This window comes from Halodesulfurarchaeum sp. (genome assembly GCF_036626455.1).
Lineage (GTDB): Archaea > Halobacteriota > Halobacteria > Halobacteriales > Halobacteriaceae > Halodesulfurarchaeum.
Genome location: NZ_JAZKRK010000009.1, coordinates 1 through 54,729 on the forward strand (window position 1 = coordinate 1; position 54,729 = coordinate 54,729).

Annotated in this window: 58 protein-coding genes and 2 tRNA genes (1 of these 60 only partly in view); 32 read left to right on the forward strand and 28 right to left on the reverse strand. The window is 61.9% G+C overall.

Annotated features, from left to right (window positions below; translation table 11 throughout):
- Positions 1-57: 57 nt before the first annotated feature.
- Positions 58-130, reverse strand: a tRNA-His gene (locus V5A26_RS04445).
- Positions 131-226: 96 nt separating this feature from the next.
- Here V5A26_RS04445 and V5A26_RS04450 point away from each other — a divergent pair.
- Complete coding sequence (locus V5A26_RS04450) at positions 227-676, forward strand: DUF5814 domain-containing protein (RefSeq protein WP_332321818.1); 450 nt, start codon at positions 227-229, stop codon at positions 674-676.
- Between the two features lie 53 nt (positions 677-729).
- Here V5A26_RS04450 and V5A26_RS04455 read toward each other — a convergent pair whose 3' ends face one another.
- From V5A26_RS04455 to V5A26_RS04465, 3 genes are read right to left on the reverse strand one after another with little or no spacing between them, the layout of a single operon-like run.
- The gene (locus V5A26_RS04455; protein ID WP_332321819.1) at positions 730-1,146 is read right to left on the reverse strand and encodes a CopG family transcriptional regulator; all 417 of its coding nucleotides are present in this window, start codon (positions 1,144-1,146) and stop codon (positions 730-732) included.
- A 47-nt stretch (positions 1,147-1,193) separates the two neighbouring features.
- Entirely contained in the window at positions 1,194-1,811 is a 618-nt protein-coding gene (locus V5A26_RS04460; protein ID WP_332321820.1) for an RPA family protein, read from the reverse strand.
- A complete protein-coding gene (locus V5A26_RS04465; RefSeq protein ID WP_332322237.1) occupies positions 1,812-2,741 on the reverse strand; it encodes a replication factor A in 930 nt (309 codons plus the stop codon).
- A 110-nt stretch (positions 2,742-2,851) separates the two neighbouring features.
- Here V5A26_RS04465 and V5A26_RS04470 point away from each other — a divergent pair, with 110 nt between their 5' ends.
- Complete coding sequence (locus tag V5A26_RS04470; protein WP_332321822.1) at positions 2,852-3,118, forward strand: DUF7091 family protein; 267 nt, start codon at positions 2,852-2,854, stop codon at positions 3,116-3,118.
- Between the two features lie 18 nt (positions 3,119-3,136).
- Here V5A26_RS04470 and V5A26_RS04475 read toward each other — a convergent pair whose 3' ends face one another.
- The 4 genes from V5A26_RS04475 to V5A26_RS04490 are packed head-to-tail and all read right to left on the reverse strand — an operon-like array spanning position 3,137 to position 6,976.
- A complete protein-coding gene (locus V5A26_RS04475; RefSeq protein ID WP_332321823.1) occupies positions 3,137-3,610 on the reverse strand; it encodes a Tfx family DNA-binding protein in 474 nt (157 codons plus the stop codon).
- 52 nt (positions 3,611-3,662) lie between these two features.
- A complete protein-coding gene (locus tag V5A26_RS04480; RefSeq protein ID WP_332321824.1) occupies positions 3,663-4,157 on the reverse strand; it encodes a TRAM domain-containing protein in 495 nt (164 codons plus the stop codon).
- Positions 4,158-4,204: 47 nt separating this feature from the next.
- Positions 4,205-5,809 carry an ABC transporter permease gene (locus tag V5A26_RS04485; RefSeq protein WP_332321825.1) on the reverse strand — a complete coding sequence of 535 codons (1,605 nt, stop codon included), beginning with the start codon at positions 5,807-5,809 and terminating at the stop codon, positions 4,205-4,207.
- 6 nt (positions 5,810-5,815) lie between these two features.
- Positions 5,816-6,976, reverse strand: a complete 1,161-nt coding sequence (locus tag V5A26_RS04490) for an extracellular solute-binding protein (RefSeq protein ID WP_332322238.1) — start codon at positions 6,974-6,976, stop codon at positions 5,816-5,818.
- Between the two features lie 157 nt (positions 6,977-7,133).
- Between V5A26_RS04490 and V5A26_RS04495 the strand changes: the two genes are divergently transcribed.
- From V5A26_RS04495 to pepF, 5 genes are all read left to right on the forward strand, one after another.
- Positions 7,134-8,291, forward strand: coding sequence for an ABC transporter ATP-binding protein (locus V5A26_RS04495; protein ID WP_332321827.1), 1,158 nt, complete (start codon positions 7,134-7,136; stop codon positions 8,289-8,291).
- A gap of 81 nt (positions 8,292-8,372) precedes the next feature.
- Positions 8,373-8,726, forward strand: coding sequence for a DNA-binding protein (locus tag V5A26_RS04500; protein ID WP_332321828.1), 354 nt, complete (start codon positions 8,373-8,375; stop codon positions 8,724-8,726).
- A 94-nt stretch (positions 8,727-8,820) separates the two neighbouring features.
- Positions 8,821-10,119: a histidine--tRNA ligase gene (gene hisS, locus V5A26_RS04505; RefSeq protein ID WP_332321829.1), complete on the forward strand. Its 1,299-nt coding sequence runs from the start codon at positions 8,821-8,823 to the stop codon at positions 10,117-10,119.
- Positions 10,120-10,127: 8 nt separating this feature from the next.
- On the forward strand, positions 10,128-10,955 hold the full coding sequence (gene truA, locus V5A26_RS04510) for a tRNA pseudouridine(38-40) synthase TruA (protein ID WP_332321830.1): 828 nt from the start codon (positions 10,128-10,130) through the stop codon (positions 10,953-10,955).
- Between the two features lie 24 nt (positions 10,956-10,979).
- Positions 10,980-12,776: an oligoendopeptidase F gene (gene pepF, locus V5A26_RS04515; RefSeq protein ID WP_332321831.1), complete on the forward strand. Its 1,797-nt coding sequence runs from the start codon at positions 10,980-10,982 to the stop codon at positions 12,774-12,776.
- Here pepF and V5A26_RS04520 read toward each other — a convergent pair.
- Genes V5A26_RS04520 through V5A26_RS04530 form a run of 3 tightly spaced genes read right to left on the reverse strand, consistent with a single transcriptional unit; the run spans position 12,773 to position 15,700 of the window.
- Positions 12,773-13,276 (reverse strand): GNAT family N-acetyltransferase, encoded by a 504-nt coding sequence (locus V5A26_RS04520; protein WP_332321832.1) that lies wholly within the window; start codon positions 13,274-13,276, stop codon positions 12,773-12,775. The genes pepF and V5A26_RS04520 overlap by 4 nt on opposite strands.
- A complete protein-coding gene (gene hemG, locus V5A26_RS04525; protein ID WP_332322239.1) occupies positions 13,273-14,589 on the reverse strand; it encodes a protoporphyrinogen oxidase in 1,317 nt (438 codons plus the stop codon). The genes V5A26_RS04520 and hemG overlap by 4 nt, the downstream gene beginning before the upstream one ends.
- Complete coding sequence (locus V5A26_RS04530; RefSeq protein ID WP_332321305.1) at positions 14,576-15,700, reverse strand: radical SAM protein; 1,125 nt, start codon at positions 15,698-15,700, stop codon at positions 14,576-14,578. The genes hemG and V5A26_RS04530 overlap by 14 nt, the downstream gene beginning before the upstream one ends.
- 114 nt (positions 15,701-15,814) lie before the next feature.
- Here V5A26_RS04530 and hemA point away from each other — a divergent pair, with 114 nt between their 5' ends.
- The 4 genes from hemA to V5A26_RS04550 all read left to right on the forward strand — a co-directional run bounded on the left by hemA (position 15,815) and on the right by V5A26_RS04550 (position 19,485).
- Positions 15,815-17,119: a glutamyl-tRNA reductase gene (gene hemA / locus V5A26_RS04535; protein ID WP_332321306.1), complete on the forward strand. Its 1,305-nt coding sequence runs from the start codon at positions 15,815-15,817 to the stop codon at positions 17,117-17,119.
- A 131-nt stretch (positions 17,120-17,250) separates the two neighbouring features.
- Entirely contained in the window at positions 17,251-18,480 is a 1,230-nt protein-coding gene (gene pan2 / locus V5A26_RS04540) for a proteasome-activating nucleotidase Pan2 (protein ID WP_332321307.1), read from the forward strand.
- 111 nt (positions 18,481-18,591) lie between these two features.
- Positions 18,592-19,065, forward strand: coding sequence for a pyruvoyl-dependent arginine decarboxylase (locus V5A26_RS04545; protein ID WP_332321308.1), 474 nt, complete (start codon positions 18,592-18,594; stop codon positions 19,063-19,065).
- A 51-nt stretch (positions 19,066-19,116) separates the two neighbouring features.
- Positions 19,117-19,485: a DUF5811 family protein gene (locus V5A26_RS04550; RefSeq protein ID WP_332321309.1), complete on the forward strand. Its 369-nt coding sequence runs from the start codon at positions 19,117-19,119 to the stop codon at positions 19,483-19,485.
- Between the two features lie 430 nt (positions 19,486-19,915).
- On the opposite strand, the gene V5A26_RS04555 is transcribed toward V5A26_RS04550, so the two are convergent.
- Together V5A26_RS04555 and infB are read right to left on the reverse strand one after the other, a co-directional pair.
- Complete coding sequence (locus V5A26_RS04555) at positions 19,916-20,083, reverse strand: hypothetical protein (RefSeq protein ID WP_332321310.1); 168 nt, start codon at positions 20,081-20,083, stop codon at positions 19,916-19,918.
- Between the two features lie 4 nt (positions 20,084-20,087).
- Positions 20,088-21,887: a translation initiation factor IF-2 gene (infB, locus tag V5A26_RS04560; protein ID WP_332321311.1), complete on the reverse strand. Its 1,800-nt coding sequence runs from the start codon at positions 21,885-21,887 to the stop codon at positions 20,088-20,090.
- A gap of 140 nt (positions 21,888-22,027) precedes the next feature.
- Here infB and V5A26_RS04565 point away from each other — a divergent pair, with 140 nt between their 5' ends.
- Positions 22,028-22,270, forward strand: a complete 243-nt coding sequence (locus V5A26_RS04565) for a PRC-barrel domain-containing protein (protein ID WP_332321312.1) — start codon at positions 22,028-22,030, stop codon at positions 22,268-22,270.
- On the forward strand, positions 22,271-22,729 hold the full coding sequence (locus tag V5A26_RS04570) for an NOB1 family endonuclease (protein WP_332321313.1): 459 nt from the start codon (positions 22,271-22,273) through the stop codon (positions 22,727-22,729). It begins immediately after the preceding gene.
- A 33-nt stretch (positions 22,730-22,762) separates the two neighbouring features.
- Here V5A26_RS04570 and V5A26_RS04575 read toward each other — a convergent pair whose 3' ends face one another.
- The 3 genes from V5A26_RS04575 to V5A26_RS04585 form a co-directional block, all read right to left on the reverse strand.
- Positions 22,763-23,845 (reverse strand): CPBP family intramembrane glutamic endopeptidase, encoded by a 1,083-nt coding sequence (locus V5A26_RS04575; protein ID WP_332322240.1) that lies wholly within the window; start codon positions 23,843-23,845, stop codon positions 22,763-22,765.
- Positions 23,842-25,152, reverse strand: coding sequence for a glucose-6-phosphate isomerase (locus tag V5A26_RS04580; protein ID WP_332321315.1), 1,311 nt, complete (start codon positions 25,150-25,152; stop codon positions 23,842-23,844). The genes V5A26_RS04575 and V5A26_RS04580 overlap by 4 nt, the downstream gene beginning before the upstream one ends.
- 68 nt (positions 25,153-25,220) lie before the next feature.
- The gene (locus tag V5A26_RS04585) at positions 25,221-25,826 is read right to left on the reverse strand and encodes a hypothetical protein (protein WP_332321316.1); all 606 of its coding nucleotides are present in this window, start codon (positions 25,824-25,826) and stop codon (positions 25,221-25,223) included.
- Positions 25,827-25,918: 92 nt separating this feature from the next.
- Here V5A26_RS04585 and V5A26_RS04590 point away from each other — a divergent pair, with 92 nt between their 5' ends.
- Genes V5A26_RS04590 through V5A26_RS04600 form a run of 3 tightly spaced genes read left to right on the forward strand, consistent with a single transcriptional unit; the run spans position 25,919 to position 28,983 of the window.
- On the forward strand, positions 25,919-26,530 hold the full coding sequence (locus V5A26_RS04590; RefSeq protein WP_332321317.1) for a metal-dependent hydrolase: 612 nt from the start codon (positions 25,919-25,921) through the stop codon (positions 26,528-26,530).
- Between the two features lie 45 nt (positions 26,531-26,575).
- Positions 26,576-27,433 carry a protein translocase subunit SecF gene (secF, locus tag V5A26_RS04595; protein ID WP_332321318.1) on the forward strand — a complete coding sequence of 286 codons (858 nt, stop codon included), beginning with the start codon at positions 26,576-26,578 and terminating at the stop codon, positions 27,431-27,433.
- On the forward strand, positions 27,430-28,983 hold the full coding sequence (locus V5A26_RS04600) for a preprotein translocase subunit SecD (RefSeq protein ID WP_332321319.1): 1,554 nt from the start codon (positions 27,430-27,432) through the stop codon (positions 28,981-28,983). The genes secF and V5A26_RS04600 overlap by 4 nt, the downstream gene beginning before the upstream one ends.
- Positions 28,984-28,986: 3 nt before the next feature.
- On the opposite strand, the gene rnhB is transcribed toward V5A26_RS04600, so the two are convergent.
- Together rnhB and V5A26_RS04610 are read right to left on the reverse strand one after the other, a co-directional pair.
- A complete protein-coding gene (gene rnhB, locus V5A26_RS04605) occupies positions 28,987-29,628 on the reverse strand; it encodes a ribonuclease HII (RefSeq protein ID WP_332321320.1) in 642 nt (213 codons plus the stop codon).
- A gap of 44 nt (positions 29,629-29,672) precedes the next feature.
- On the reverse strand, positions 29,673-30,959 hold the full coding sequence (locus V5A26_RS04610) for a tRNA pseudouridine(54/55) synthase Pus10 (RefSeq protein WP_332321321.1): 1,287 nt from the start codon (positions 30,957-30,959) through the stop codon (positions 29,673-29,675).
- 127 nt (positions 30,960-31,086) lie between these two features.
- Here V5A26_RS04610 and V5A26_RS04615 point away from each other — a divergent pair, with 127 nt between their 5' ends.
- The 10 genes from V5A26_RS04615 to V5A26_RS04660 all read left to right on the forward strand — a co-directional run bounded on the left by V5A26_RS04615 (position 31,087) and on the right by V5A26_RS04660 (position 39,603).
- Positions 31,087-32,085, forward strand: coding sequence for a DUF7544 domain-containing protein (locus tag V5A26_RS04615; RefSeq protein ID WP_332321322.1), 999 nt, complete (start codon positions 31,087-31,089; stop codon positions 32,083-32,085).
- A 20-nt stretch (positions 32,086-32,105) separates the two neighbouring features.
- The gene (gene trmY / locus V5A26_RS04620) at positions 32,106-32,699 is read left to right on the forward strand and encodes a tRNA (pseudouridine(54)-N(1))-methyltransferase TrmY (protein ID WP_332321323.1); all 594 of its coding nucleotides are present in this window, start codon (positions 32,106-32,108) and stop codon (positions 32,697-32,699) included.
- A gap of 50 nt (positions 32,700-32,749) precedes the next feature.
- A tRNA-Pro gene (locus tag V5A26_RS04625) sits at positions 32,750-32,822 on the forward strand.
- A 476-nt stretch (positions 32,823-33,298) separates the two neighbouring features.
- Positions 33,299-34,342, forward strand: coding sequence for a PstS family phosphate ABC transporter substrate-binding protein (locus V5A26_RS04630; RefSeq protein ID WP_332321324.1), 1,044 nt, complete (start codon positions 33,299-33,301; stop codon positions 34,340-34,342).
- 49 nt (positions 34,343-34,391) lie between these two features.
- Positions 34,392-35,393, forward strand: coding sequence for a phosphate ABC transporter permease subunit PstC (gene pstC / locus V5A26_RS04635; RefSeq protein WP_332321325.1), 1,002 nt, complete (start codon positions 34,392-34,394; stop codon positions 35,391-35,393).
- Entirely contained in the window at positions 35,393-37,015 is a 1,623-nt protein-coding gene (gene pstA / locus V5A26_RS04640; protein WP_332322241.1) for a phosphate ABC transporter permease PstA, read from the forward strand. Before pstC ends, pstA begins: the two co-directional genes overlap by 1 nt.
- A 16-nt stretch (positions 37,016-37,031) precedes the next feature.
- Positions 37,032-37,865, forward strand: a complete 834-nt coding sequence (gene pstB / locus V5A26_RS04645; RefSeq protein ID WP_332321350.1) for a phosphate ABC transporter ATP-binding protein PstB — start codon at positions 37,032-37,034, stop codon at positions 37,863-37,865.
- A 5-nt stretch (positions 37,866-37,870) separates the two neighbouring features.
- On the forward strand, positions 37,871-38,542 hold the full coding sequence (gene phoU, locus V5A26_RS04650) for a phosphate signaling complex protein PhoU (RefSeq protein ID WP_332321327.1): 672 nt from the start codon (positions 37,871-37,873) through the stop codon (positions 38,540-38,542).
- A gap of 151 nt (positions 38,543-38,693) precedes the next feature.
- Positions 38,694-39,398, forward strand: coding sequence for a hypothetical protein (locus V5A26_RS04655; RefSeq protein WP_332321328.1), 705 nt, complete (start codon positions 38,694-38,696; stop codon positions 39,396-39,398).
- A gap of 10 nt (positions 39,399-39,408) precedes the next feature.
- Positions 39,409-39,603 carry a hypothetical protein gene (locus V5A26_RS04660; protein WP_332321329.1) on the forward strand — a complete coding sequence of 65 codons (195 nt, stop codon included), beginning with the start codon at positions 39,409-39,411 and terminating at the stop codon, positions 39,601-39,603.
- A 356-nt stretch (positions 39,604-39,959) separates the two neighbouring features.
- Here the strand turns inward: V5A26_RS04660 and V5A26_RS04665 are convergent, their stop codons facing one another.
- Entirely contained in the window at positions 39,960-40,382 is a 423-nt protein-coding gene (locus V5A26_RS04665; protein ID WP_332321330.1) for a hypothetical protein, read from the reverse strand.
- Between the two features lie 273 nt (positions 40,383-40,655).
- On the opposite strand from V5A26_RS04665, the gene V5A26_RS04670 reads away from it, so the two are divergent.
- Positions 40,656-41,771 (forward strand): site-2 protease family protein, encoded by a 1,116-nt coding sequence (locus V5A26_RS04670; RefSeq protein WP_332321331.1) that lies wholly within the window; start codon positions 40,656-40,658, stop codon positions 41,769-41,771.
- A 32-nt stretch (positions 41,772-41,803) separates the two neighbouring features.
- On the opposite strand, the gene thiL is transcribed toward V5A26_RS04670, so the two are convergent.
- Positions 41,804-42,688, reverse strand: coding sequence for a thiamine-phosphate kinase (thiL, locus tag V5A26_RS04675; RefSeq protein WP_332321332.1), 885 nt, complete (start codon positions 42,686-42,688; stop codon positions 41,804-41,806).
- Between the two features lie 101 nt (positions 42,689-42,789).
- On the opposite strand from thiL, the gene V5A26_RS04680 reads away from it, so the two are divergent.
- Positions 42,790-43,245, forward strand: a complete 456-nt coding sequence (locus V5A26_RS04680; protein ID WP_332321333.1) for a 30S ribosomal protein S19e — start codon at positions 42,790-42,792, stop codon at positions 43,243-43,245.
- Between the two features lie 185 nt (positions 43,246-43,430).
- Here the strand turns inward: V5A26_RS04680 and V5A26_RS04685 are convergent, their stop codons facing one another.
- Together V5A26_RS04685 and V5A26_RS04690 are read right to left on the reverse strand one after the other, a co-directional pair.
- Positions 43,431-44,711 (reverse strand): adenosylhomocysteinase, encoded by a 1,281-nt coding sequence (locus tag V5A26_RS04685; RefSeq protein WP_332321334.1) that lies wholly within the window; start codon positions 44,709-44,711, stop codon positions 43,431-43,433.
- Positions 44,712-44,755: 44 nt separating this feature from the next.
- Positions 44,756-46,042, reverse strand: a complete 1,287-nt coding sequence (locus V5A26_RS04690) for an amidohydrolase (protein ID WP_332321335.1) — start codon at positions 46,040-46,042, stop codon at positions 44,756-44,758.
- Positions 46,043-46,151: 109 nt separating this feature from the next.
- Here V5A26_RS04690 and hisG point away from each other — a divergent pair, with 109 nt between their 5' ends.
- On the forward strand, positions 46,152-47,000 hold the full coding sequence (gene hisG, locus V5A26_RS04695; protein ID WP_332321336.1) for an ATP phosphoribosyltransferase: 849 nt from the start codon (positions 46,152-46,154) through the stop codon (positions 46,998-47,000).
- Between the two features lie 15 nt (positions 47,001-47,015).
- Here the strand turns inward: hisG and V5A26_RS04700 are convergent, their stop codons facing one another.
- Positions 47,016-47,576 (reverse strand): TATA-box-binding protein, encoded by a 561-nt coding sequence (locus V5A26_RS04700; protein ID WP_332321337.1) that lies wholly within the window; start codon positions 47,574-47,576, stop codon positions 47,016-47,018.
- Positions 47,577-47,693: 117 nt separating this feature from the next.
- Here V5A26_RS04700 and V5A26_RS04705 point away from each other — a divergent pair, with 117 nt between their 5' ends.
- On the forward strand, positions 47,694-48,689 hold the full coding sequence (locus V5A26_RS04705; protein ID WP_442908748.1) for a methyltransferase domain-containing protein: 996 nt from the start codon (positions 47,694-47,696) through the stop codon (positions 48,687-48,689).
- Here the strand turns inward: V5A26_RS04705 and V5A26_RS04710 are convergent, their stop codons facing one another.
- On the reverse strand, positions 48,690-49,727 hold the full coding sequence (locus V5A26_RS04710; protein WP_332321338.1) for an AAA family ATPase: 1,038 nt from the start codon (positions 49,725-49,727) through the stop codon (positions 48,690-48,692).
- Positions 49,728-49,817: 90 nt separating this feature from the next.
- Between V5A26_RS04710 and rnz the strand changes: the two genes are divergently transcribed.
- Positions 49,818-50,747, forward strand: coding sequence for a ribonuclease Z (gene rnz, locus V5A26_RS04715; protein ID WP_332321339.1), 930 nt, complete (start codon positions 49,818-49,820; stop codon positions 50,745-50,747).
- Here the strand turns inward: rnz and V5A26_RS04720 are convergent.
- The 4 genes from V5A26_RS04720 to V5A26_RS04735 are packed head-to-tail and all read right to left on the reverse strand — an operon-like array spanning position 50,744 to position 54,185.
- Complete coding sequence (locus V5A26_RS04720) at positions 50,744-51,061, reverse strand: ferredoxin family protein (RefSeq protein ID WP_332321340.1); 318 nt, start codon at positions 51,059-51,061, stop codon at positions 50,744-50,746. The two genes, rnz and V5A26_RS04720, sit on opposite strands and share 4 nt — an antisense overlap.
- A complete protein-coding gene (locus tag V5A26_RS04725; RefSeq protein WP_332322242.1) occupies positions 51,058-52,389 on the reverse strand; it encodes an FAD-binding protein in 1,332 nt (443 codons plus the stop codon). The genes V5A26_RS04720 and V5A26_RS04725 overlap by 4 nt, the downstream gene beginning before the upstream one ends.
- Positions 52,386-53,399: an electron transfer flavoprotein subunit alpha/FixB family protein gene (locus V5A26_RS04730; protein ID WP_332321342.1), complete on the reverse strand. Its 1,014-nt coding sequence runs from the start codon at positions 53,397-53,399 to the stop codon at positions 52,386-52,388. Before V5A26_RS04730 ends, V5A26_RS04725 begins: the two co-directional genes overlap by 4 nt.
- On the reverse strand, positions 53,400-54,185 hold the full coding sequence (locus V5A26_RS04735; protein WP_332321343.1) for an electron transfer flavoprotein subunit beta/FixA family protein: 786 nt from the start codon (positions 54,183-54,185) through the stop codon (positions 53,400-53,402). It abuts the gene before it with no gap.
- A gap of 283 nt (positions 54,186-54,468) precedes the next feature.
- On the opposite strand from V5A26_RS04735, the gene V5A26_RS04740 reads away from it, so the two are divergent.
- Positions 54,469-54,729, forward strand: the 5' end (the start) of a protein-coding gene (locus tag V5A26_RS04740; RefSeq protein ID WP_332322243.1) for a DUF460 domain-containing protein. The gene runs 1,734 nt beyond the window's last position; the window shows 261 of its 1,995 coding nt (coding positions 1-261); its start codon is at positions 54,469-54,471; the stop codon falls past the right edge of the window.

Below are 54,729 nucleotides of genomic sequence, written 5' to 3' on the forward strand. Positions count from 1 at the left end.
CCGGTTCACGGCGGTCCTGGCGGACCAGCCGTTCACCGGTTCGAGTGTTCTGAGAAGGTCCAGGTGCGAGAATTGAACCCGCGTCTCAGCCTCCACAAGGCTGAAGGATAGTCCACTACCCCAACCCGGACACGCCTGAACGGAGGGGGTTCCCGCCCAAATACGTTACGACCTTGGGGCGGGCCCGACACCCTTTTGGGCCGATCCCGGCTATAAACTGCCAGACGTGGCGATCACGGACAAGATCTACGTGAAGAATCATCGGCAACTCGGCTCTCAGCTCGAGGTCTCCTTCCCGAAAAACGCCTTTTCGGGAGCCACCCTCGACCTGCTCTTCCAGGGCGACCTGGAGAAACTCGATGAGGCCAACCGTGAGCGGGTGCTTGACTTCTCCGAAGACTTCCTCGATTGCACGTGCGAGTCGAATCCCTACTGTGGCCACCCGGAACGCAAGTTCATCCGGTACCTCCTGGACCTCCGCTCCCGACACCTCGACCCCGAATCGATCGTCGACGTAATGACTGATGATTACCTGCTGTATGCCTATCCCGGGGACATCTACTCGTTTCTTGATGACGCCGTCCGAACGCTCGAGGCTGTCGAGGAGATTGCTGGCGTTGACGGCCGGACCGAGGCCGAGCGCCGGGCGGCTGATCGGAAACGCGAGCTATTGTAAGAAATCAGTATCCGTCAGGGAGTCGGGGAAGTGTGGCCGAAAAACAACTGCGTCTATCCGATCTGGTAGTTGTCAGTGGAGGTGCCGTTGCCGACCTCTTCGTCCAGGTCTTCGAGTTGGACGACCTCGTCGATTGACTCCTCATCGTCGAGGGCCTCCTGCAAACGGGTGATGTACTCCTTGTGCTCCTGCAACTGATCGCGGAGATGCTGAGCCTCGAGTTCGAGGCGTTCGTGTTCCCGGACGAAGCTTTTCGGGACTTCGACTCGCGGCGGGAACTCCTCGGTGTCCACATCCCGCACGTCGTTTTTCGGGACGACCCGGACCTTCCCCTCGTGAGCGACGAGCTCGTCGACGTAATCCCGAAACACCGCAGACAGGGAGATGTCACGCTCCTCGGCGATATCCCGAAGCGCCTCGAAGGCGTTCTCGCTGACCCGGAAGGAGATCGTCTTGTTCTTCTTCCCCATACCACTCCAAAGCGCGGCTGTCTCCTTAAGGGTTCGTCAGACGGCTGTCACGGGCCGCTACTCAGGTCTTCTGCCGGTTCTGCCTCGGCGTCGAGTTCGTCCAGGCTCTCCAACGCCTCGACGACGGCCGACTGGTAGACGCTGGGGTCCACGTCGTACTCCTCCTGGGCCCGGACGCCGTACTCGTTGCCTTCCGAATCGAGAGCCCCAAGACGGTCGAGGGTCCGTTCGGCGGCCTCCGTGACCCATCGACTGCGGGCCGATTCGTCGACGACGGTGATTGATTCGGGCCGAATCGAGACGTTGACCGTCCCGTCGTCGGTCTCGTAGGTCCGTGGTTTCCCGACGACGGCGACGTAGGTCGGCGTCTCCAGTTCGCGAAGTGCCCCGGCGGCCTCCGGCTGGTACTGCCCAGCGTAGACGAAGGCGGTCCCGGTCGGATCGACGACTCGGCCTTGCCAGTACTCCTGGTCGCGACCGACGTCTTCGGTTTCGGTCAGTGTCCCGACGACGAAGACGCGGTTGGCCTGTTCCCCGGTGGGGAGCAGCACGTACACCGGCGCCCGGTCGTCCTCGCTCTCCTTGAACGTGAACGTCGCGTCGTTGAGTTCCGTCGCGAAGACCCGGCGGGCCGGTTCCCGCGTGGGTGTCGTATTGTCGGCCATCTACATCGACCTCGCCTGAATGAGGACGTCGTCGGGATCGACCGGTTCGGTGAGCTCCTCGACCTCGTTTGCGAGCAGGTATCGGCCCATGACCGGTCCGGTGACTCGGTAGTACCGGCCGAGCACGGTCTCTTCCATTTCGTCCGCGACGACAGTCGTATCGAGGGCGTCTTGGGCCATCTCCTTGGCCGTCTCGATGTCGATGCCGGTGAGCGCCTCGGTCATTTCGTGGTCGAAGATGACCTCCTGGACCGATTTGCCGTCGTCGAGCACGCCTTTGATGCGGAGGTCGAACTCGCCCTCGACGTCCCCGTGCTCCGAACAGCGACCGTTCTGGAGCACTCGGGTACATCCCTCGACGGGACACCGTTTGATGAGCCCGCTGCCCGATTGGATGTCGACCAGCGCGCCGTCCATCGTGGAATCGTCGTCGCCGACTTCGATTTCGTCCTCGACTTCGGTGATCTCGGTCGTCTTATTGAGTTTGACAGAGTAGCGCCCCTGGTATTCGTCAGTTACGACGTTTTCCAGGCGATAGACCGACCCCTCTTCGAGGGTTTCGAGGTCGGATTTCGCCCAGGCGGTGAACTTGATGGTACCGGTCTCATCACCTAAGAGGCCGACCTGGCCGACTGCGTCGCTCCGGGGGTTCCAGAGGTCGACGACCTGGGCGGTGAGGCTGATCCACTGCTCCGGTTGGTTGACGTCGGCGATCGATACCTCTTCCTCGCTGCCGCCGGCCAGGTCGTCGCGTTCGAGCCCGGCCTCGTCCAGATAGTGGTTCTCGACGCTTCGCCGCGCCTCGGACAGCGGGACTTTGTACTCCGAAACGAGCCGCTCGAGACGGGCGGAGACATCCTCGAGATCGATGTCCAGATGGTCGGTAAACTCCTCGTGAATATCGCGGGCCGCGGTCTGTATATCGCTCATGATCGGTCAGTCTCCGGGGTGGGCGGGAGACAGTCATTGGTTGGCCGCGTTCGTTCATAAACCTCCGTACCTGGCGAGAGTTTCAAACCGCTCGGACCGATAGGACGGGTATGGCGGATTTCGGCGGCCTGTTTCGAAACGCGGCCCGACGAGCGGGCCGTACAGTCGGTCGGGTAGAGAAACAGCTCTCGGGCGGCCGCATGGAAGGATCGCTTCCACAGGACGAATCTGGACAGGTCAGGATCGTCTGCCGCCGGTACGCCGAAAAACGCGCCGTCTCGGTGACAGCGGGGAAACCGTCGTGTTTCGAGGCCGGGGACCCGGATTGTGAGTCCTGTCTCGAGGACATCAGCGACGGCACTGTCGAGACCTGGTAAGCCTTCGCTGGGCCAGACTTACTTTTCGGGCTGGACTCTGATCCGCATCGTTCCGTCACTCGTCACGCCGACCAGAATGTGCTGTCTCACTTCCCGTCCGGCGATTGCGTCGCCGGAGGAATCGCTGACGAGTTTCATCACTTCCGGCGCGGAGTAGGGTACTTTGACGCCCGCGTTGTCACACCCGTCATAGACCAGATCCGGAACTTCGTAGAGGTCGGTTCCCGGTTCGATACTGATCTGCACCGGGGCTTGGAGCGTTTCGGCGAACGCCACCGTCTCTCTGGCTTTCGAGATGTTCTCCCGCGCACTCGCCTCGACCTTCGAAACGTTCGCCCGCGAGGTGCCCAACTCCGCGGCGATATCTGCCTGCGGAAAGCCACGCTCGCGGAGCGCGAGCACCTCGGCCTGGCGCCGTGTCAACACGCTCTCGGACGGCTCAAAACCTGCCCGGTCAAGAATAGCGGCGACGTCCGGTACCTCCTCGCTCATTGGACCCACATTTGCGGGCCGAACCAAAAAGCTACCCGGGTCGGTCTGGCCCTTAGCTTCCCCAGAAGTTCTCTCGACTGCCCAGGCGGGGGTCCTCCTCGGCCCGACCGGCCGATTCGGATTCCCTGTCCGCCGCGTCTTCGGAGTCCTCTTCTGTGTCGGAATCACCTTCTGCGGTCTCCTCCTCGTCTTCCGCAGCGTCTTCCGGCGGCTCGTCGAGTTTCGCATCGAGGGTCGCCCGGGCGAAATTCGACTTGACCGTCTCGACCGTCGCTTCGACCCAGGCTTCCGGCAGGACGCCATCGACCATGATTACGAAGCCAGTTTCCTGGTGGTGCCCGACACCGGCACCGCTCTCATGCATGTCCGTGACCTCGATGAGGACCTCCTCCCCGGGGACCACCGGTGCTGTCTTGAGGTCCTCGATGGGCTGGCTGTAGTGATTACACCACTCCATCCCGCCTCGGTCCCCGAAGTGTTGACACCCCATCCCGTTGATCTGTTCGGAGAAATGAGGACAGTCGTCCGCGAGTGGGCATGTCGCCATTACCGATTACTACCGGTTCAGTCCATTAAACTCCACCGTCACGAAGTTCAAAATCCGTTTTCCTCCTGACTCAGTAACACGGCCATCGAGAGGCCGGAGACGACGATCAGGATGAGCGCCGGGAGCGCCGCGTATTCGTAATAGAGGCTCTCGTGGGCGGCCCAGACGATGGTGACCAGCGTATCACGCCCGATCGGCTGGAGCATGAGCGTGGCTGGCAACTCCTTCATCGTCGTCAAGAAGACGAGGGTCCCCCCGGCGACGACCCCTGGTGCAATCCCGGGAAGGATCACCTGCCTGAACGTGCGCCAGGGCCCGGCGTTCAACGTTCGAGCGGCTTCGGCGACCTGATTGTCGAACTGGACGATCGCCGATCGCGTCGTTCCCACGGCCTGGGGGAGGAATCGCACCACGTAGGCGAACACGAGCAACGGGACGGTCCGATACAGCCACGGGACCGTGGTCGACCCCAGAAAGACGAGCGCGAGGCCGATGACGATGCCAGGGACGGCAAAGCCGACGTAGGTCCCGCGTTCGAGGACACGGGCGATTCGGCTTGTGCCACGGGCTCCGAGGTAAGCGACTGGAAGCGCCATCGCACTCGCTGTGAGTGCCGCGAGCAAGGCGAAGGTGACTGAGTTCACCGCGTGCTGGGGCTGGAACGCGAGTGAGGGGACCGCGCCGCCGGTGCCACGCAGCACCCAGAGCGTGAACAGTCCAACTGGCAGGAGCACTGTGACTGCCCCCAACAGGCCCACCACCGCCATCGCCGGGTATCGCCACCGTCCAAGCGGGATCGGGGTCCCATGATGTCGCTCGGTTTCGCCGTGTGCCTGGCCCGTCTTGGATTCGATGTAGAGGATGACCCCGGCGAGGGTGAGCAACTGGATGGAAAGCAACGCCGCATACCCGACGTTGAAGGCCTCATATTCGGTGTAAATGGCACTCGTGAACACGGAGACACCCATGAAGGCCGGCGTCCCGAAGTCCGAGAGTGCATAGAGCGCAACGAGCAACGCGCCAGCTGATATCGCCGGTCGGATCTGGGGGAATGTGACCCGACGGAACGCGTCCACTGGGCTCGCATCCAGGCTTCGGGCGGCTTCTACCAGTGAGGCGTCCATCGATCGGAGCGCCGCGCGGGTGGTGAGAAACACGTAGGGGTAGGTGTAGAGGGTGATGACCAGCACCGCTCCGAGGAACCCGTCGATTCGAGGCAGTTCGAGGCCCACCACGGAGGTGAGTTCGCCGTGGCGGCCGAAGGCCGAAACGAAGGCGAACGCCCCGATGTAGCTGGGGACTACCAGTGGCAGCGCAATCACGACAGTGAAAAACCGCTTGGCCGGCAAGTCGGTCCGAGCGGTCAGGACGGCCAGTGGAACGCCCATCGCGACCGAGGCGAGGGTCGTCGCGACCACGAGGGCGATGCTCCGGCCACCGATTTCGAATGTTCTGGGTGCAAAGACCAACTCGGCCGCCCGGGTGAGATCGACTGCTCCAGCCCGGAGGAAAAGCCATAGCAGCGGCGAGACCACCAGAAGGGCGATGACACTTCCCATGAGGAGGGCCGCCAGGTGGACGGTTGATCGGGTCCGTAGCAGGCGGCCGACGGCTGGGCCGATCTCAGTCACGCGGTCAGTCAGTGCACCCATGCTCCCCTAGACCGTCATGCCCTCCTCGCGCAGGAGGTCAATTGCCGGTTCCAGGTCGCCGAGTGCGTTGAGGTCGAATGTCGGCGGCTCGAGCTCGGCGAGACTCGGGAGCGGTCCGTCGTAGTCGACACCGTCAACGACGGGATACTCGCCGTTGGTCTCCACGAAGAACGCCTGGCCCTCCACGGCCAGGATGTGCCTGACGAACTCCGCTGCGAGGTTTGGCTTGCTGGCGTCCTCGAGTATCGCGGTGCCGGAGACATTGAACAAACCCCCCGGATCGTCCTGGGTGAAGGTGACATCCAGTGGGGCGTCCGGTCGATTTCCGATGATACGGGCAGCGTAATACTGGTTGCCCAATCCGACCGAAACATCCCCATTGGCGACGGCTTCGGCTTGCTGGGAGCCACTCGAGTAGAGCGTGACGTCCTGGTCTTCGAGCAGGGCCCTGACCCACTCACGGGTGCGCGCCTCGCCTTCGAGTTCGAGCATCGCAACGATGAACGACCTGAACGTGCCGGAGTTCGGGCGCGTCGAGAGTTCGCCAGCAAAACGCTCGTCCTCGGCGTAGGCGAAGATATCCGTTGGCAACTCATCGCGGGTCCAGGTTTCCGTGTTGAACTGGACGGCCCGGACCCGACCGGAGGCACCGGTCCACTGGCCATCCGGGTCTCGTTTGCTCTCGGGAACGGCATCAACCACGTCTGTCGGGAGGTCCCGGGCCAAACCTGCCTCTTTGAGAGCCGCGAGCGCTCCCGATGATTGGGTGTAAAAGACGTCCGCCGGTGTGGCGTCGCCCTCCTCGGTGAGGCTGTTCAGTTGGGCCTCGTTACTGGCGTAATCGCTAGCGATCGAGAAATCCGGATAGGTCTCCTCGAGTTTGGCAAAGAGCGGATCGATCTGGTCCCGGGTCCGGCCTGAATACACGATCAGTTCGCCTTCGAGGTCACCGAGATCGTCCCAGGTGATTCCCTCGCCGTCGATCGGGGCCCCTTGGGGACTGTCACTTTCGAATGGATCGTCACTGCCCGAGCCAAGACACCCTGCGATGCCTGTCGCGAGGGCGGCCCCAGCGGTCCCGAGGACGCGCCGTCTGGTCCAGGTCCGCTCAGTTGATTGGCCTGCTGTCTCAATTGTTCGGTCCGGTGAAGTCGTTTCGTCGACCATCTTCTTTTAGGTTACCCTAAAAGATATTTAGGCGTGATGGTTTTAGGCCGGCCAAAAACCATATCGCTATGCCCGTATCGAACACTTTTTAGGAATGCCTAAACAAGTTCTCAGTCGAGACGGATTCAGTGCTACTAAGGCTGATCCGAGCAAATCTATGGGAACCAATCACCGCTCGCAGGCCGATGGAACGTCGCCCACTGTCCGTCCCCAAACGGGTTCGGCAGCGACGGCGTACACCCCGGTACTCTCCCTCGAATCGGTGACGACGACTTTCGAGGACGAGGCGGCCATCGGGAACTTCACATTGTCCGTGCAGGACGGTGAACTGCTGACGATTCTTGGCCCCTCTGGCTGTGGGAAAACCACGGCCCTTCGGACGATTGCCGGTCTCGAACGCCCGGATTCGGGACGGGTCCGCATTAATGGGAGGACCGTGGCGGACGAGGAAACCTTCCGCCAACCGGAGGACCGGGACGTGGGGCTGGTGTTTCAGGACTTCGCGCTGTTCTCTCACATGACCGTCGCCGAGAACGTGGGCTTTGGAATCGAGTCCTGGTCGGAGGCAAAGCGGACCGCACGGGTCGATGAACTGCTCACCCTGGTGGGCCTCGCTGGGGCAGGCGAGCGCTCCCCGTCGGATCTTTCCGGGGGCCAACAACAGCGGGTCGCCTTGGCTCGAGCGCTGGCCCCCGAACCGGAGGTCCTGCTCCTGGACGAGCCGTTTTCGAGCCTCGACCGGGACCTCCGCGAGCGTATGCGCGAGGAAGTCAGACGCATTCTGCAGGCGGCCGGAGTCACCACGGTCTTCGTCACGCACGATCAGACGGAGGCCCTCTCGATTTCCGACCGGGTCGCAGTAATGTGTGAAGGACATCTCGAACAGGTCGGCCATCCCGAGACGGTCTTTGCGGGCCCGGAGTCGCGGTTCGTAGCCGAGTTCCTCGGAAACCCAACGTTCCTCGACGGGCAGGTCGGCGAAGATGCGGTTTCGACCCATATCGGGCCGATCACTCTGGACCAACTGCCTGGCCTCTCGGCTGATGAGTCCGGCAACCACGTCGCTGTCGTGGTCAGACCGGACGACATCGAGGCCGTCGCTGTTCCAGCCTCCGAGGCCGACGGGATCGTTCGCCGTCGCAGTTACGAGGGGTCGACGATCCGGTACCGGATCGAACTCGACGATGGCACCACCCTCGAAGCGATGCACAACCACACGGCAGCGGTCGATCTGGACGATCCGGTTGCGGTGGGGCTAGTCGCCGACCACGAGTTTGCCTGGTTCGATGACGAGGCCGAAACCGACGGCTGCTAGCCAACAGGCGGCGGGACCAGCACTCCCCATGGTGTCTCTTGCGTAACGGTTTTGAGCGTTTGTCGGCAATCATCGGGTAGCATGAGCCAGAACCCAGATGACGACCGTCTCGAGGAGCTTCGCGAGAAGAAACTCCAGGATCTACAGGAGAGTCAGGGCGGGGAGGGCGCTGGTGAGGAGGCCATGGAGGCCCAGCGCGACCAGGCCGAAGCCAAGAAGAAGGCTGTCCTTCGCCAGCATCTCACCGACGGCGCTCGCAAGCGGCTCAACACCGTCAAGATGAGCCGCGAGCAGTTCGGTGAGCAGGTCGAACAGCAGATCGTCGCGCTGGCCCAGTCCGGACGGCTGCGCGAGAAGATCGACGAGGAGAAGATGAAAGAACTCCTCAAGGAGATGAAACCCGATTCGAAGAGTTTCAACATCTCTCGACGGTAACTGGTCAACACCTCTGGACTAACGGTTCTCCGTTCTGCGGGCGCATCCGCGTGGGATGGACAGGTACAAGCGCCGGGTGGCCCAATCCGCCACCATGTACGACCGGCTGAAGGGATTTCGCGACTTCTACCCCGAGGAGATGGCCGCCCGTCGGGCGATGATCGACACCCTCGAGGCCACCGCACAGCAGTATGGCTTTCGGGAGGTCGGGACTCCAGCCCTCGAACGGACGGCGATGTACGTCGATAAAAGCGGCGAGGCGATCGTCGATGAACTGTACGCCTTCGAGGACGACGGTGGCCGGGGCGTGGCCCTGACTCCCGAACTCACGCCAACGGTCGCCCGGATGGTCGTGGCGAAACAACAGGCCCTCGCAAAGCCGATCAAGTGGTTCTCCACCCGCCCCTTCTGGCGCTATGAGGAACCCCAGCAGGGGCGATTCCGGGAGTTCTACCAGCTCAACGCCGATATTTTCGGCTCGGATGACCCGACTGCCGACGCCGAAATCCTGGCCTACGCGGCGGACGCTCTGAGCGGGCTGGGCCTCACGGCGGAGGATTTCGAGTTCCGGCTGTCACACCGGGATATCTTGGGTGGTCTCCTCGAATCGATGGCGGGGGACGTCGACACCCGGGCGGCCATCCGGGCCGTCGACAAAAGCGAGAAGATCGAACGGGCCGAGTACCACGACCTGCTCGTCGACGCTGGACTCACCCGGGACCAGGCCATGGAGTTCGAAACCCTCCTCGAAACCGGCGACCTCGAGGAACTCCTCGCCTTCGCCGAGACAGAGCGGGTCAGATCGGCCGTCGAGAACCTTAGAGCCGTGCTTTCGGCCGCCGAGGACTACGGTGTCAGGGAATACATCACCCTCTCACTTGAGACGGCCCGGGGGCTAGATTATTACACTGGAGTCGTCTTCGAGTGTTTCGACTCGACTGGGGACGTTTCCCGAGCGGTCTTTGGTGGTGGTCGCTACGACGACCTCATCGAGAGCTTTGGCGGCCAATCCATGCCGGCAGTCGGCGTTGCACCGGGCCTGGCACCGCTCTCCCTCCTCCTCCAACGAGCCGGTGTTTGGCCGGAGGAAGCCCTCGAAACCGATTATTACGTGCTGCAGATCGGAGACACCCAGTCGGAGGCCGCCCGTATCGTCCGGGACTTGCGAGAAGCAGGCCACGTCGTGGAGACGGACGTCTCGGATCGCTCTTTCGGCGCCCAACTCGAATACGCCGACTCGATCAACGCCCGGACGGTCGTCATCGTGGGGGAACAGGACCTCGAAGAGGATCAGGTGACGCTCAAGAACATGGCCTCGGGTGACCAATTACAGGTCCCGGTCGAGACCTTCCCGGGGAAGAACCCGGAGCCGCGACTCACCGATTACGAGTAAGCCAGAGCATGCGAGCCTACCGCGTTGCCTACGATGGACGTGCGTTTTACGGATTTCAGCGTCAACCCGACGTGTCGACCGTCGAAGACGTGCTTTTGGAAGGACTTGCGGATGTCGGGCTCGAGTTCGAGGAGACACCGGCCGGCTGGGCCGCTGCCGGACGGACCGATGCCGGCGTCTCGGCACTTGCCCAAACCGTGGCCTTCGAGGCACCTGACTGGCTCACGCCCAGACCGTTTACGGCTCACCTGCCCACGGACGTTCACGTGTGGGCGAGTACACCGGTCCCGGACGATTTCCATGCGATCCACGACGCGAACCGTCGTGAATACACTTACTTCCTCCATGCCCCACACGCCGACCCGGAGCGGATCGACGATATCGAGGCTCGGCTTTCGGGCGAGCACGACTTTCACAACCTGGCCGCAGAGGAGACTGGCACTGTTCGGGATCTCTCTGTGACGAGTACACAAGACGGCGTTTTCCGCCGTATCCGGGTCCAGGCCGATGGCTTTCCACGACAACTCGTGCGCCGGCTGGTCGCGGTCTACGACCGGGTCCGGACCGGGGCAGCGTCGCTCTCTTTCATCGACCGGGTGCTTTCCCCCGAGCCCCTTCCGGGACCGAACGGCATCCAACCGGCACCGGCCTATCCGCTCGTGCTGACAGCCGTCGACTACGGCCTGACGTTCGAAGCCGAGCAGGCGGCTGTCGACATGGCCGAAGAAGCGTTTGCGGACCGGACACTCCAGGCCAGAACCAGGGCCGAAGTGACCACCCGACTGAAACGGGGCGTGATGGAGCCCGGGCCCCACCCGACTGGCGACAACCCTTAATCCTTCGCGGGTGCCACGGCGGGTATGGAGCAGGTGCCCGAACGCGAGGAACTGCCGGTCGAATACACGTGGGAGTTGGAGGCGATTTTCGAGACCACTGCGGAGTGGGAGGCTGCATTCGAGGACGTTTCTGAACGGATCGACACGATCCGTGAGTACGAAGGCCGACTCGATGAGGACGGCGCGGTTCTCTCCGAAGCGCTTTCCACACGGGACGAACTGTCTCGGGAGGTTGAACAGGTCGCGGCCTATGCCCGGATGCGCTCGGACGAAGATACGCGCGACCAGAAAGCCCAGGGTCGGGCGACCCGCGCACGGACCCTCGCGGCAGAGGCCGCAAGTGCGAGTTCGTTCATCGAGCCCGAGATCCAGCAACTGTCCGAGGAGCGCGTCGAAGTGATGCTCGAATCGACCCCTGATCTCGCGGTCTACGAACACTACTTGGACGACGTACTCCGACTCGCCCCACATACCCGTTCCGCGGAGGTCGAGCAAGTCCTCTCGGAACTCGGCGAGGTGCTCTCGGCTCCCTCGGACGTCTATGGAAAACTCACTGACGCCGACCTGACGTTTCCAACCGTCGAGGGTGGCGAAGGCGAGCCCGTCGAGATCACCCAGTCGAATTTCACCTCGCTGTTGCAACGGCCCGACCGAGAGTTCCGCGAGCAGGTGTACAACTCTTTCTTCGAAGAGTTGAATGGCGTTCGAAACACCCTCGGGACCGCGTTGAACCATCAGGTCCGGAAACACGTCAAAAGCGCCGACATCCGGGACTACGAGTCCCCTCTTGTTGCTGCCCTCAACGGCTCGAACGTGCCGGTCTCGGTCTATGAGGCGCTGGTCGACACCGTCGAATCGAACCTCGACACCCTTCATCGTCATCTCGGGTTGAAAGCGGATGCCCTGGACGTGGACGAACTGGCGATGTGGGACGTCTACGCACCTATCGCGTCCGACGAGGGCCCGGAGATCGAATACGAGGCGGCTACCGAGATGGTGATCGAGGCCCTGGCGCCGCTGGGTGAGGAGTATCAGGACCGCGTGGCCGATGGCATCGAATCCCGATGGCTCGACGTCTACGAGAACCGGGGCAAGCGCTCGGGGGCCTACTCCGGCGGGACCTACGACACTCAGCCCTACATTCTGCTGAACTGGCAATCCGACGTCTCCTCCCTGTACACGCTCGCTCACGAACTCGGGCATTCGATGCACTCGGAACTGTCGAGCGAGGCCCAGCCATACGTCGACGCTGACTACGAGATTTTCGTCGCTGAGGTGGCATCGACCGTCAACGAGACGCTTCTGACCCATCACCTGCTCGACACCGTCGAGGACGAGCAGTTCCGCGCGCACGTGCTGGATCAGTTTCTTGAGCGTTTCCGATCGACCTTGTTCCGCCAGACGCTCTTTGCGGCCTTCGAGGCGGACATCCACGAGCGCTCGGCGGCGGGCGAACCGTTGACTCCGGACCGCCTTGATGAGCTCTATGGGGACCGAAAGGCCCGGTACTACGACCCCGCTCAGGTCGAGGAGACGATTCGCAGGGAGTGGATGCGCATTCCACACTTCTACTACAACTTCTACGTGTACCAGTACGCGACCGGCCTGAGCGCCGCCGTGGCAATTGTCGACCGCATCGAAAGTACAGGAGAATCGGCCGCCCAGGATTACCTCGACGCGCTGGCCCTCGGCGGGAGCGAGTATCCCCTCGACGTGCTTCGAACCGCTGGGGTAGACATGGCTGAGCCGGCGCCCATTGAAACAGCGATCGGGGAGTATGACACGCGGATCGACGAGATGGCCGCGCTGCTCGCCGATTAGCGGTCCAGGGTCTTTCGCATCTCCACCGCCGGTCCCTCGACCTCGCCGCCGAACTCGTAGGTGAGTTCCCTGACTTTCGAATAGCCCTGGACCTCGTAGAACTGGACGGCATTCAACGATGCCCACAATCCCAACGAGTCGAGTCCCCGCTCACGGGCCCGCGTCTCCAGAGCCTGGTAAATCGTCGTCCCGATCCCCCGACGCGCAAATCCGGGATGGACGTAGATCGCCCCGATTTTTCCATCCGCCTCGGCCTCGAAGTCCGCGTCACCCTCCAGGGTCAGCCAGCCAAAGCCAATGATCGAGCCGCCCTGTTCGGCGACAAAGACAGTCGTCTCCTCCTCGTCGATGGGGTAGTCTGCTGGGTCCCGCTCGTGAGCCCAGGCGTCGACTTGCGCCTCTGTGTAGCGCTCGCCCCCGAGGCCCTTGATCGAGGCGAGATGGATGTCCCGGATGGCTTCGGCGTCTGCCGTTCTCGCCAGGCGGATCGAGCGGGTCATTCTCCGTCAACGAGGCGCTCGGCTGCGCCTTTGGCGTCAGTGATTCGACCGATGATCCCGGCCCGGTCGGTGTAATTAGTCACGAATTCGATGTCAGCCGGCGGATCCAGTCGATCCAGGGCCGACCACGAGCGGTCGTAGGCAGGCATGCCCGGCTCCCAGCGATGCACGTTGAGCACCGTGGCGTGCGCTCCGAGCAGCGATTCGAATTCCCGAGCAGCTATCGCCCCGATTTCTTCATCGTCCCGTTCGAGCAGTCCCTCGTCTCGACCGCCACCAAGATAGGCGGTATAGACGTCGTCCCGGTCGAGCATGCTCGCGTTCCAGGTCATTCCGAGCGTGGTGTAGCCCGCCTCCGGGAGGATCTGACAGCCATGACCCACGATGTCGCCGTCGGCGGCGAGATGGACCATGATGATCGGATTGTAGTTGAACTCCTCAAGGGTCCCGGCGAGCGTCGGATCGACCGGTTTGAGGAGCCTTGCCGCCGTCGGTGCCGGAGTAGTCATGGCGATTGCGTCGACGGAGTATCGGTCAGAGTCGGTGATGATCTCGTAGCCATTTCCGTCGGGTTCGACGGCCGTTACGGGAGTCGAAAACTCGATGCTGTCCGCGTGGCGGTCGGCCAGGGCCGCTGGAAGCCGTTCCAGACCTTCCTCGAAGGTAACGATCGGTGGCGGATCTCGACCTTTGAGGGCGTAGGGTGCGACCGCCTTGAGGATTGACCCTTCGATCCCATGTCGTTCGAGGGCCTTGCCGAGCGAGTACTCGACGAGCATGTCGTCGGCCGCTGTCCCGTAGAGCCCGGTATAGAGCGGGGCGAAGAGCCGGTGGGCGGCTTCGCGGCCGAATTTGCGGGTGAGAAACGCCTCGACGGATTCACCCGATTTCGGGCCGTCCGTGAACGGCTCAGCGAGCACCCGAAGTTTGCCACGCCACGAGAGCAGATTCGTCGTGAGTGCCTCACGAATGGACAATGGTGCAACCCGAAAGGCCTCATCGTGGTAGATAAAAAGCGGCTGGTTTGTGTTGCCTTCCTGGAGATCGTCGGTGAGGTCGAGGTCGTCGAGGAGGGATTTGACTGGCCCGGCCAATCGGAGTCGCTGGGGCCCGAGTTCGACGATCCGGCCATCGATTTCGCGGGACTGAATCGTCCCGCCGGGCCTTGCCGCTGATTCGAAAGTCAGCGTCTGGACGCCTTGTTCCTCGAGAAAATGTGTCAGCGCGAGTCCGGATATCCCCGCGCCGACGATGCCAACTGTAGGGGTGTCGTCGCCTGTCTTTCCTGCCGCTGGTCCGCTACCCGTTGCCATTTGCGTAGGTTTCGGGCTTCTCCCCGGAAATGAGCGTTTCGACGTACGGGCAAAGTGGGTCACTGGCCATCGGATTGCCAGTTGCTGCATATGCCCGAGAGCGACTGCCTCCGCAGATCGATCGATGCTCGCAAGTGCCACAGGAACCGGTGAGTTGGGCGTCATCCCGAAGCATTTCGAAGAGGTCCCCGTTCCGGTAGATGTCGACCAGTGAGGTTTCGGTCACGTTGCCGCCGTTGAGCGGCATGAATCCGGAGGGGAACACATCACCCTCGTGGCTCACGAACACGAACCCTTTCCCGGCCCGGGTCGAGCCCACTCGGACGCTATTGCCACTTGCTTCGCGTTCGACTTGATTCGCCACAACCCGGTAATGCGGTGCTTCGACTGTGATGGTGCGAAACGACGCCTCCTTCTGTCGTTCGTAGAGGAACTCCATCACGTCGACCGTTTCCTCGGGCTCGAGTTGGTCGAGTTCGGTGCCCCGGCCGATTGGAACGAGGAAGAAGACCTCCCACATCGCCGCTCCCAATTCCTCGACGAGGTCGGCAATCGCGGGGAGGTCCTCCACAGTGTCGGCCGTCACTGTGGTGTTGATTTGGATGCCCAGACCGACGTCTTTGGCCAGTTTCGCCCGGTCCATGATCAGGTCGAAGGACCCTTCCTCTCCCCGGAAGGTGTCGTGACTCTCGGGCGTTGCGCCGTCTAGGGAGAGCGCGATTCGTTTGACGTCCAGATCGGCGAAGGTTTCGAGGACGTCTCTGTCCAGAAGCGAGGTCGGGGCCGGAGTCACTGCCGTCGGGAGGTCCTGGTCGGTTGCGTACTCGATGAGTTCGTACAGGTCGGGGCGCTTGAGTGGGTCACCGCCGGAGATGACAAAGATCGGTGACGGGTGGCCGAAGGAGGCGATTTGGTCGATCAACGCCTTTCCCTCGGCCGTCGAGAGTTCGTTCGGGTCCCGGTCGGGTTGGGCGTCCGCCCGACAATGATCGCACTCGAGTTCACAGGCCTGTGTAACCTCCCAAGTCGCGATGAGTGGGGTCTGGTCGTAGTTTCGACCGTGGGAACCCTCACTGCCGCCGGGTGTTCCGCCCGGATGTCCGTTCGCCATATGGGCTGGGGTATGGGGCCAATGGATAAAAGCCCAGTTCTCGAGGTTCCGACTGACTGGGAGCAGAGCCGCGAATTTATATCCGGCCAACCGATAAGGTGTAGATACAAATCGATGAATGATCTGTCCGCGTTGGTCGTCTCGCACAAACGGGCCTCCGTCGACCAGATCAGCCAGTTGACCGAGCGCCCGACAGACCTGCTCCTCGACCGACTCAGCGGGGCTGGGGCCGAGGAAGCCTACGTGCTTCACACGTGCAACCGCGCCGAGTACTACGTCACTGGCCCGACCAGCGCCCGTGAAACGGCACTTGATGGTGTGGAGGTGGGCTCCGACACCGTCCAACGGTTCGACGGGGCCGCCGCAGCGCGTCACCTCCTCCGCGTAGCCGCGGGGCTCGAAAGCATGGTCGTCGGCGAGGACGAAATCCTCGGACAGGTTTCGGCCGCCCAGGAGGAGGCACTCTCCTCTCTCGATGGGACGCTCGGACCGGTCGTGGAGAAGGCGATCCGCGTCGGGAAGCGTGTTCGCTCGGAAACCCGGATCAACGAAGGCAACCCCTCGATGGGAACTGCGGCGGCAGAATTGGCCAGCCGCCAGCTCGACGATATTGCCGAGAGCCGGGCTATCGTGATCGGTGCCGGCGAAATGGGCAAGCTCATCGCCTCCCCGCTCGCGGACCGAGGGGCCGAGTTGCTGGTCACGAATCGCACCTACGAATCGGCCAAGGACCTCGCGTCGCGGGTCGATGGGACGCCGATTTGTTTCGAGGCAGTGCAATCCCGCGTCCAATATGTCGACCTGGTCGTCACCGCGACTGACGCGCCGCACCCGATCCTCGACACCGGGACCTTCGAGGGAGCAGACGTGATTGCGCTCGACCTGGCAAACCCTCCGGATATTGAACCGGACGTGGAGGAGATGGCCTCGATTACGGTCTTTGACATCGACGACATCGGCACCATCGTGGACAGTGCCATGTCTCGTCGAACCGAAGCGGCGGCGGACGCCGAGACCATCGTCGCGGCCGAAATCGAGGCCCTGGAACGGAACCTCAAGAAGCGGGAAGCCGAGTCGATGCTCTCGGCGATCTACGAACGGGCCGAGGAACTGCGCCGGTCGGAGGTAAGCCGGGCCATCAACCGGCTTGAGGAAAACGGCGGCATCACCGATAGCGAACAGGAGATCCTCGAACAGATGGGTTCGGCCCTGGTGAAAAAACTCCTCTCGACGCCGACCCAATCGATCAAAGACGCCGCCGTCTCGGAGGACTACGAAACACTTCGGACCGTCGCAGACGTGTTTCAGGTCCCCGACTCCCCGCCCGAAGACGCTGAGTCGGACGCGCCGATCGAGCCGAGGGACCACTCCGATCCGGCCCCGGAATCCGGCGACGGCGAAACTGGTCACTGGGACTAGCCGGTTTCGGAAGCCGGGGACGAAAAAACTGGTTCATGACATTCGTTGGTCCGTAATTCGGTGCCAACTCCCGCAATTACGCCCGGAGACCCAAAGGAACTTCATTATTCGGAACCTACACCCGCCAAACGATGTCTCGGAGTCCTTCGCTTCCGGATCGACCCACCCTCGATCTGGACCCGGATTCGCCTCCTCGGGAACGCCTCGAGGCGCTGAAATCCCACTACGTCGATATTCGCACTGTGAACCGCGAACTGGAAACACAACTCGAAGACGTCTCGGAGCGGCGCAAAACCCTCCAGGAGAAGGTCGATACCTTCCAGCGCGAGAACGAGACCCTCAAAACTGCCTCGCTCTATCTGGCGACGGTGGAGGATCGCACCGACGGCGAAGAGGTAATTGTCAAGCAACACGGCAACAACCAGGAGGTCCTGACTGAGGTCTCGGGCGAACTCGAGGCGAACCTGGAGATGGGCGACCGTGTCGCCATCAACGATTCCTTTGCGATCCAGGAGATCCTCGACGACGAGACCGACGCACGGGCCCAGGCAATGGAGATTCAGGAATCTCCCGACGTGACATACGAGGATATCGGGGGCCTGGAAGACGAACTCCGGGAGGTCCAGGAGGCCGTCGAAGACCCGCTCACTCAACCCGAGCGCTTCGAGAAAGTCGGCGTGGAGCCACCGAGCGGGGTCCTCCTCCATGGCCCGCCCGGGACCGGGAAAACCATGCTGGCCAAAGCCGTCGCGAACCAGACGGACGCGACGTTCATCAAGATGGCCGGCTCCGAACTGGTCCGGAAGTTCATCGGGGAGGGGTCCCGGATGGTTCGGGACCTCTTCGAACTGGCTGCGGAGCGGGAACCCTCGATCATCTTCATCGACGAGATCGACGCCGTGGCGTCCAAACGGACGGATTCGAAGACCTCCGGTGACGCCGAGGTACAGCGGACGATGATGCAACTGCTCTCGGAGATGGACGGCTTCGAAGACCGCGGGGAGGTCCGGTTGATGGCCGCGACCAACCGCTTTGACATGCTCGACCGTGCAATCCTTCGCCCGGGCCGCTTCGATCGGCTAATCGAGGTGCCGGACCCGGACCACGAGGCCAGGGCCGAAATCCTCCGCATCCATACTGGAGAGATGAACCTCGCGGGCCGCGTCGACTTTGACACGCTTGCCCGGGAGACGGAGGGCTTCAACGGGGCCCAACTTGAGAGCCTTACCACCGAGGCTGGGATGTTCGCCATCCGCGATGACCGCGAAACGGTCCGGATGAAAGACTTCCGAGACGCAGTGGAGAAACTCGAAAACGCCGCCGAGGGTGACTCGCCACCGTATACGGCGTATATTCACTGAACGTTTTCGCTCGCGGTTCGTGGCTGATACCGCTCGAACCGCCCTTTGTTTTCCGAAGCGGCCGAATTCGAACCGACACGGATTAATTCGGGAGCCTCCTTCGCTGAGCAAATGGGGACGATCCAGGTTGTCTGGGGCACTGGCCGAGGCCCGACTGAGACTGCAGCTTATGACGCAGCCCTGGCCGCAGCCAACGTGCACAATTACAACCTTGTGACCGTCTCCTCCGTGATTCCGGCCGACAGTACAGTCACCCAGGTTGGAACTGCGCCGGATCTGGGTCCGATCGGCCAGCGACTGACCGTCGTTCAGGGCAAAGCGACGGTCGCTGGCCCTGGCGTCGCCTCGGCCGGCCTCGCCTGGACGACCGGCGAGGGGCCGGGATTGTTCTACGAATCCTCAGGCCCGTCGGATGCAAAGACCGTCGAAATGCGGGCCACGGAGGGGATTGAAGCCGGGCTCGCGCTTCGGGACTGGTCGACCGATTCGATTGAAACCGAAACCGCCTCGACGGAGGCCGCGAGTGGGGAGTACGCCTCCGCAGTCGTCCTCGCTGTTTACGGGACGGCCGAGCCGATTCTCTGAGGGGTAGGTAACCGAAAGGGTTTACGCCGCTGCAGCCGCTAATCAGGTGTAATGTATGGAAATACGCCGTACGCGGGCCGCCCCGGTGACGGTGAAAGCGCGGATCTCTCCCCTGCGGTGCGGCAAACACTCAAGGAGCAGGTTTCGGACGTCGAGCGGCGGACGCGGCGCCACCTGCCCGATGAGTACCACGTCGGCTCTCGGGTCGGGAGCTCTGACGATGGGCCCCAGGTGACGGTATCAGTCCAGCCGCCAATCGGAAACCCTGTCAGTGCGGGGTTCACGCCGGAGATCGAAGCCTCGGCTGAGGACCCGATTCCGGTGGAGGACCTCGAAGAAGTCGCCCGGGGTTTGGCCGCAAGCGCAGCGCTGCAGGTCAAACAAGCGCTTGGAGACGACGTACCGCCGATGGCCAGGTAGCGGGCTCGGCGACGGAGAGGTGGAGCAGGTCTATCGTTGATTTGTTACTTAACTGGCTCGACACGTTGGACACGTGTCGTCTTCACTGTAATTGACCATGCCAACGGCCCGGCGGCCGGTTCGTCGCCAGAAGCTGTTGCAAGACGGACATTCGGTGATCTGGTGGAACTCGGTAGCGTGTTGCATCACATCGTATCGTTCATGGTTGTGCACATAAGGATTATCCTGAATGAAGGGCTTACAATATTAGAACCTTAATCACATATTAATAATTGCTCGGCCGGCTCACTCGTGTCCGCACTGGGGGAAAACCCGCGTCTCGTCGCCCGGTTGGTCGCGGAAAATCGACTCAGCTCCGGCTCTCAGCTCCCAACTAGCCCGACCCGCATAACCGTTCCCAACTAACCGTCCCCGTATCACATTCCGCGTATCAGCCGTCCCAGTATTCGTTCAGGACCATAGGCGCGATCACACCCACGAAAAGCAGCAGACCGAGACTGACCTCCGAGGGCACCATCTCCAATTTGCCGGTCCCGAAACTCAGCCCGAGCGCCAGGAGGACGAACACGCTTATCACCGCATTTTCGCGAGAAACCATCTCTCTACTTCCCCCAGAATGGGTCCCGTTCGCGTTGGATTTCGAGGTACTGGGCGAGGGCCTCGCGTTCGTCGGCCGGGAGATCCTCACGGAGTTCCTGCTCGAGCACTTTCGCGTGGTTCTCCGGGAGGTCGACCCAGAGGACGTCCTCTTCATCGAAGTCCCGACCGACCGTCGGCCCTTCGATGGAGACCGCGGCGCGTTCGCCGGCTCGGAGTTGGTCGAGGTCTTCGCCCTCGTCCTGGATCGTCTTGAGAACGCCGACCCGCTCGAAGTCTCCATCCTCGACGAACCCGACTGGAACGTTTCGCCCGAGGGTGCCAGTTGCCACTTCCACGCCCACGACGGCCGGTCCGGACTGTCGGAAGACGTGATCACGAAGGATCCGGAACCTGGCTGGCCGGATGACGTTCTCGAAGACGGCTTCGCGCTGGCGCTGCTCGATCTCCTCGACGTACGCTTCGTAATCCTCGATGAGCTGATAGATCACGTCGTCCCGGAAGATCCGAACCCCTGATTCGGCGGCCTGGTCGGTGGCGTCCTCGTGAACGCCGACGTTGAACCCCAGAATCGCCTGGTGGGTCCCCTCGTCGACGGCCGAGGCGACGCTGACGTCCCGTGGCGCGATGTCGCCGACCTCGGCCCTGAGAATCGGAATCTCCGCCTCTCGCAACGAGTTGGCGATGGCCTCGAGGCTTCCGAGGGTGTCGGCTTTGACGACGATCCCCTCGTCGTCCGTTTCGACGGCCACCTCGGCAAGTTCCTCCTGAACTGCCTCGACCATGGTGTCGGTGTCCTTGTCGCCGACGACCCTGACGGGGGCCCCCGACATCGCGTCTTCGAGATCAGGCGCGGCGATTTTGAGGCCCATGGCCGCTGAGACCGACTCGACCTGTTCGAAGCGTTTCTCGGTGCGGATTTCGGCCAGGTCCCGCGGCCGGAGCAATGCTCTGACTGTGGTCACGATCGGGCCGGTGGTGCCACCGACCACGATGGTATCGCCCTCCTCGATTGTCCCGTCGTAGAGGATGACGTCGAGGGTGGAGCCAAAGCCCCGCTCCTCCGTGACCTCGAGGACTGTTCCGGCCCCGGGACCGGAGATGTCGACCTCCATCTCGTCGCTCATGTACCGCTGCGCTAATCCCATGAGGACGGCAAGGAGGTCTGGCACTCCCTCGCCGGTCTCGGCGCTGACGGGAATCACGCCCACGTTCGACTGGAAGTTCGAGACTCGCCAGTAGAAGTCGGCGGAAAACCCCGCGTCCGAGAGGTCCCCGATGATCTCATAGAGTTGCTCGTCCAGCGTCGACCGGACCCGGTCGCTCTGGCTCTCGTAACTCGTTTTGCTCGGCGCGTTCGGTGTGGGATTCCACCCGGGAATCGTGTCGATCTTGTTCGCGGCCACGACGAACGGTGTCTCGCTGTCCTGCAGGATCGAGACCGCTTCGTGGGTCTGGGGCTGGAACCCGTCGGTCACGTCAACCACCAGGATTGCGATGTCGGCCAGGGCGCCGCCTCGCGCTCGCAGCGTGGAAAAGGCGTGGTGGCCCGGTGTGTCGATGAACAACAGGCCCGGAAGATCGAATTCGGTGGGATCGACGAGGTCGCCGGCGATCGTCGAGACGACGTCAAGCGGCACCGCCGTCGCCCCGATGTGCTGGGTGATGGCCCCCGATTCGCCCTCGATCACGGCCGAGCCTCGCACTTTGTCGAGGAGACTCGTCTTTCCGTGATCGACGTGGCCCAACACGGCCACGATGGGGGTTCGAAACGTGTCGGCGTTTGCTGAGTCGGAGTGGGGCATAAGAATCTCCGAAGAACTCGGTATGCTGAATCACCCACTGGCGCCAGTTAACTCCATCGTCACCGAGTGGGTGCCCCAGCACCGCTCGATTTCGGCCCGTGCCCCACGCATTTATGGTCGCGGAAAGTGTCCGGTCGCGTATGGCCGACATGCTCGCAGAGACCCTCTCCGGGAAATCCGTGATGGGGGCCGACGGCACCGAATTGGGAGAGTTGTACAATGTCACGATGGAACTCGAGACCGGACGGCTGGACTTGTTGCTCGTCGAGCCACTGGAGGAGGGAACCGCCGAAATCGACTTCCCACAGGACGATGAGGGCCGGTTTCAGATTCCGGTCTCCCGCGTACAGGCGGTCAAAGACTACATCGTCGTCGAACGCTAAATGTACGTTCTCGACGCCTCGGCGTTCATCGAAGAGTTCGAGACGGAGGAGTCGGTCGCCACGATTCCGGCCGTTCGTGAGGAGTTATCCGATGGCGCGGGCTATCGGTATGACGCCATGGAAGGCGCCGGGATGCACGTGCATCTCCCCGATTCGGACGTCCTTGACCGGGTACGCCGGGCAGCTGACTCGACTGGGGACCTGGAGGTTCTCTCCGATACGGACCTTCGACTCTTGGCGGCGGCCTTCGAACTCGACGGCACACTCGTCACCGACGATTACGCCATGCAGAACGTCGCGGAGACCCTCGAACTCGACACCGAAGTCGTAGCTCAGGACGGGATCACCGAGCGCCGGGACTGGCTCTTCCAGTGTCAGGGATGTGGCCGGGAGTTCGAGGAACAACACGATCGATGTCCGGTCTGTGGCTCGGATTTGGCCCGAAAGAATCCGAACTAATCGGGACAGTCTCGACGAACCTAACTACCCTGATCAAAACATCCCAGACGTGATCGCGACGTACGCGACCGCGAACTGGATCGCGTTATAGGTCCCATGAACTAGGGCGGGCACGACCACGTTTTCCGTCCGCTCGTACACGATTCCCAGCACGAGCGAGATTCCGAAGAGTTGGAGAAGCGTGGCGAAGACGGCGGGTGGTGGTCCCGTCGCGTAGGCTGGGAGGTGAATCGCCGCGAACACCGCCGTCCCGACGACGACGGCTGCGGGCCGAGAGAATCCGTCATAGAGGTGTTTCTGGACGATGTTTCTGGAGAGCAACTCCTCGCCAGGCCCGATCACGAGGAAGGACAAGGGGACGAAGGCCAACAGGACCAGCGGGGCGTCACGAGCCTGTTCGACCAACCCGTGTTCTGCCGAGGGAATGCCCAGAAATGCGGTGATAGCCCCAGTGAGGGCGAGGATTGCGAACATTGAGGCCGTCCCCCCGATCATGTACAGCCACCCGCGACGGCTTGGTGCAGCGATATCGAGAAACCCCCAACTCCGATCGGTCCACAAAAGGTAGCCGACAGCGACCACAGCGAGGCCCACACTGAAGGCGACCGTTCCGGCTCCATTTGTCGCGATTGTACCGCTGTTCGGGAGGAGCAGGAACACCGCCGTCGAGAACAGGAATCCCACCAACAAACCTGTGACTCCGATGAACAGCCCCGCAGTGGCGTATTGGCCGCGTCGGAGGAGCGCCCGCCGGTCTTGCCCGAGGTAATCCGCGGTGGCCACACCCAGCCCGATCAGTCCCAGAACGAACGCCAATGGGACACCGAGCCCGACTCCACTCCCTGTCATTGCTGATGGATGGAGCGTTGTGACCCCTGCGGTCACGGCCACACCGCCCGCTCCGATTCCAGCGAGCACGCTGAACCGGCGATCAGTGGCTCCGTAGCGACGGGCAGCAAACCCCAGGAGGGCCACGAGTCCAAAGATGACCCCAGGAGCGCTTTCGAGTGGCCCGACGGCGACGAGGTTCGTCCACGGGAGCAATCCACTCCCGAGCGAGAGACCGGCCAGGACGAACCCGACAGCCGGAACGAATTCCCGATTCCGCCCGTTCATCCGGGATCACCATCGTCGGGTTCGGGGTCCGCGGCCACGACGAGGTCGCCCGTTTCGTCGAGGGTTTGCTCCCCCCGCAGGAGGGATCTGGCCGTCTCCTTGCCCCATTCGACGGCCGGCTGAGTGAACGTCTCCACGTCGGCCAGTTCGCCAGCCATGATACAGGCTGCCTCCATTGTGTAGAGGAGTTCGCCGATCCCTTCTGCGTCAAGGGAATCGATTTCGATCCGGATGGTCGGCAGGCCGGCTTTACGCAGGCTCGCCTCGGTCGCTTCGAATTCAGCGTCCATGAGCGTCCGAAGGTCGCGGCCGCCGAGATAGGAAAGTGCGTCGAGTTCGGTCTCCGGAATGGGGACTGACAGGCGTTCACGTGGGCGGACGAGGGTAACCACTTTGTCCGTCGGACCGGCCCGGTAGAGTTGTAATTGGGAGTGCTGATCAGTCACGCCGAGGGCCCGAGCGGGTGTCTGACCCCGTCCGTCTTTCCCGAGACTCTCAGCCCAGAGTTGCGAAAACCACTCGGCAAAGGGTTCCAGTACTTCCGCGTAGGGCATCATCGCTGCGATAGATGCTCCCCGTTCTTCGAGTGCGTACATTGTCGTGCCGTAGGCATAGGCCGGTGACTCGAACAGCGAGTCGGAGAGGCTTTCCGCAGCGGTTTGGCCGCCTTCGAGGATCGCATCGAGATCCAGCCCTTCGAAGGCCGCCGCCACGAGGCCGACCGCTGAGAGTGCCGAAAACCGGCCGGGAACGCCCGTTGGAACCTCGAGAACGGGCAGGTCGTGCCGTTCGGAAAGCGTTCGAAGCGGTCCCGACTGGCCGGTCGTGACTATGGTCCGGTCCGTCCAGTCAACCCCTGCATCGGTCAGTGCGTCTCTGACAACGAGGAAGTTCGCGAGTGTCTCGGCCGTGGTGCCGGACCGTGAGACCACGTTCACTGCGGTAGTGGAAAGATCCAGGTCGGCCAGGAGTGTCCTGGTCTGGGCCGGATCGACATTGTCGAGAAATCGTGTATCTCCGTCTCCATCGAGGGCGCTCGTGATCGTCGCGGCCCCGAGGGCACTGCCCCCGATACCAATGGTTACGAGTGTTTCGGCCGGTCGAATCGCGTCGACGGCAGCCTCGATCGGGCCTGTCTCGGTATTCTTGGGAAGGTTCAGGGCGGCATAGCCGTGTTCGGACCGTTCCCGCCCGGCTTCAATGCGGGCTGCGGCCGCCGCCACGCGCTCGTCGAGAGCCTCAAGGTCCGAGCGCGGGACCCCGATCGCACTCGCCTCGGCGAGGGCGTTTCCGAGATGTACGTGCATGTCTCCGGTGAGGGACGCGGGGCCTAAGGCGTTTTCCGGTTCTGATTCGGCTCAGTTGGTTTTGGGGCTTACCGATTCCCCAAGCGCGACTTGAACGTCTCTGTAACGTGTCCGGCCCATCGCTGTCCCCCCAGGCCGACGATAAGAGCCCCGACGCCGTCGAACAGGAGGTCCAGAACCGTATCTGTGAGCCCGTACTGGACGAGAAGGGGTTGTTGGCCGATCCAGCGGGCGAACATCCGCCCGACGAACTCGAGGACCTCCCAAAGGACCCCGGCGGCCATCGTGAAAAGAAAGACGTACAGGAAGAGGAAATCAGGGGGCAGCGAGATATGGGGCGAGTGCGCGTCAAGGGCCCGTGCGACGGCATACCCGAAACTGGCCAGGAGCGCCGCTGAAAGGGTGTGTGTCAGGTGGTCCCACCACCAGATCGTCTCGTAGGGACCAGCCATGCCAAGGGTGTGCAGGAGGACTGCGATCGCGATCCACAGGATGATTGCCCGGCTAAATGTAATCCCCCCAATCCGGTCCAGGATGTCGGGGACCACGGTCGTCGCGAGGCCGAGCAGCCCGTTGACGAACAGCACGAGATCACCGACGAACAGTGCATACCCAACAAGGACTCCGATGAGGGTCTGTATGCCCCAAATCCCGATTCGGATGAGCACTGCCACAGGCCGAATTACACGGGACGGGTGATAACTGTCTTTTCTGACCTACGAATGACGACAGTTATTTATCTCCTTCTGGTCTATCCTCCGGTACGATGATGGCCACCACCCATGTATTCGTTGGCATTGCGATCGCCGCTGGGGTCTCAGTGGCCGTCCCTGAGATCGGTCTTCTGGCGGTGTTCGCCGCAGGTGTCGGAGGCTTCTTCCCGGACCTGGATCTGTACGCTGGGCACAGGCAGACGCTCCATTACCCCGTCTATTTCGTGTTGCTCTCGGTCCCTGCAGTGTTGATGGCCGTGATACTTGCCACGCCAGTTGTATGGGCTTTTACTCTTTTCCTCGTTGCCGCCGCGGTGCATTCGATCATGGACGCCGCAGGTGGGGGACTGGAACTCCGCCCCTGGCGTGGGAACTCGGACCGGGCCGTGTACAGCCATTACCACGACCGGTGGCTGCGGCCTCGACGGTTCGTTCGATACGATGGTGCACCGGAGGATCTCGCTCTCGGTGGGCTCATGGCGATTCCTCCCCTCGTCGCGTTTGACAGGCCTGTGGCGCTGGCAATCTGGGCGCTGCTCTCGCTTTCGGTCGTTTATACGGCCATCCGGAAACCCATGGTGGCCGTTGCGGAGTGGCTCTTCGAGCGGGTGCCACCGGGGGTTCGCACCCGCCTGCCGGAACGGTTCCTCGAGGACTCAGTCTAACCGAAGATACGAAGCCTTAACCACCGCGCCCACTCACAGCCCGACATGCCGCAGTTCGAGGTCCAGGAGGTCGATTATAGCCGGTACTCGAACCGCCAGCTCATGGCCGTCCCGCTGGCGGTGCTTCTCGTCGCCCTGTTGATAATCGGCGGGATGTGGGTTCTTACCGGTTCCCCGGCCAATCTGGGCGTTGATTTTTCGAGTGGATCGGAACTGACCGTCGACACGGAACTCTCTTCGGCCGAAGTAGCTGAGGCGTTTGACGAACCGGTCGTCTCCGTGCAAGGGATCGAGGGGGGAAACTACGTGGTGACCTTCGACACCGCGAACGTGGAAAACGTGCGTAATACCGCTCACGACATCGAGGAGATCACCGTGCTCGGGAGTGGGAATACCTCCCCGATCTTCGGTGACGAGAACAAGCGGTGGGCGCTCATCGGAATCGCAATCGCCTTTACGGGAATGAGTATCCTCGCCTTTGTTCTCTTTCGGACGTTCATTCCGAGTCTGGCCATCGTGCTCTCGGCGTTTTCGGACATGATCGTCCCGATCGCGGTGTTCAATCTCTTGGGGCTCAAACTCTCGTTGGGGACTGTTGCAGCGCTCTTGATGCTTATTGGCTATTCGGTCGACTCGGACATCCTCTTGACCAACCACGTCCTTAGACGCTCCGGGGGTTTCTACGAATCGACGTATCGGGCGATGGAAACTGGTGTCACCATGACGGTGACATCCATCGCAGCCATGGCCGTGATGGGCATCTCGGCGACGTTCTTCGGGATCGAACTCATGGCTTCGATCGGATTGATTCTGGTCATCGGGCTCACGACTGACCTCGTCAATACCTACATGTTCAACGTCTCACTGCTTCGCTGGTACAAGTACGAGGGGGTGGCGCGATGATAGACATTCGTTCCAACTGGCGTCTCGTCCTGTTGGCTGTATTGATCGTGCTTGCATCGGTCGCGCTGTTCGTTCCGGGTGCACCGGCCGGCAGTGCCGATTCTGGTGAGGCGAGCCAGGCAGCTTCGTCGACGAACCTGCAGTACGGCATTCAACTGAGTGGCGGGACTCGGATTCGCGCTCCGCCAGTCGGGATAACTGCCGAGGAGGTACAGGTCTCAAGAGAGGACGAAACGGCACTCGGCCAGTCGCTCGCGAACCGACTCGATATCGACGGCATCGACGTCCAAGTGTCGAACCAGACGAACGCCGTCGAGGTGTTCACGAAGTCGGTTTCTCAGGATGAGCTCCGTGCGGCCTTAGAAGCTGAGGGCTATGACCCGGGTGAGATACGGACCGGTGTAACCGAGGAAACCCTCGATGAGATGGTCGAGAGCGTCAACCGCAAGCTGTCAGAATCCGCGTTGAGTTCCGGCTCGGTTCAGAAGGTTACGCTCGGTGGGCGGCAGATCATCAGTATCACAGCTCCGGATCGGGACCGGGAGCAACTGGTACGCATTCTTGAGGACCGAGGTGTCGTCCGGATGTATGCCGTCACTGAGGGAGCAAACGGCACGACCATCCGGACACAAATGTTGAGCCAAGAGGACTTCACCAACATCGGCACGGCCCGCGTGGTTGATCAGGAAGCCGGTGTTCCGGTGAGTATTGTTGATGAGAGAGCAGGCCAGTTCGCCGACGAAATGGTCGAACTTGGATTCGGAGACGGTTCGACCTGTGAAGCCGGTCGTGAAACTCACGAGTCCCTCGAGACGGTCGGGGGCGATTGTTGGGTTGCAACGCTCGACGGCGAGCCAGTGTTTGTCGGGGGCGTCACGCCGGGTCTTGGTGAAGACTTACGAAGCGGGGACTTCGAGAAAGATCCAACCTTCCGGATGACGACCGGGGATATCGGAACGGCCCGGGACTTGGAACTGGATCTGAAGGCCGGCCGACTCGCGGCCCCACTCGACTTCGAAAACAGTGAAAGCCGGACCCTGTCACCGGCCCTGGCCGACCGGTTCAAAACGAATTCCCTGATCGTCGGGATTCTGGCTGTCATCGCAGTGAGTCTGGTCGTCTACTGGCGGTACCGCCGGCCCGAGGTAGCTGCCCCGATGGTCGTTACCGCAATGTCCGAGGTGTATCTCCTCCTGGGCTTTGTTGCGTTCGTCCAGTACCCACTCAACCTCTCGCACATTGCGGGATTCATCGCGGTCATCGGAACCGGGGTGGACGACCTGATAATCATCGCCGACGAGATTCTCCAGCAAGGGGACGTCGCGACCGGTCGGGTCTTCCAGAGCCGGTTCCGGAAGGCCTTCTGGGTGATTGGCGCGGCCGCAGCGACCACTATCGTCGCCATGAGCCCGCTTACGGTGCTCGCGCTGGGTGATCTCTCCGGCTTCGCGATCATCACGATTGTAGGGGTCCTGATCGGGGTCTTCATCACTCGACCCGCGTACGGAGACATCCTGCGAAACCTCGTGCTGGCCCGCCACCGGGACTAAGTCTTAGAACTCTTCGAGGCCACTTTGGGCCGCCTCAGCGAGAATATCACGACTCGTTTGCCAGGAGCGACGCGCACACGCGGGCAGTTCACTGGTTTTTTCGACGTAGTTCCGAAGGAAGTGTCGGGTCCGTTCGTCACTCGGATAGCCGCTCCCGATTGGGGCGTCGTACTCAGCGTCGAGTCTTTCGACGTGAGCGTCCCGGGTGACTTTGGCGATGATACTTGCCGCACTCACGAGCGGGTAGCGTTCGTCAGCTCCGTGTTCGGCATGAATCGTCAGGTCGGCCTCGACTCGGGCGTTCACCCGCCGGCCGAACCGGTCGGCATCGACGTCGCCTGCATCGACATACCCGGTCTCACCGGCGATCTCGACCGCCTCAAGGGCGTTGGCTTGTGCGGCGACCGTCAACTCGTTCATGTCCGTCTCGGGGTCGTCGATCTCGCTGACAGGGATCTCCGCGAGGCCGATGGAGACACCTGAGTCCCCTCTGAGTTGGGTCGCGAATGTGTCCCGACGCTCCGCGGGCAGCGTTTTCGAATCCGCGATGGCTCCAGGAAGGGCATCGGGATCGGCGACGACGGCGGCCGCAAACATCGAGCCGAGGACCGGACCTTTCCCCGCCTCGTCGACCCCGAATGGCATACCTGTGTCATCGGCGACTCGATTGTTAGGCGTTTCGACAGGCCTCAGGCTGGGGGCTCTCTGAAGTACTCCTCGTCTTCGAAGGGCTCATCCTCGCCTTCCACTGTTAGGACGTCCAGTGTATCGATATGGCAATCGATTCCGAGTTCACCAGCCAGGCTCGGTGTCGTCCGTCCATTGTCCGAACTCACGAGCTCTTTCACGTAGAGCCCACCCTCTCCGTGAATTTCGATGGTTGCCTCGGTCGGGGTCTCGAGACTGCCGGAGATGTCATAGACTGTCCGCGTCCGCACTTTCGACGCGCGGCGATGGTCAACTCTTGTGGGTGTTTCCTGCTCGACTGTCGTCCCGTCAATGGCGTCCAGGGACGATTCGAGGGTCGATTCGTCGATCGACTCGTCGAATGCCACGGTCGCTCGATAGGTCTTTGACGCGGGCAGGCGTTTGACCCGTTCGACCATCTCGTAGGTCACGAGATGCAGGTCTTCGACCTCGGCTTTCTCGTCGCCGAACTCGTTGACCGACTCCTCAAGTGCCTCCATGTCTGGGAAGCGTTCGCGGGGTGCTTCGACCTCGACGACGAAGGGCCGACCCGTCCCCAGCATCAGGGCGTCGATGTCTTCGCGCCCAGCGCCGTGGAAGGTTGAATTGGTGCCTGCCATCGCCTCCTGGATCGGGGGCGCAGTCAACTGTTCGACCGATTCGGGATACTGATAGCCCGATCCATCACAGTAGACACAGGGCTCGCCGGCGCGAGTACCCGACCCGCCACACTCCCGGCAGGGCCACTCGGTTTGCGGGATGCCCCGCTCGAGCTTTCGATACCGGCCATAGACAAAGGCGGAGTTCACCGTGGCTTCGACGGTATCTTCGGCGACGTCGATGAGCAGTTGGACGTCCGGCCGCTCGAAATCCACTTCGCCGCCGGTCGCCATCCCGACTCGTTTCCCGACTTCTCGATTCATCTCGGAGTTGAACCATTCGCCGGCATCCTCCGGGAGGTCGGCTAGCTCGCGGAGCAGCGTCTCGTTTTCCTCGATCAGCGGGGAGGCTCGGGATCCGACTTGATACGTTTCGAACGTAACCTCTCCGATGGCCTCGATTGCACGCTCGGCCCAGTCGTCGAAGGTGGCGGTTTCGCCGTCACAGACCCAGCAGTCGTCCGGTTCCTCGAACGGCTCGTCGGCGTCGAGCGCAGCGGAGATCCGGAGCCCGCGGCCACGGGCCTCGTTCGTCAGGCCGTGGCTCAAATGGGCAAAGGGTCGACCGAGACAGGCGTCACAGATCGGGCCAGCCTCGAGGACCGCCGCCGCGTCGTGAAGGAGACTCATGTCCCCTTCTATCCCGGGGAGCGGTTCGTATGCTTCGGTCCCTGGGTCGTCAGTCGACCAGTCGAACTATCGGCCGTTACTGACAGAATAGCCACTTCTTTGTGACCGCCGAGCCCGATGCACCTGTATGGCCCTCCACGCAGTCGATGACCTTTCGGACGCCTACCGGGCGACCCGGTCGTTTCTCCTCCCCGTCGAGTGGGGACGCTGGCTCCGGCTGGCGCTTTTGTCCCTGTTCGTTGCAGGTAGCAGCGGCGGCGGAGCGCCGACCAGTGGCTTTCAGGGACCGTTGAGTTCGAGTCCCGAGCCCACGCCCGGCGATGGGACAGAACTCGGTCCCGCACTTGACCACCTCACAGCCACGCTTTCCGACAACCTGGTGTTCATCCTCGGCATCATCACAATCGGGTTCCTCGTCGTCCTCGCTCTGCAATGGCTCGCGGCGACCTTTGAGTTCACGTTCTTGGAGTCGCTGCGGACTGATGCCGTTCATGTACGGGACTACACGAGCGCGAACACCGGTCCAGGGACGCGGCTCTTTGCTTTCCGCGTTCTCTTTGGGCTGGCCACACTCCTGGTGTTTGGCGGGTTGCTCTTGCTCGTTCTCGGACCGATTCTGACCGGGGTTTCACCGGCGGGCCCGCTCCTGCTTCTGGTCTTCCTGATCCCCGTCTTCATCGTCCTGGGAATCGTCGCTTCGATTGTCTACGTCCTCACGACGGCCTTCGTGGCCCCGATCATGCTCCTGGAGGACCGTGGGCTCCTCTCGGCCTGGAAGCGGTTCTGGGGCGTTTTCAAGTCGGCCTGGACGGACTTTTTGGTGTATCTCCTCGTCGGTCTCTTCCTCATGATCGCCATCGGAATCATTGTGGGCATCGTCATGGCGGTCATCGGAGTCGCAATCGCGCTGCCGGTGATCGTGGTGCTCCTCGCCTTGGGTCCGCTCTGGGCGGCGGTGGTCGCGATCCCCGCAGCCCTTTTGGCAATTGTGGCGTGGGCGCTGGTTCAGGTCCCAGTCCAGACCTACCTCCGGCACTGGAGCCTGCTGGTCCTCGGCGACGTCGAGCCCGAACTCGACCTCATTCCCGACCGCCGGGCCGAGATTCGAGGCGAAACGACTTCCTAAGCGGGCCTCGTTGGTCGGATATGCGCCGATTTATCGTCCTCGGGCATACTGCCCCCACAGACCCCGATTTCAGTCTCGACGACCTGGCGGGTGCCGCGGGTCGGCTGGACGTGCTTGCACGGTGTGTCAACTCGGCGTTTTTCCTCTCGCACGGACTTCGGGAGTCGGTGCGGGTGTTTCTGGTCCTCTCGGATACGGTCACGATCCGACTCGAAGGAGTGGAATTACGCTATATGAACCCCGACGAGCGGAACATCGCCGGCTTGCTGCGTCAGGCTCTGGATTCCCGGGCGGAGGCGATCGGGCACAGCGAGGTCGAGTCCACGCCGGGAATATACGTCTCCAATCGCGGGTTCGAGGACGTGCTCAAAGCCACCGCCCGTGAGGGGGCGATCATCCAACTTCACGAGGAGGGCACCCCGCTGGCAGACGTCGAACCGCCGGAGAACCCCGCCTTCGTGCTCTCGGATCACCAGGACTTCACGACTGCTGAACACGACCTTCTCGAGGAATACACCACAAAACGGGTGAGCGTCGGTCCGAAAGCCCTGCACGCTGATCACGTGATCTCGGTCGTGCACAACTACCTGGACACGGAGGGCTATTCGATCTGAGTGCTCGGTTTCGAAACGTTAAACCCGTGTCATCCCATCTTTTCGCCTGCGGGCCGGTGGGGTAGCTTGGTATCCTTCGGCCTTCGGGTGGCCGTAACCGCGATTCAAATTCGCGCCGGCCCACTTACACCCACCTTTTACTTCGCGACGGAGCAACCGCTCCGTCGCTCGCAAAAGCTGGATCAAACGTGGTGGTTGGCTGGATTTGGCGGTTTCGGGTGGCCGTAATCTCGTTCTCGCGAGGGGGGTGGGACCGAAGGTCCCGTTGGCAGACGGCGCTGCGCGCCGGCGACGAAGCGATCGGGGGGAAAGGCCAGCAAACTGTCCCCTCTTGGGACCTCAGCGTTCGCGGTGGTCGGTGGGACAGCCGCTCTGAGCGGAAAAATGACTGAGAGTGACAGAGAACCAAACCGCAAATCACGCGAAGACGGATGTCTTAGTTTTAGGGGGTCCAGTTCGTTAGAAATGGCTTCAATCCCGTCCGCATCTATATAGTTCACTATTCACACACATGGGGCCCGGGAGTGGTACCCCCCGCTCATACCACTACATATCAATATTATAATAGTTCTTGTACCACCCACCCTGAGACGTATGTGATGGTTCAGGACTCAACCGGACGGTCGGGCATTGTTTCGCGGCGAAAATTCCTCGTCGGCGCTGGCGCGGCCGGTATTGCCGGGCTCGCCGGGTGTAGCAGTAACGGAGGCGACGAGAGTAATGGCGAATCCGACGGCGGCTCGAACGGCGGCGAAGCCCTCTCCGGAGAAATCCGCATTTCGGGTAGTAGTACGGTGTACCCGGTCGCCCAGGAGGTTAGTCGGCTTTTCAAGGAAGAAAACGACGGTGTGAATTTCAACCTCACCCGGGACGGCAGCGGCGGCGGGTTTGAGAACGTGTACATCCCCGGCGACAGCGACATTAACAACGCGAGCCGCCCGATCAAAGACGAAGAGCTTCAGCGCTGCCGCGACAACGGCCACGAGCCGGTCGAGTTCTTGATCGCGCAGGACGCGCTCACCGTCGTCGTCAATAACGACGCGGACTGGCTCGACTCGATATCGCTGGAGGACCTCCAGACTATCTGGTCGCCGGACACCCAGCCCGAAACATGGTCAGACGTCAACTCGGACTGGCCGGACGAGCCGTTTGACCTCTACGGTCCGGCGAGCACGTCGGGCACCTACGATTACTTCATCGGAAGGGTCGTTGGAGAGACCGAATCGGATCAGGAGATCCGCGACGACTTCGAGGGAACTGAGGAGGACGACCTGATCGCACAGGGCATCGCCGGGAACGAGTTTGCGTTCGGTTACCTCCCCTTCGCGTACTACGTGAATAACCCGGACACGGTCAAAGCGCTCAGCCTCAGCGAGGACGGCAGCGACCCGGTTCCACCAAGCCTTGAAGGCGCAAAGAGCGGCAACTATCCTCTCGCCCGTCCGCTGTTCTTCTACGCGAACCAAAACAAGCTCCAGGAGAAAAACCACCTCCAGGAGTTCATCCGCTTCTACATCAACGAGGCCGACGAGGACTACGTCGCCGAGGACATCGGCTACGTCCCGAGCAGCGCTCAGATGGTTGAGGACAACCTCGCGAACCTCGAGGCGGGCATCGCTGGCGAGTACGAATACAGTGGCTAACGGACAGGGAGTTCTGGCATAGCCATCGTGACTAACCCTTTAGTAATATATGAGCAACGAACCGAATCCGGCATCTGACCCCATCCAGCGGAACGGGTTTATCGTGCGGAAGGAACGCCTGTATGGCCGACTAATCGCGGCAAGTGCCGTGCTTACGATCCTCGTCACCGTCGGTATCATCCTGTCGCTTTCCGGACAAGCGCTCACGTTCTGGACGGAGGTCTCGCCGATCGCCTTTTTCACCGGCACGGACTGGAGCCCCATTATCGGCGGCAGTTACGGCGTACTGCCGCTCGTGAGTGGGACGCTGATTGTCACCATCGGCTCGGCAATCATCGCGTTGCCCGTTGGGTTGGCAGCCGCGATCTATTTGAGCGAATACGCGAGCGCCCGCCTACGTTCCATACTGAAACCGGCCATCGAGATTCTCGCTGGCGTTCCCACAGTCATCTACGGATACATGGCACTCGTCTATGTAACCCCGCTGATCGATGGCGTGCTCCCGCTGTCAGTCCCGCTCATTCCAGCCGGTCTTCCGCTCCTTCCGGAGTTTACCTTGGTGTTCCCGTCCCTTCGGACATTCAACGCGCTTTCAGCAAGTATCGTCGTTGGTATCATGATCATCCCGATGGTTTCCTCGATCAGCGAAGATGCGCTCAGTGCGGTCCCGGACAGCCTTCGGGAAGCCGCCTACGGGCTCGGATCGACGAAATTAGACGTCTCGACGAAGATCGTCGTCCCGGCTGCCACCTCGGGCATCGTCGCCTCCTATGTGCTGGCGCTTTCCCGAGCAATCGGGGAAACAATGGCGGTAACCATGGCCATGGGAATGAGTTCACAGATGCCGTATTTCCCGGAACTTCTCAAGAATCTTGCCGAGTCGAGTCAGACGATGACCGCGGCAATGGTCCAGATCGCGAGCGCGGACTCCCTCGGCGGGGTCACCTACGAGGCGATGTTCGCCATCGGCATGACACTGTTCGCAATTACCCTCACGATGAACGTGCTGGCTGAACTCGTTCGACGTCGCTTCAGGGAGGCCTACGACTAATGGCCCTCGAACAAGACAGCGGGGACCAACTCCGCGACGCGAGCGGCACACGGCTCCGACGGCTCAAAGGCCGCCTCTTCGAAGTGGCGCTCTTGGGAGCGACACTCGTCGGAATCCTCTCGTTGGTCGTCCTCTTCGGCTACATCTCGTTTGACGCGTTTCAACCGCTGACGGCATCCATACGGTGGTATCTCCTCTACTTCGGGACGGTCGTCACGCCGACGGCCGGGTTCACGTGGTACGCGCGACGGCATCCGGCCGTTCGAACCGCGAACGCGAAGGCCTACGCCGTCATGTTCGGTGCCTTGACTGTCACACTCGCCATGTACGTGATCGCGGACTCGGTCAGTCCGTACGACGTGCTCATCTACTTGCTGTTCGGAACCGTTCCACCGCTGGTGGTTTCCATATATGCGCATGTGACGAATGAACGGACCTATACTGGCCCCCTGATGCCGATAGCGGCCGGGGTCGGACTCGCGGTCGCCGCCCTCTTCTACGGCGTCTTCCGTCCCTTCATGGGGATCCTGGCGCAATGGATCGCGTATTTCGGAATCACGACCCTCCCCGTGGCCGGAATTCTCGGCATAGTGGTCACACGTCGTTGGTCGCCGCGGCGTGGGGTAATCACCGCGACAGCCGTACTTCTCGGCACGGTCCTGGTCGCAGGCGGGTTACTCGGTGTTGGTATCGACCCCTCGTTCTGGATCGTGGTCTTCTCCGCGTTCGTGGTCCCGGTGGGCTACGTCCTCGGCTCGACGGTTCTCACGGAGCCAGCGGGTCGAATCGGCGTGCTCGGCCCGTTCGTCCTGGTCGGGGGCGTGCTCGTGGGCGCGACCCTCGAACGACAGCTCGGGATACAGGGCCTCGAAAGTTTCCTAACTCCCGCACTCCTCCTGAACTCCTGGGACGGGTTGCACGCGAGTAACGCCGGCGTCTATCCCCAGATCGTCGGCTCGATCGTCGTCGTCGGGTTCATGGCGCTTCTCGCCTTCCCCGTCGGCATCAGTGCGGCCGTCTACCTCGAGGAGTACGCCCCGAAATCGGGCTGGGGCGGTTGGCTGGCCACGCTCCTCGAAGTCAACATCGCAAACCTTGCTGGCGTCCCCTCGGTCGTCTACGGCCTTTTGGGGCTGGCTCTGTTCCGGAACACGTTCGGATTCGGAACCGGAATCGTCGTCTCCGCCTCCGGGACACTTGGACTCCTCATCCTTCCGATCGTGGTTGTCTCCGCACAGGAGGCGATCCGCTCCGTTCCCGATTCCCTCAGGGAGGCTTCCTACGGCATGGGCGCCAGCCGCTGGCAGACCCTCCGAAACGTCGTCTTTCCCGAGGCGATTCCGGGCATTCTCACGGGGACGATTCTCGCACTGGCCCGAGCGATCGGTGAGACAGCCCCGCTCGTGATTATTGCCGTGGCCACGACGACCTACACGCCGCCGGAAGGTCTCTTCTCGTCGGCGACCGCGCTCCCGCTCCAGATTTTCGCGGCCAGAAGTAACGTCGATCCGTCGTTCAGACACGGGATTGTTCCGGCGACCGCCGTGGTGTTGTTGGTGCTGATGTTGGTGATGAACGCGACGGCCGTCGCCGTCCGGAACCGGTACGAACAGGATATATGATTGAAGTGATATGAGTATGACACAAAACGATTCGCCGACGATAGAAACGACAGTTCGAACCACCGAGGAGCAAGCGACAGACCGCTCCCAGCCGACCGGAAGACCGGTCATCGAAGCCCGCAACCTGAGTGTTCACTACGGCGACGAACAGGCCCTCCAGAACGTGACAATGAAAATTCCGGACCGACAGGTCACGGCGATTATCGGCCCATCTGGCTGTGGGAAATCCACGTTTCTCCGGAGCATCAATCGGATGAACGACCTCGTTGATGCGGCGAGTGTAGACGGTGACCTGCTGCTAGACGGAACGAATGTGTACGAGGACGATATCGATCCGGTAGCACTCCGGCGACGTATCGGGATGGTGTTCCAGCACCCGAACCCCTTCCCGAAGAGCATCTACGACAACGTCGCCTACGGGCTACGAATCCAGGGCAGTACGGACGATCTCGACGAGCGGGTGGAACAGGCACTCAAACGGGCGGCACTCTGGGACGAAGTCAATGATCAACTGGAGAAGAGCGCGTTAGCCCTCTCGGGTGGGCAACAACAACGCCTGTGTATCGCCAGAGCGATCGCCGTCGATCCTGAGGTCCTCCTGATGGACGAGCCAGCATCGGCACTCGACCCGATTGCGACCGCGAAAATCGAGGATCTCATCGCGGAACTCGCCGAGGAGTACACGGTTGTCACCGTTACCCACAACATGCAACAGGCCGCACGGATTTCGGATCGAACGGCGGTCTTCCTGACTGGGGGAAAACTCGTCGAGTACGACGACACGGAGACCGTGTTCGAAAATCCGGCACACGATCGTGTCGAGGACTACATTACCGGGAAGTTCGGGTGATCTCGATGGCACGTGAAACCTTCCAGACGGCATTGGCCGACCTCCGGGCGGCAGTTCTGGACATGGGTGAACTTGTCGTGAAACGACTGAAAACGGCGCTTGCGGCCTTTGAAGCTGACGATGAGGAAACGGCGCGTCGGGTGCTTCAAACTGACGACCAGGTCAATCAGCGGTATCTCGAACTCGAATCCAGATGTATCGACCTGTTCGCACTGGAACAGCCCGTTGCGAGCGATCTGCGACTCGTCGCGGCCTCCTTTAAGATCATCACCGACCTCGAACGGGTCGGGGACCTGGCGGCGAACCTGGCCCAATACACGCTCTCTCGGACGGCCATTCTCCCGGCGGTGGGGATTCCCGAGATCGGTCGAGAAGCTATCGATATGCTTGAAGACGCGCTTGTGGCCTACGACGACCGCGTCGCGGAGGCCTGTCGGGTCGTCACGTCCCGTGACGACGACCTTGATGCCAAATGTGAGCAGGCGAGTTCGCAACTCGTTCGGAACCTCATCGAACGGGACCCGATCGCCGCGACCGGAAATCTCGAGACGCTTATCGAGGACGTCGAAAGTGTGCTCTTGACGATTCGGGACCTGGAACGAATCGGTGACCACGCAGTCAACGTCGCAGGACGAACGCTGTACGTCCTCGAGGGAGACCCGGAACTGGTGTACTGAAAATGTGTGAGGAGCGATGGTCTGGGGAGGATCGATCGAATGAACGCACACGAGGTGGGTCTCGGTTCGAATTGCTCCGCCCGGCCCCACCCCAGGCAGGCCCCCCGTGGGGTGAGGAGATGGGATCGACGGAAGAACGCACACAGTAAGCATGGAACGGCGACGCATCCAAGAGGTCGGTGGCGGAACCGTCACCGTGTCACCCCCCGCCCCGTGGGCAAAGGAGCATAACGTTTCGGCGGGCACCGAAGTCCGCTTGTACCCGCACTTCGACGGCTCGCTCGTACTCAGGGTGTCCGAGCCCCAAGAACGCGTCTCCGGGACCATCGAACTGGGAGACGAAGATCCCGAGACCGTGGCCGACCTCGTGCAGGCCGCCGTTGGAACTGGCTACAAACGAGTTGCGGTAACCGTGACGGAGTCGTTTTCTGCCGCCCACTACCGAGCCGTTCTCGAGGCCGTCGGCGAACTCGCCGGCGTCGGTATCGTCGACGAGTCGACGGATCAGCTCGTGATCGCGGAACGGCTGGATACCGGCGAGATCTCGGTTCGACAATCGATGCTTCACCTCCAGTATGGCGTCGATTCGATCCACGAACGGACCCTCGGGCTTCTCAAAACCGGCTCGGGAGTCATCGAACCGATCGTCGATCCCAACGAGGAGATCGACCGACGGGTCCGACAGCTCGACCGGCTCTTTACGCGTGCCTTGAGGATCCCGAAACCATGGACGCGCTCAGCTCATCCCGAACCGATTATACCACTATGTCCGTATCGCCGGCCTTCTCCAACGGGCGGGGAATCAGCTCCACGAGCTGGCAACCATACTGTCAGGGCTCGATCCGAAGCTCGATGACCGAGACCGATTGCACCCGCTCCTTGAGGACGCAGGGCTGGCCATTGGTGACAGTGTCGAAGCCGCCGTAAGCCAGTCCTCGATCGAAACGGCTCGGGCAGTCCTTGCGGAGAGTTCGACTGTCCAAGACCGGGTGTCGGAGTTTGGCTCGGAACTGGCGGACGGGACGGGAAAACCATGCAGTGGACAATCCATAGATACGTAAGCAACATCGCCAGGTGTGGCACTCAGATTGCCACGACTGCCCTCCGAATGAAATTTGCCGATCGAAACGGGAGCGGTCGTCTCATGGGGGCCGAGGGAAGACAAGAAAAACCCAGCCGGGCGTCTTCAAGTGAGAGCATCATGACCGCACCCCCTCAGGAGGGAGCCGACGATGAGTAACGGCATGCATACTACCAGGGGATATTCATCCGAGTTTGTGCAGATATCGATACTGGTGCCGAATATTTCTTAGAACCGAAACCGTTACTCAGGGTTTTCGACCAAAAAAACCAGCGAGACTGAGCACTCCTGAACGTCCCCACCAGATACCCTGAAAAAGTGCTCTTGATGCGTGCCTTACATTGAGCAGGACGCTACATCGTCACCTTCGTAGGGTCCTACGTACAGTGCACACCAATCACAGGGGTGTATTTTCCCTGCGACCTTGAGACAGGCCCCATAGCCATCTCCGTCTTCATCAGGCACATATTCTTCGCAATTTCCACAATACTGGTCGCTTTCTGGCGTATGCTGATAATTGACCGCGTCGGCGTCTTTTTGTTGAACGAGGTCCGGGTCTCGCTCCTCCCCTTCGAAAGCAACTGCAGTCGCCTCAACATCTGGTACAGTACCGTCGTCCGGATGAGGGACTTCGTGATTTGGCTCCGCTTCCCCGGTATCCCCATTACCGCCACCACTACATCCAGCCAGTGTTGCAATCGCTGCTGCGCCGGTGTACTTGATGTATGTTCGTCGATTGGTTCGGTTTTCTTGTGACATATGTCACCATACACCTAACACTTCAAAAAACCTTTTGGGGAGGTGGTAAGGCTCATGTCGGCAAATACAAGATTTGTTTCTAACCGGAATCACCTTCGAAACGCGATTTCACATCCGATTGTCTCTTGGCCGAATCATCCCGGGTACCGTCCACCGCTGTGGTGGTATCCAGCACTCGCGCTTCGGCTTCGGGACCTGCAATGTTCTGGTCGGAAATCGGGAATCGCCGCCGCACGCGACGATGTTAAACTTCCGGGCCCCAAACCCACGCTCATGTCGTCGGAGACGCCTGCGGAGTTGCCCTCCCCCGAAGCCTTCCAGTCTGTTTTCCGGGTCTACGAGGTGCAGCAGGACGAGGATGACACCCATTATTACGGCGACCCGCTGGTCGATCAGCAGCAACTCCTCGAGACGGTCTGGCCGGAGTTCCGAAACGCCGGCTACGAGGTCAGGCTGGACCGGAAACTCGGGGAGTACGTGCTCATCGCCCAGCCCCGTGAAACTGGGGAAGACGGAATCCCGTGGATGAACATCGTCCTGGCCGTGGCGACCACCCTCTCGACGCTGTTCGTGGGAGCGCAATGGTATTATGTGCAGAACCCTCTCTCGCTCGAACTCCTGAAAGCGCTCCCGTTCACGCTGGCGGTGATGGGTGTTCTTGGCACCCACGAACTCGGCCACTACGTCCTGAGCCGCTATCACGACGTCCCTGCATCGTTGCCCTATTTCATCCCCTTCCCGACGATCATCGGAACGATGGGCGCTGTCATCCGAATCCGGGGGCGAATACCGGATCGCCGGGCGCTTTTCGATATCGGCGTGGCGGGGCCGCTTGCCGGACTCGTCGCCACGGTGGTCGTGACCGTCATCGGCCTCACGCTCCCGCCGGTCGCGGTTCCGGATTGGGTGATGGCTGCAGAGTCGACCGTCGAAATCCAGTTCAACTACCCCTTGTTGTTGACGGGAATTGCGACGCTGCTTGGCGAACCCCTCTCATACGGGGACCCATCGCTCGTGGTTAATCCGGTCGTGATCGGTGGCTGGGTGGGGATGTTCATCACGTTCCTAAATCTCATTCCGGTGGGACAACTGGATGGCGGGCACATCCTGCGAGCGATTGCTGGCCCCGCTCAGGAGCGGATCGCACCGCTCATTCCACTGTCACTCTTCTCCCTCGCGGCCGGACTCTACCTGTTCACGGACGCCGGCCAAATGGTCGGTGTCTGGATCCTTTGGGGGGTCTTGACCATCTTAGCCACCTTCATGGGCTCCGCGGCGCCGATCGCGGAGGGCACACTGGACAGCCGACGTCGGCTGCTTGGAATCTTCACGTTCGTACTCGGACTGCTTTGTTTCACTCCGATTCCGATCGAAGTCGCCGGGCTGTAACACGAACTGGTTGGCTGACCCAGTCGAACCGACTATTCATCGCCGTGGGTGTACCCCTCGTCTGCCAGTGGCTCCCCGTCGAGTTCGATCCCAGCAGTTGACTCCTCGACCGTGCCCACGGCCGTGAGCGGTACGGCGAGGATGTCCCTGGCGGCCTCGAGTTGGTGCTCCGGCATCGTGCAAACGAGTTCGAAATCTCCGCCATAGGTGATCGCCACGTCGAGTTCGGTTGTACTGCGTCCAAGATACCGCCCCAGGTCCGCTGCGATTGGGACCGCCGAGCCGTCAATCGAGACCCCCACGTCACTGGCGGCGCCGAGTTGGTGGAGCGATCTCGCTAACCCATCGCTCGAATCGATCATGGCGGTTGCGTACTCGGCCAGCGCACTTCCCGCTTTGACCCGGGGTGTAAACTGGAACAGGTCGTTGCCCTGGCGGATCGCTCCGGCTTCGAGGGCCCGGACGCCTGCTGCTCCGCGCCCAAGCGTCCCGGTCACACAGACGATATCGCCGGGTCTGGCCCCGTCTCGGTACACCGGGTCCGGTGCCCGGCCGATTGCAGCGGTGGCCACCGTGAACTCAGCATGCTGGTCGAGATCGCCCCCGACATAGGCCGCATCGACGAGGGTGGAGACGTCTTTGGCCCCCTGAACAAACTCCTCGAGTTGTTCGTCGCCGAAATCCGGGGCCCCGAGCGCGGCGACGGTTGCGGTTGCCTCACCCCCCATCGCGGCGACGTCGGAAAGCGAAACGCCGACCGACCGCCAGCCGGCGGTGTATCGAGTCGTTCCTGGCGGGAAATCCGTCGAATCGTGGAGCATGTCGATTGTGAGGGCCGTGTCCTCGACGATCGCTGCGTCGTCGCCGGCCGAGTCGGTGAGCTCCCCAATGAGTGACAATGCCGCCTGCTCGTCCATGTCCGTTTGTGAATCGGCAGTTCAAAAAACGAATCGGTCGGGGAGACCCGGCTCGGGTGCCTAACGAATGCTTTAAACGGCGGCATCGAGAATTCGCGGGCATGGCAACTCTCTACGACGCCCCCGCGGACGAGCTCATCGAGGCGCTCGCCGCGGACCTTTCCGACCGACTCGAGGAGCCGGACTGGGCCTCCCACACGAAAACCGGCGCAAGCCGCGAACTGCCACCCGAACAGGACGACTTTTGGGCCACCCGGGCTGCGAGTCTGCTCCGGAAAGTCGCGATGAACGCCCCCATCGGCGTCGAGAAGCTCTCGACGGCGTACGGCGGCACCAGGGACGGGTCGAACCGCTACGAGGTCGCCCCCAGCAAGCGCAGCGACGGGTCCCAGAAAATCCTTCGCGAGATCCTGCAGGACCTCGAGGAGGAGGGCCTGATCATGACTCGCAACGGAGAGGGCCGCGACATCACCCCCGACGGACAGCAACTCCTCGACGAGACTGCCGGAGAGGTCATCGAGTCTCTCGATGACCCGGCGCTCGAGCGCTACGCCTAATCGCTGCACTCTCCTTTCCTGGAAATCGGGGCGTTACGAATCGATAACGGACAGTTCCTCGCGAAGGTTTATCCCGGATAACAGGCCCACGTCGGGCCATGTCCTGACCGCTGACCCGGATCGGATCGCGGGTGTGCGACGACCCGATCCGGGACCGTCCTGTCGCCTGTTCGCCCTGTACTTCCCTACGTGCCGTGTTCCCAACTGGCCAGATACTCCCGCTGAATGTCGGTGAGTTCGTCGATCTCGATCCCTTCGGCCCGGAGCTTGATCTCCGCGACCTCCCGGTCGAGTTCGTCCGGTACCTCGTGAACGCCGGCCCCGTAGGCCTCGCCATTTGTCACAAGCTCTCGCACCGAAACTGCCTGGATCCCGAAGCTCTGGTCCATGACCTCAACCGGGTGCCCAAGGGACACCGGACTCGCCAGGTTCACCAGCCGACCCTCGGCGAGAACGTTGATCCGTCGGCCGTCTTCGAGGGTGTATTCCCGGATCCCGTCCCTGACTTCGGTTTCTCCAACCGCCACCTCGGAGAGCCCCTCGAGATCGATCTCGATGTCGAAGTGGCCGGCGTTGGCGAGGATGGCGCCGTCTTGCATCTGCTCGACGTGATCCGGCGTGATGACGTCCCGGTTCCCTGTCACCGTGATGAACACGTCGCCTTTTGCGGACGCCTCGGCCATCGGGAGCACTTCGTAGCCTTCCATGTGGGCTTCGAGTGCCTGTCGCGGGTCGATCTCAGTGACGACTACTGAGGCGTTCTGGCCTGCTGCCTTCTTCGCGACCCCACGGCCACACTGGCCGTACCCCGCGACAACGACCGTCTTGCCCGCCCACGAGAGGTTTGTCGTCATCGCGATGCTGGAAAGTGAGGCCTCACCCGTGCCATGGACGTTGTCGAAGAGCCGCTTCATCGGCGTGTCGTTCACGGCGAATACCGGGTACTCCAGCGCGCCGTCGGCGTCCATCGAGCGGAGCCGATGCACGCCGGTGGTCGTCTCCTCGGAGCCGCCGATGATCGAGTCGATCAGGTCGGGATGTTCCTGGTGAATTCGGAAGACTAGATCGCCACCGTCGTCGACTGTCACATCTGGCTCCTGGGCGATGACGGCTTCGATGGCGTCGTAATACCCCGCCTCGTCGACCCCGTGTTCGGCATACGAGGTGATCGCGTCGTGGTCGTCCAGCGCGGCGCTCACGTCGTCATGAGTCGAAAGTGGGTTACACCCGGTGATGGCGATCTCCGCCCCGCCAGCAGCCAGGGCTTCGACGAGAGCCGCAGTCTTTGCCTCCACGTGGAGGGCCATGCCGATGGTGTAGCCATCGAACGGTTGATCGGCTTCGAAATCCGCTCGCAACGACTGGACGATCGGCATATGTTCGAACGCCCAGTCGATTTTCGATCGGCCGTCTTCGACCTGACCCTCGACGTCCGAGAGCCGGTCGCTGATCGGGGATGCTGTCATGCTCGAATGGAGGGCCAGCACGCTTTAAACGGTATCGGACCCGGTCAGGCCCGCTCGGCCAATCGCGCGGCCCGTTCCTCTGCGCCTTCTCGCACGGCTGTTTCGTCAAGCACCGACACCTCACGATCAGTCATGAGGGGCTGGCCGTCCACTATCGTGTGGCGGACATCGCTGCCTGTGGCTGCATAGACCAGGTGAGATGGGTATTTGTGAACTGGCGTCAGGCGCGGGTCCTGGAAATCGACCACGATCAAGTCGGCCGCTGCGCCTGCCTCGATGCGACCGCCAGGGAGCCCGAGCGCTCGGGCACCACCCTCGGTGGCCATCCGAATGACCGCTTCGGCAGGGACTGCACTGGCATCATCCGCCGCCAGTTTTCCGAGCAGTGCCGCGTCCCGCATCTCGCCGAACATGTCCATATCGTTGTTCGATGCGGCCCCGTCCGTTCCAAGCGCCAGCGGGACTCCAGCTGCTCCCAACCGCTCGACCTGGGCCATTCCGGAGGCGAGTTTCATGTTCGAGGCGGGACAATGAACGACTGACGGGGTGCGTTCGGCCAGCAGTTCCACCTCCGCCTCATCCAGATGGACGCCATGGGCGAGGAAATCTTGGGATTCGAGGAGCCCCTGTTCGGCGGCGTACTCCAGCGGCCGGAGGCCGTGCTCCTCGACAATCGGCTCGACTTCGGCTTCGGTCTCGTTCGCGTGGATGTGAAGTGGAATATCGAGGTCACGTGCGGCTTCGACCGTGTTCCGAAGCGCATCTTCGTTTACAGTGGTGAGTGAATGCGGTGAGAGCGCCGGGCGGATCCGGTCGGGAGCTGTTTTCTTTGTCCGGCGAGCGAACTCGATTCCTTCTCCGACGTCGGCTTCGGCGTCCGCGTCGTCCTTGCCGACGGTCACGATGCCATGGGAAAGCCGGGCGCGGAGCCCCGCCTGGTTGACCGCTGTGACGACCTCGTCCATGTGGAAATACATGTCCGCGAAGGCGGTGGTGCCAGAGCGGATCATTTCGAGGAGCGCCAGCTCGGTTCCTGCCCGCACGTCTTCGGGTTCGAGTGCGGCCTCGGCCGGCCAGATGTCCTCTTTGAGCCAATCGTCGAGTGGTTTGTCGTCGGCGTAGCCCCGGAGCAGCGTCATCGCGGCATGGGTATGGGCGTTCACCAGGCCAGGCATGACGAGCCCGCCTGCGGCAGAGAGGGTCCGGTCACCAGTCAATCCCTGCCCGACGGCCCGTATCTCGCCCTGCGATCGATCGACGAGCACATCTGCCTGAGAAACCGATCCGTCGGGGTGGAGGACGTGCCCGTCGGTCAGTGCGATAGTCGACATGGCCGCCGGTTCGGGTTGGGCTGCCCTGAATCTGCCGTTTGCCCACTTCCGCGCCCTGGCTGCAAGCCGATGGAAACGCAAATACGCGCGCCCCGTCTACGGACCAGCAATGCGTATTGCGATACCGAACAAAGGTCGACTCCACGAACCAGCAGTCGATCTCCTCGACCGGGCGGGTATCCACATCGTCGACGGCGAGGACCGACAGTTGTACGCCGATACAGTCGATCCCGACATCACGGTCCTGTTCGCTCGGGCGGCCGACATCCCCGAGTACATCGCCGACGGCGCGGCCGATCTTGGCATTACTGGGTTCGATCAGGCCCAGGAGGCTGACTGTGACGTCGTCGAACCGCTCCTCGATCTCGAATTCGGTCAGTGTCGGATCGTCGTCGCCGCTCCCGAGAACGGCGAAATCACTGAGATATCGGATCTTGACGGCAAGACCGTGGCGACGGAGTTCCCACACATTACCGAACAACACTTCGAGGCGGCCGGTGTCGACGCCGAGATCGTCGAGGTCTCGGGTGCGACCGAACTCACCCCCCACGTCGAAATGGCGGATGGGATCGTCGACATCACGAGTACGGGGACCACGTTGGCGGTCAACCGTCTCGGCGTCATCGATGAAGTCCTGGAGAGCTCCGCGCACCTCTTCGCCCACGAGGATGTTTCAAACGACCGCAAAACCTCCGAGATCGATCGGGCTCTCGAATCCGTGTTGTCGGCGGAGGGCCGTCGCTACATTATGCTCAACGCCCCGGAATCCAACCTGGACCGGATCAAAGAAGTGATTCCCGGGATGGGCGGTCCAACCGTGATGGACATCGCGGGAACCGACCAAGTCGCCGTGCATGCGGTGGTGCGCGACGATGAAGTGTTCAGGTCAGTCACAAAGCTGAAGGCCGAAGGCGCGACCGACATCCTCGTGACCGAAATCGAACGGTTAGTCGAGTAGCGATCGGGACCAGCGTTATTCAAGCAGGCCGAGTTCTTCGAGTCGCGAGACGATCTTGTCGACGGCGTGTTCGGCGTCCTTGGGGCGTTTACCGCCCGTGATCACGAGTTTCCCACTGCCAAAGAGCAGCGCGACGACCTCCGGCTCGTCGAGGCGATAGACCAGACCGGGGAACTGCTCGGGCTCGTACTCGATGTTCTCCAGGCCCAGCCCGATGGCGATGGCGTTGAGGTTGAGCTGGCGGCCCAGATCCGCGCTGGTGACGATGTTCTGGACGACGATTTCGGGATCGTCCTCGACCTGAATGGAGAGATCGCGAAGCTTGTCGAAAACGATGTGGAGACTTTCGTGGACGTCGTCCGTGCTTTTCGCGCCGGTACAGACGATCTTCCCGGAGCGGAAGATGAGTGCGGCGGATTTTGGTTCCTGGGTCCGGTAGACCAGACCGGGGAACTGCTCAGGATCGTAATCCGCCCCTTCGAGATCCATGGCGACCGACTGGAGATCGAGCTCCTGCCCGATCCCGGTCGACGCGACCACGTTCTCGATGTTGATGGTTTCCTTGGGATCAGTCATATGCGTTTTAAGGCTTGTATTTAAACCTTATAAATATTTGCAGTGCATGGGGAGTATGCCTGTTTGTTGATTGGTCGGCAGACTATTGTTTGCTACGCAACCGATACGCTCAGGGGTGTGGCCCGTTTCCACCCAGGCGTGTACGTGCTGGAGTTCGCGGGTGAGGACGATCAGTTCGCGGCGGCGGAAGCCAGAGCTGCTGCGACGGACGTCTCGGTCCTTGCTCCAGGTATTGGGACGGCCTCGGCAGTCGATCGCGAGCGGATTACCGGTCTCGCGTTCACTCGCCGGGTAAGCGAACTAGTGGGCCAAACCCGGGACGGTGGTGACGGACTTGTGTCGATCCTCGAAGCAGCGCCGGTCAAGCGATCCGGAACGGTCGCTGTTCGGGCCAGAGACGTGAGAGGAACGGCCGGGATCGATACCCAGGCGGTCGAACGGCAACTCGGCCAATCGCTCGTCGATCGGGGGTTCGAGGTTGATCTTACCGATCCGGAGCAAACACTTTCGGCCCTGTTCGCCGACGATCTGGCGGTTCTCGGCTGGGAGGTCGCAACCTCCGACCGGGGATACGGCGATCGGACCCCGACCGATCGCCCCTTTTTCCAGCCGGGGAGCATGGACCCCCTTTTGGCCCGCGCTGTGGCGAACTTGGCCCGAACTGAGCCGGGTGACCGCGTCCTCGATCCCATGTGTGGAACAGGCGGCGTACTCATCGAGGCGGGCCTGCTCGGGGGCCAGCCCATCGGATTCGATGCTCAGGAGAAGATGGTTCGAGGTGCCCGGACGAACCTTCGGGCAGCGCTCGGTGTCTCACCCCACCTTGCCCAGGGGGATGGGACCGCCCTCCCACTCCCGGACAACAGCGTCGATGCTGTCGTCTTCGATGCGCCGTACGGCCGCCAATCGAAAATCGCGTCCCACGGGCTTGAGGAGTTGATCCAGGGCGCATTCCAGGAAGCCGCAAGAGTCGGTACCCGGGCGGTTGTCGTGGCCGATAGGGGGTACGACACGCTCGCCAGGGCGGCCGGCTGGACCGTCACGGAGAAACACCAGCGACGCGTCCACCGGTCGCTCACCCGGCACATCCACGTGCTGACTCACGAGCACTGATCAGGGCGTCTCAACCGGCGAATCCAGATTCGCCGCCGGGTCAAGCATGGACAACAGGTGACTGAGGTGGATTCGGTTACTGGTGCCCTGGGTCAGGTCGAACTCGATCTGCCCGGCGACGGTGTGGACCCGGGCCAACCGGTCCCCGCTGTACCGTGTCCGTGCGGCGTCCATGATTTCTTCGAGGAGTTCCTCGCCGGACCGGCCTTCGTCAACGAGTAAGTCATCAAGGATCGAACGGGCGTCCTGGAAATCGCCGTCCTCGGCAGCCGCGAGCATCGCTTCGATGCGGTTGTCCAGCCCGACGTGTTTGAGCGGCTCTAACACGTTCGTCCCCGACAACTCGCCGTTCGCCTCAGCAGCAGTTTGGGCTGCCAGGATCGCCTCTCTGAGATCCCCTTCGGCATAGGACGCCAGATAGGAGAGTCCTTCCTCGTCTGCAGGTACGCCCTCTGCGTCAGCGATTGCGGCCAGAACCGAGACTGTTTCCTCCCGCGTGGGCGCACGCATTGGGATCGGGACACACCGCGAGCGGATCGGGGCGATCAGCTTACTCGGCTGGCGCGTGGTGATGATGAACTGTGTCGCCTCGTAGTACTGCTCCATCACCCGGCGAAGGGCCTGCTGGAAGTCTTCCCTGATCGCCTCGGCGTTGTCGAGGAGAATTGTGTTGTACGAGCCGGAAACCGGTGGGTGGCTTGCCGACTCGGTCAGCACGTAGTTGATCAGATCGGCTTTCGAGGAGTTTCGCTTTCGCTTCGGGGTGATGAACCGCTCGAACCTGGGGTCAGTGCTCAGTTCTTTTTTCGTCAGCCCGAAGAAATCGGCCACGTTGATCTCGATGAGATCACCTTCCGCGTCCTCGTGGGCCGCGTCTGCGAGAGCGCGCACGGCGGCGGTTTTCCCCACGCCCGGTGGGCCATGAACGACGAGATTGAACGGATCTGACACGGCGTCCTGGAGCCGCTCGCGTACCGACTCCTGGGGAATGTCCCCGATTTCGGGGGCGTAACCGTCGATCCAGAGGGGCCGCTCCATCGCCGGAACATACCCGTTCGGCCGGTAAGAATCGGTCGATTCGACGGGGCACTCCGAAGCGGGTATACCGGGACCGGCCGAAACGGGAGTATGACGCTTCGAATGACGTTTCTGGGGACCAGTGGGGCAATCCCGACGACGGCCCGCAATCCCAGTTCTATCTTTTGCAGACGGGCCGGTGAGGCCTTCCTCTTCGACGTTGGCGAGGGCACCCAGCGCCAGATGATGCGGTTTGGCACTGGCTTCGACGTCGATGCGATCTTTCTGACCCACGTTCACGGGGATCACGTCCTTGGACTTCCGGGCCTCGTCCAGACTTGGGAGTTCAACGAGCGGACCGACCCCTTGGTCGTCTACACGCCACCGGGGACGCGAAGTCGGGTGGTCGATTTGATCTATGCGATCACCGACGAACCCGATTACCCGGTCACCGTCGAGGAGGTCGACCCTGGGACGACGATTCGGGAGCGACCGGAGTACGAGATCCGAACTATCGCGACTGAGCACCACACGCCTGCAGTCGGCTACGCGCTCGTGGAAGCCGATCGGAAAGGGCGCTTCGACCGGGACCGGGCCGAGGAACTCGGTGTTCCGGCCGGGCCGATGTTCTCTACCCTCCACGACGGTCACCCTGTGGAACTCGAGGACGGTACTGTTGTCGAGCCCGATCAGGTCGTTGGCCCGCCCAGACCAGGTCGAACCGTCGTCTACACGGGTGATACGCGTCCCACAAAAGCCGTTGAACGGGCCGCTGACGGCGCGGATCTGCTCGTTCACGATGCAACCTTCGCGGACACCGAAGCTGACAGGGCGCGAGAAACCGGTCATTCGACGGCCCGAGAAAGCGGTCGTATTGCACGAACCGCGGCAGCAAAACAACTCGCATTGACCCACATATCCCCACGGTACGCCGGTGAAACGGGGACACTCCTACAGCAAGCCAAAGACGCCTTCGACGGCATGGTCCGAGTCGCCGAAGACGGCCAGACTATCGAGGTTCCCTATCCCGAGGAGCGTTAACCGTACCGATAGGTCATGCCCGTCCCATTGGGTGGGTTCTCCCAGATGACGTTGTCATAGGGACAGGCCCAGCGGCAGCTCCCACATTCCAGACAGTTCTCGTAGGCGATCAACGGGACGCCGTCTTCATCGCCCTCGTTGCGCCAGACGTTCGCCGGACAGACCGAGACACAGTCGTAGGTCTCACAGTCCAGGCAGGTCTCGTCCTCGAAGACGCCGAGATGGGAGTCCTCGTGGTCGGTGTACTTGTTCGCGTAGAGGCGGTCCTCGATGCTCGGTCGCTCGATCTCGGGGGTTTTGGGGTGTGCGCTCATGAGAGGAGTTTTCGGTATTTCCAGGCCTTTTTCGCCGCGCCTGTCCAGCCGCCGGCCGCCCGGAGCAGCATGTTTTTGGCCCGTTTTGCGTGGGTCTCTTTCGGTTCGTAGTCCTGTTTGAAGAATTCGAGTTCGGCCTCGGTCAGCGCTTTGGGCAACTGCTGGAAGAGGAACTGCTTCTCGTCGTGGGCGAAGTCGCTGAACCAGTCGTAGTTCTGCAGGTTTTCCATCACGTAGGAAGACTCGAGTTCCTCGGGATAGGACTGTAGCGCCGCCGCGTCGGTCCGGCCGGCCTGGATGGCCTCCACGATGGCGTTACCAGCCAGATAGCCGCTTTCGACGGCCATGTTCGTTCCTTCCAAGTGAATGCCATTGTTAAGGAGCAGGCTGGCGGCGTCGCCGATGATCACGGCCCCGTCGTGGGCCAGCTCCGGCACTGAGGAGGCACCGCCTTCGGGGATGCTTTTGGCCGAATACTCGACCACTCGGCCGCCTTTGACCAGCGGGGCAACGGCCGGGTGCTCCTTGAAATCCGAGAGGAGTTCGTCCGGCTTCCGGTCGTCCTCGATTGCGTCGGAGATAGTGTAGGCGACCCCGATGGCGAGGGTCCGCTTGTTCGTGTAAATGAATCCACCACCGACGCCCCCGCCACAGGCACCTTCACCGAAGTAATGGTAGGCAGCACCATCGTCTTCGCCGAGGCCGAACCGCTCCTCGATAGTTTCGCGGTCGTACTTGCGGACCTCCTTGACTCCGATAGCGACCTTCTCCGGCGGATCGGTTTCCTTGAGGTCGGCTGCTTCCGAGACCAGCGAGTTGCCACCCTCGGCCAGGACCACCATCGGTGCGTGGATCGTTCCGTCTGGTCGGTCCGTTTCGACGCCGACGATCGATTCGCCCTCGCGGACAAGGTCGGTCACGGTCGTCTCCGTGATGAGCGTGGCCCCAGCTTCGATGGCCTGGTCCGCGAACCATTCGTCGAAGTTGCCGCGGAGCACCGTGTAGGTGTCGTTGTGCGGCGATTCCTGCCACTGACCCGGCTTGATCGACATCGCAGTTTCGTCCTCGGTTGAGAGCAATCCGAAGCGCTTCGTCCCGAGGTGGCGTTCGACTGGTGCGTCCTCGAAGCCCTCGCCCGTGAGTTCCCGGATTCGAGGGGTGTACATCGTCCCGCCGAAGACGTTTTTCGCGCCGGGATAGTTCCCCCGCTCAATGAGGAGGACCTCGAGGTCCTGTTGAGCCATCGTCAAAGCGGCCGCACTGCCGGCCAGGCCAGCGCCGACGACGATTGCGTCGAAGTAGTCGTCGAAGTTCGGTCTTTCAGTCATGCTGTGCCCTCCTGTTCATCCCGAATCGCGTCAGTCAGTGCCGGGAGCACCTCGAAGAGGTCACCGACGATGCCGTAATCGGCGTCGTCGAAGATCGGGGCGTTCGGGTCGTCGTTGATCGCCACGATCGTCTGGGAGTCGTTCATGCCTTCGAGGTGCTGAATCGCGCCGCTGATGCCCGCAGCGACGTACAGGTCCGGTTTGACGGTCTTCCCGGTCTGGCCGACCTGACGGGCTGCTTCGATCCATCCCTCTTCGACAGCTTCCCGCGTCGCAGCGACCTCTCCGCCGAGCAGATCCGCGAGTTCTTCGATTGGGCCGAATTCGCCTTCGGTGCCGAACCCACCGGCCACGATTACTTCTGCGTCAGTGATGTCGGTAATGTCACCGACAACTCGCTCGAGAACCCTGGAGTGAACGTTTTCCTCACCGACAGCGGCTTCGACCTCGGTGGTCGTGCCCTCTCGGTCGGGATCGGGCTCGGCGGCGTCGAAGACACCGGGCCGAACCGTGGCCATCTGCGGTCGGTGTTCCACGCACTTGATCGTCGCCATGGCGTCCCCGCCGAAGGTGGGTCGTTTCGCGAGGAGAAGGTGGGTGTCGGCCTCGATTTCGAGTTCCGTACAGTCAGCGGTCAGCCCGGCGTAGGTGGGGACCGCCACGCGGCCAGCGAAGTCTCGGCCTGTGTGGCTCCCGCCAATGAGAACGATGTCGGGTTTGCGTTCTTCGACGAGTTCGCTGAACTGTTCACCGTACGGTCCGGGGAGATAGGGCTCGAAGATCGGGTCCTCGACTACGAGCACTTCGTCAGCGCCCCGCTCGATGGCCTCCTCGGCCAAGTGGGACACGTCCTCGCCCATGACCAGGGCCACTAACCGTTCCCCTTTCTCATCGGCGAGTTCCCGGCCCTTCTGGAGCAGTTCCCAGGAGACCTTCGCAGCCTCGCTCTCGTGCTGTTCGATGAAGACCCAGACGTCCTCGTATTCGTCAGTATCAACTTCACCCGGCATCTAGATCGCCCCCTCGCTCTGGAGTTTGTCGACGAGTTCGTCGACGGAGTCAACCATTTCCCGTTCCCGCTCGACTGGGTCGGCCGTGTCCATCCCGCCGACAGACGTCGGGGAGGCAGCGAGACCGACCGATTCTTCGATGCCGAGGTCACTGGCCGAGTACTCCTCGGGTTCGAACTCCGTTTCCGAGAAAATCTTCCGGTGGAGTCCAGCGACTCGTGGTTCGTTCATGCCGAAGCCGACGGCCACGACCACGGGCAGGCTTGCGGCCACTTCCTCGTGGCCACCTTCGATGTCCCGCGTTGCGACCAGTTCGTCGTTCTCCGGCCGGGGTTCGAGTTCTTCGACGTAGGTGAGCTGTGACCAGTCGTTGTGGGCGGCGATGCCGGGTGGCACCTGCCCAGTCGAGGAATCAGTACTCTCCTCGCCACAGATCACGACGTCGCCGTCGAGTTCCTCGGCGCTCGCGGCCAGGGCCAGGCTCGTCGGCCAGGTGTCACTGCCGCCGAAGGCCCGATCGGTCAACAGGATGCCGTCATCGGCACCCAATCCGACGGCGGCCTCCAGGACGGCTTTGGCGAAGGGTGGCCCCATCGTTACGGCGGTTACCGTTCCGCCAACCGCCTCTTTCAATCGGAGTGCCGTCTCGACAGCATTGTAGTCGGGTTTGTTGAGGACGGCCTCGGCGTCGGAGCGATTCAGCGTTCCGGTGTCGGGATCGATCGAGACGTCGTCAGCGTCGGGAACCTGTTTAACGCAGACGACTATGTTCCATTCTCGTGACATATGCGTATCGATGCTGGGTGACCGGCTCCGCGATTCGATTCGAGAGCCCGCTTGGTCGGTCCTACAGGCAGGCCTGCTTTCGGTTCGTCAGTCGACCGACCAGTCGCGCGCCGGATTCCGTGCACCAGTGTTGGCAAGCTTTGCGGTCACCGGCTATGAATCCTTCACTTTTTCTCGGAGGTCGGCAGAGCATGGTTTGTTTCAGCATGGTCCGGTCGTTCCGGCTCTCAAGGCCACTAATGGGCGGAACGAACTTATTTATCTCGCCACCATACCCAGGTCCGTGAGCACTCGGACCGACGCACTTGACACCCTCGTCTACGGTGTCGACGTGCAGAGCGGGGACGTCCGTGGGGATGCCCCAGCCTATGCCCTCTGTGTTTTCGACGGCGAGCCGGTCGAGCGGGCCAGCGTGAGCTATCACAAACTCCTTCGCCGGATACAGACGGCAGAACCGGACCTCATTGCGACGGACAATATGTACGAGTTGGCCGCGGACAAGGACGACCTCGTCCGCTTTTTGCGACGGCTTCCGCCGGACACG

Excerpts from the sequence above, each read along its gene's own strand:
- V5A26_RS04735 (WP_332321343.1), bottom strand. The coding sequence starts at position 54,185 with ATGTCACGAGAATGGAACATAGTCGTCTGCGTTAAACAGGTTCCCGAC.
- V5A26_RS04700 (WP_332321337.1), bottom strand. The coding sequence starts at position 47,576 with ATGACTGATCCCAAGGAAACCATCAACATCGAGAACGTGGTCGCGTCG.
- V5A26_RS04590 (WP_332321317.1), top strand. The coding sequence starts at position 25,919 with ATGATGGCCACCACCCATGTATTCGTTGGCATTGCGATCGCCGCTGGG.
- infB (WP_332321311.1), bottom strand. The coding sequence starts at position 21,887 with ATGCCCCACTCCGACTCAGCAAACGCCGACACGTTTCGAACCCCCATC.
- truA (WP_332321830.1), top strand. The coding sequence starts at position 10,128 with ATGCGAGCCTACCGCGTTGCCTACGATGGACGTGCGTTTTACGGATTT.
- V5A26_RS04565 (WP_332321312.1), top strand. The coding sequence starts at position 22,028 with ATGGCCGACATGCTCGCAGAGACCCTCTCCGGGAAATCCGTGATGGGG.
- pstC (WP_332321325.1), top strand. The coding sequence starts at position 34,392 with ATGAGCAACGAACCGAATCCGGCATCTGACCCCATCCAGCGGAACGGG.
- rnhB (WP_332321320.1), bottom strand. The coding sequence starts at position 29,628 with ATGCCATTCGGGGTCGACGAGGCGGGGAAAGGTCCGGTCCTCGGCTCG.
- V5A26_RS04550 (WP_332321309.1), top strand. The coding sequence starts at position 19,117 with ATGTATGGAAATACGCCGTACGCGGGCCGCCCCGGTGACGGTGAAAGC.
- V5A26_RS04730 (WP_332321342.1), bottom strand. The coding sequence starts at position 53,399 with ATGCCGGGTGAAGTTGATACTGACGAATACGAGGACGTCTGGGTCTTC.
- hemA (WP_332321306.1), top strand. The coding sequence starts at position 15,815 with ATGAATGATCTGTCCGCGTTGGTCGTCTCGCACAAACGGGCCTCCGTC.
- hisS (WP_332321829.1), top strand. The coding sequence starts at position 8,821 with ATGTACGACCGGCTGAAGGGATTTCGCGACTTCTACCCCGAGGAGATG.
- phoU (WP_332321327.1), top strand. The coding sequence starts at position 37,871 with ATGGCACGTGAAACCTTCCAGACGGCATTGGCCGACCTCCGGGCGGCA.
- V5A26_RS04630 (WP_332321324.1), top strand. The coding sequence starts at position 33,299 with ATGGTTCAGGACTCAACCGGACGGTCGGGCATTGTTTCGCGGCGAAAA.
- V5A26_RS04460 (WP_332321820.1), bottom strand. The coding sequence starts at position 1,811 with ATGGCCGACAATACGACACCCACGCGGGAACCGGCCCGCCGGGTCTTC.
- V5A26_RS04725 (WP_332322242.1), bottom strand. The coding sequence starts at position 52,389 with ATGACTGAAAGACCGAACTTCGACGACTACTTCGACGCAATCGTCGTC.
- V5A26_RS04545 (WP_332321308.1), top strand. The coding sequence starts at position 18,592 with ATGGGGACGATCCAGGTTGTCTGGGGCACTGGCCGAGGCCCGACTGAG.
- V5A26_RS04530 (WP_332321305.1), bottom strand. The coding sequence starts at position 15,700 with ATGGCGAACGGACATCCGGGCGGAACACCCGGCGGCAGTGAGGGTTCC.
- V5A26_RS04615 (WP_332321322.1), top strand. The coding sequence starts at position 31,087 with ATGGCCCTCCACGCAGTCGATGACCTTTCGGACGCCTACCGGGCGACC.
- V5A26_RS04465 (WP_332322237.1), bottom strand. The coding sequence starts at position 2,741 with ATGAGCGATATACAGACCGCGGCCCGCGATATTCACGAGGAGTTTACC.
- trmY (WP_332321323.1), top strand. The coding sequence starts at position 32,106 with ATGCGCCGATTTATCGTCCTCGGGCATACTGCCCCCACAGACCCCGAT.
- V5A26_RS04520 (WP_332321832.1), bottom strand. The coding sequence starts at position 13,276 with ATGACCCGCTCGATCCGCCTGGCGAGAACGGCAGACGCCGAAGCCATC.
- V5A26_RS04610 (WP_332321321.1), bottom strand. The coding sequence starts at position 30,959 with ATGAGTCTCCTTCACGACGCGGCGGCGGTCCTCGAGGCTGGCCCGATC.
- V5A26_RS04455 (WP_332321819.1), bottom strand. The coding sequence starts at position 1,146 with ATGGGGAAGAAGAACAAGACGATCTCCTTCCGGGTCAGCGAGAACGCC.
- V5A26_RS04655 (WP_332321328.1), top strand. The coding sequence starts at position 38,694 with ATGGAACGGCGACGCATCCAAGAGGTCGGTGGCGGAACCGTCACCGTG.
- V5A26_RS04485 (WP_332321825.1), bottom strand. The coding sequence starts at position 5,809 with ATGGGTGCACTGACTGACCGCGTGACTGAGATCGGCCCAGCCGTCGGC.
- V5A26_RS04670 (WP_332321331.1), top strand. The coding sequence starts at position 40,656 with ATGTCGTCGGAGACGCCTGCGGAGTTGCCCTCCCCCGAAGCCTTCCAG.
- V5A26_RS04570 (WP_332321313.1), top strand. The coding sequence starts at position 22,271 with ATGTACGTTCTCGACGCCTCGGCGTTCATCGAAGAGTTCGAGACGGAG.
- V5A26_RS04575 (WP_332322240.1), bottom strand. The coding sequence starts at position 23,845 with ATGAACGGGCGGAATCGGGAATTCGTTCCGGCTGTCGGGTTCGTCCTG.
- V5A26_RS04665 (WP_332321330.1), bottom strand. The coding sequence starts at position 40,382 with ATGTCACAAGAAAACCGAACCAATCGACGAACATACATCAAGTACACC.
- pstB (WP_332321350.1), top strand. The coding sequence starts at position 37,032 with ATGACACAAAACGATTCGCCGACGATAGAAACGACAGTTCGAACCACC.
- thiL (WP_332321332.1), bottom strand. The coding sequence starts at position 42,688 with ATGGACGAGCAGGCGGCATTGTCACTCATTGGGGAGCTCACCGACTCG.
- V5A26_RS04555 (WP_332321310.1), bottom strand. The coding sequence starts at position 20,083 with ATGGTTTCTCGCGAAAATGCGGTGATAAGCGTGTTCGTCCTCCTGGCG.
- pepF (WP_332321831.1), top strand. The coding sequence starts at position 10,980 with ATGGAGCAGGTGCCCGAACGCGAGGAACTGCCGGTCGAATACACGTGG.
- pan2 (WP_332321307.1), top strand. The coding sequence starts at position 17,251 with ATGTCTCGGAGTCCTTCGCTTCCGGATCGACCCACCCTCGATCTGGAC.
- rnz (WP_332321339.1), top strand. The coding sequence starts at position 49,818 with ATGACGCTTCGAATGACGTTTCTGGGGACCAGTGGGGCAATCCCGACG.
- V5A26_RS04495 (WP_332321827.1), top strand. The coding sequence starts at position 7,134 with ATGGGAACCAATCACCGCTCGCAGGCCGATGGAACGTCGCCCACTGTC.
- secF (WP_332321318.1), top strand. The coding sequence starts at position 26,576 with ATGCCGCAGTTCGAGGTCCAGGAGGTCGATTATAGCCGGTACTCGAAC.
- V5A26_RS04490 (WP_332322238.1), bottom strand. The coding sequence starts at position 6,976 with ATGGTCGACGAAACGACTTCACCGGACCGAACAATTGAGACAGCAGGC.
- V5A26_RS04500 (WP_332321828.1), top strand. The coding sequence starts at position 8,373 with ATGAGCCAGAACCCAGATGACGACCGTCTCGAGGAGCTTCGCGAGAAG.
- hisG (WP_332321336.1), top strand. The coding sequence starts at position 46,152 with ATGCGTATTGCGATACCGAACAAAGGTCGACTCCACGAACCAGCAGTC.
- V5A26_RS04690 (WP_332321335.1), bottom strand. The coding sequence starts at position 46,042 with ATGTCGACTATCGCACTGACCGACGGGCACGTCCTCCACCCCGACGGA.
- V5A26_RS04480 (WP_332321824.1), bottom strand. The coding sequence starts at position 4,157 with ATGGCGACATGCCCACTCGCGGACGACTGTCCTCATTTCTCCGAACAG.
- V5A26_RS04680 (WP_332321333.1), top strand. The coding sequence starts at position 42,790 with ATGGCAACTCTCTACGACGCCCCCGCGGACGAGCTCATCGAGGCGCTC.
- V5A26_RS04600 (WP_332321319.1), top strand. The coding sequence starts at position 27,430 with ATGATAGACATTCGTTCCAACTGGCGTCTCGTCCTGTTGGCTGTATTG.
- V5A26_RS04720 (WP_332321340.1), bottom strand. The coding sequence starts at position 51,061 with ATGAGCGCACACCCCAAAACCCCCGAGATCGAGCGACCGAGCATCGAG.
- V5A26_RS04475 (WP_332321823.1), bottom strand. The coding sequence starts at position 3,610 with ATGAGCGAGGAGGTACCGGACGTCGCCGCTATTCTTGACCGGGCAGGT.
- pstA (WP_332322241.1), top strand. The coding sequence starts at position 35,393 with ATGGCCCTCGAACAAGACAGCGGGGACCAACTCCGCGACGCGAGCGGC.
- V5A26_RS04470 (WP_332321822.1), top strand. The coding sequence starts at position 2,852 with ATGGCGGATTTCGGCGGCCTGTTTCGAAACGCGGCCCGACGAGCGGGC.
- V5A26_RS04685 (WP_332321334.1), bottom strand. The coding sequence starts at position 44,711 with ATGACAGCATCCCCGATCAGCGACCGGCTCTCGGACGTCGAGGGTCAG.
- V5A26_RS04710 (WP_332321338.1), bottom strand. The coding sequence starts at position 49,727 with ATGGAGCGGCCCCTCTGGATCGACGGTTACGCCCCCGAAATCGGGGAC.
- hemG (WP_332322239.1), bottom strand. The coding sequence starts at position 14,589 with ATGGCAACGGGTAGCGGACCAGCGGCAGGAAAGACAGGCGACGACACC.
- V5A26_RS04580 (WP_332321315.1), bottom strand. The coding sequence starts at position 25,152 with ATGCACGTACATCTCGGAAACGCCCTCGCCGAGGCGAGTGCGATCGGG.